The 55738-nt window shown below is 60.5% G+C and carries 58 protein-coding genes (2 of these 58 only partly in view); 32 read left to right on the top strand and 26 right to left on the bottom strand.

What is annotated here, in order from left to right; all coding sequences use genetic code 11:
- Positions 1–1043 carry the 5' portion of an elongation factor G gene (locus FHT71_RS11395; RefSeq protein WP_132588607.1) on the bottom strand. 916 nt of this gene lie to the left of the window's left edge, so the window shows 1043 of its 1959 coding nt (coding positions 1–1043); the start codon lies at positions 1041–1043; its stop codon lies beyond the left edge, outside the window.
- A gap of 209 nt (positions 1044–1252) precedes the next feature.
- Between FHT71_RS11395 and dapF the strand changes: the two genes are divergently transcribed.
- The 5 genes from dapF (at position 1253) to FHT71_RS11370 (ending at position 6329) form a co-directional block, all read left to right on the top strand.
- On the top strand, positions 1253–2158 hold the full coding sequence (gene dapF, locus FHT71_RS11390; RefSeq protein ID WP_132588705.1) for a diaminopimelate epimerase: 906 nt from the start codon (positions 1253–1255) through the stop codon (positions 2156–2158).
- Positions 2155–3429 (top strand): tRNA (N(6)-L-threonylcarbamoyladenosine(37)-C(2))-methylthiotransferase MtaB, encoded by a 1275-nt coding sequence (gene mtaB, locus FHT71_RS11385; protein ID WP_132588606.1) that lies wholly within the window; start codon positions 2155–2157, stop codon positions 3427–3429. The genes dapF and mtaB overlap by 4 nt, the downstream gene beginning before the upstream one ends.
- Positions 3430–3444: 15 nt before the next feature.
- Complete coding sequence (gene ftsY / locus FHT71_RS11380; RefSeq protein ID WP_183719689.1) at positions 3445–5037, top strand: signal recognition particle-docking protein FtsY; 1593 nt, start codon at positions 3445–3447, stop codon at positions 5035–5037.
- A 63-nt stretch (positions 5038–5100) separates the two neighbouring features.
- Positions 5101–5745: a septation protein A gene (locus tag FHT71_RS11375; protein ID WP_007794344.1), complete on the top strand. Its 645-nt coding sequence runs from the start codon at positions 5101–5103 to the stop codon at positions 5743–5745.
- Positions 5742–6329 carry a DUF2585 domain-containing protein gene (locus FHT71_RS11370; RefSeq protein ID WP_132588604.1) on the top strand — a complete coding sequence of 196 codons (588 nt, stop codon included), beginning with the start codon at positions 5742–5744 and terminating at the stop codon, positions 6327–6329. The genes FHT71_RS11375 and FHT71_RS11370 overlap by 4 nt, the downstream gene beginning before the upstream one ends.
- Here the strand turns inward: FHT71_RS11370 and FHT71_RS11365 are convergent, their stop codons facing one another.
- From FHT71_RS11365 to ccmA, 5 genes are read right to left on the bottom strand one after another with little or no spacing between them, the layout of a single operon-like run.
- Positions 6330–6935, bottom strand: coding sequence for a DsbE family thiol:disulfide interchange protein (locus tag FHT71_RS11365; protein WP_132588603.1), 606 nt, complete (start codon positions 6933–6935; stop codon positions 6330–6332). It abuts the gene before it with no gap.
- Entirely contained in the window at positions 6932–7099 is a 168-nt protein-coding gene (gene ccmD, locus FHT71_RS11360; RefSeq protein ID WP_007794336.1) for a heme exporter protein CcmD, read from the bottom strand. Before ccmD ends, FHT71_RS11365 begins: the two co-directional genes overlap by 4 nt.
- A 2-nt stretch (positions 7100–7101) precedes the next feature.
- Complete coding sequence (locus FHT71_RS11355) at positions 7102–7863, bottom strand: heme ABC transporter permease (protein WP_007794334.1); 762 nt, start codon at positions 7861–7863, stop codon at positions 7102–7104.
- 47 nt (positions 7864–7910) lie between these two features.
- Entirely contained in the window at positions 7911–8570 is a 660-nt protein-coding gene (ccmB, locus tag FHT71_RS11350; protein ID WP_007794331.1) for a heme exporter protein CcmB, read from the bottom strand.
- Positions 8567–9214 (bottom strand): heme ABC exporter ATP-binding protein CcmA, encoded by a 648-nt coding sequence (gene ccmA, locus FHT71_RS11345; protein ID WP_007794329.1) that lies wholly within the window; start codon positions 9212–9214, stop codon positions 8567–8569. The genes ccmB and ccmA overlap by 4 nt, the downstream gene beginning before the upstream one ends.
- A 258-nt stretch (positions 9215–9472) precedes the next feature.
- Between ccmA and acnA the strand changes: the two genes are divergently transcribed.
- The 3 genes from acnA (at position 9473) to FHT71_RS11330 (ending at position 13899) form a co-directional block, all read left to right on the top strand.
- A complete protein-coding gene (gene acnA, locus FHT71_RS11340; RefSeq protein WP_132588602.1) occupies positions 9473–12163 on the top strand; it encodes an aconitate hydratase AcnA in 2691 nt (896 codons plus the stop codon).
- 231 nt (positions 12164–12394) lie between these two features.
- A complete protein-coding gene (locus tag FHT71_RS11335) occupies positions 12395–13132 on the top strand; it encodes a thioredoxin family protein (RefSeq protein ID WP_007794324.1) in 738 nt (245 codons plus the stop codon).
- A 365-nt stretch (positions 13133–13497) separates the two neighbouring features.
- On the top strand, positions 13498–13899 hold the full coding sequence (locus FHT71_RS11330; protein ID WP_132588600.1) for a DUF2794 domain-containing protein: 402 nt from the start codon (positions 13498–13500) through the stop codon (positions 13897–13899).
- A gap of 6 nt (positions 13900–13905) precedes the next feature.
- On the opposite strand, the gene FHT71_RS11325 is transcribed toward FHT71_RS11330, so the two are convergent.
- From FHT71_RS11325 to FHT71_RS11310, 4 genes are all read right to left on the bottom strand, one after another.
- On the bottom strand, positions 13906–14463 hold the full coding sequence (locus FHT71_RS11325; protein WP_007794318.1) for a GNAT family N-acetyltransferase: 558 nt from the start codon (positions 14461–14463) through the stop codon (positions 13906–13908).
- A gap of 110 nt (positions 14464–14573) precedes the next feature.
- Complete coding sequence (locus tag FHT71_RS11320; RefSeq protein WP_007794315.1) at positions 14574–15302, bottom strand: Bax inhibitor-1/YccA family protein; 729 nt, start codon at positions 15300–15302, stop codon at positions 14574–14576.
- Positions 15303–15480: 178 nt separating this feature from the next.
- On the bottom strand, positions 15481–18024 hold the full coding sequence (locus FHT71_RS11315) for an ABC transporter permease (protein WP_183719687.1): 2544 nt from the start codon (positions 18022–18024) through the stop codon (positions 15481–15483).
- Positions 18021–18728 (bottom strand): ABC transporter ATP-binding protein, encoded by a 708-nt coding sequence (locus tag FHT71_RS11310; RefSeq protein ID WP_132588598.1) that lies wholly within the window; start codon positions 18726–18728, stop codon positions 18021–18023. Before FHT71_RS11310 ends, FHT71_RS11315 begins: the two co-directional genes overlap by 4 nt.
- A gap of 53 nt (positions 18729–18781) precedes the next feature.
- Between FHT71_RS11310 and FHT71_RS11305 the strand changes: the two genes are divergently transcribed.
- Together FHT71_RS11305 and thpR are read left to right on the top strand one after the other, a co-directional pair.
- Positions 18782–19426, top strand: coding sequence for an arylesterase (locus FHT71_RS11305; RefSeq protein WP_183719685.1), 645 nt, complete (start codon positions 18782–18784; stop codon positions 19424–19426).
- Between the two features lie 68 nt (positions 19427–19494).
- Positions 19495–20088 carry an RNA 2',3'-cyclic phosphodiesterase gene (gene thpR, locus FHT71_RS11300; protein ID WP_007794302.1) on the top strand — a complete coding sequence of 198 codons (594 nt, stop codon included), beginning with the start codon at positions 19495–19497 and terminating at the stop codon, positions 20086–20088.
- Here thpR and FHT71_RS11295 read toward each other — a convergent pair.
- Complete coding sequence (locus FHT71_RS11295) at positions 19995–20495, bottom strand: low molecular weight protein-tyrosine-phosphatase (protein ID WP_132588597.1); 501 nt, start codon at positions 20493–20495, stop codon at positions 19995–19997. The two genes, thpR and FHT71_RS11295, sit on opposite strands and share 94 nt — an antisense overlap.
- A gap of 35 nt (positions 20496–20530) precedes the next feature.
- Between FHT71_RS11295 and FHT71_RS11290 the strand changes: the two genes are divergently transcribed.
- Both FHT71_RS11290 and FHT71_RS11285 read left to right on the top strand, forming a co-directional pair.
- Positions 20531–20836, top strand: coding sequence for a 4a-hydroxytetrahydrobiopterin dehydratase (locus FHT71_RS11290; protein WP_007794298.1), 306 nt, complete (start codon positions 20531–20533; stop codon positions 20834–20836).
- Between the two features lie 50 nt (positions 20837–20886).
- Entirely contained in the window at positions 20887–21276 is a 390-nt protein-coding gene (locus tag FHT71_RS11285) for a YkvA family protein (RefSeq protein WP_007794295.1), read from the top strand.
- 5 nt (positions 21277–21281) lie between these two features.
- Here FHT71_RS11285 and FHT71_RS11280 read toward each other — a convergent pair whose 3' ends face one another.
- On the bottom strand, positions 21282–21842 hold the full coding sequence (locus FHT71_RS11280; RefSeq protein WP_132588595.1) for a sigma-70 family RNA polymerase sigma factor: 561 nt from the start codon (positions 21840–21842) through the stop codon (positions 21282–21284).
- Positions 21843–22176: 334 nt separating this feature from the next.
- Between FHT71_RS11280 and FHT71_RS11275 the strand changes: the two genes are divergently transcribed.
- The 5 genes from FHT71_RS11275 to FHT71_RS11255 all read left to right on the top strand — a co-directional run bounded on the left by FHT71_RS11275 (position 22177) and on the right by FHT71_RS11255 (position 27047).
- Positions 22177–22740 carry an invasion associated locus B family protein gene (locus FHT71_RS11275; protein ID WP_007794289.1) on the top strand — a complete coding sequence of 188 codons (564 nt, stop codon included), beginning with the start codon at positions 22177–22179 and terminating at the stop codon, positions 22738–22740.
- Positions 22741–22968: 228 nt separating this feature from the next.
- The gene (rlmN, locus tag FHT71_RS11270) at positions 22969–24204 is read left to right on the top strand and encodes a 23S rRNA (adenine(2503)-C(2))-methyltransferase RlmN (protein ID WP_132588594.1); all 1236 of its coding nucleotides are present in this window, start codon (positions 22969–22971) and stop codon (positions 24202–24204) included.
- A 94-nt stretch (positions 24205–24298) separates the two neighbouring features.
- Positions 24299–25252 (top strand): ABC transporter substrate-binding protein, encoded by a 954-nt coding sequence (locus tag FHT71_RS11265; protein WP_132588593.1) that lies wholly within the window; start codon positions 24299–24301, stop codon positions 25250–25252.
- Positions 25253–25374: 122 nt separating this feature from the next.
- Positions 25375–26256, top strand: coding sequence for an ABC transporter permease (locus FHT71_RS11260; RefSeq protein ID WP_007794280.1), 882 nt, complete (start codon positions 25375–25377; stop codon positions 26254–26256).
- Positions 26253–27047, top strand: a complete 795-nt coding sequence (locus FHT71_RS11255; protein ID WP_007794276.1) for an ABC transporter ATP-binding protein — start codon at positions 26253–26255, stop codon at positions 27045–27047. The genes FHT71_RS11260 and FHT71_RS11255 overlap by 4 nt, the downstream gene beginning before the upstream one ends.
- 13 nt (positions 27048–27060) lie before the next feature.
- Here FHT71_RS11255 and FHT71_RS11250 read toward each other — a convergent pair whose 3' ends face one another.
- Positions 27061–27702 (bottom strand): LysE family translocator, encoded by a 642-nt coding sequence (locus tag FHT71_RS11250; protein ID WP_183719683.1) that lies wholly within the window; start codon positions 27700–27702, stop codon positions 27061–27063.
- An 81-nt stretch (positions 27703–27783) separates the two neighbouring features.
- Positions 27784–28638, bottom strand: coding sequence for an SDR family NAD(P)-dependent oxidoreductase (locus FHT71_RS11245; protein WP_132588592.1), 855 nt, complete (start codon positions 28636–28638; stop codon positions 27784–27786).
- A gap of 187 nt (positions 28639–28825) precedes the next feature.
- Here FHT71_RS11245 and FHT71_RS11240 point away from each other — a divergent pair, with 187 nt between their 5' ends.
- The gene (locus FHT71_RS11240) at positions 28826–30049 is read left to right on the top strand and encodes an argininosuccinate synthase (RefSeq protein ID WP_007794266.1); all 1224 of its coding nucleotides are present in this window, start codon (positions 28826–28828) and stop codon (positions 30047–30049) included.
- Between the two features lie 21 nt (positions 30050–30070).
- Here the strand turns inward: FHT71_RS11240 and FHT71_RS11235 are convergent, their stop codons facing one another.
- A complete protein-coding gene (locus FHT71_RS11235; RefSeq protein WP_183719681.1) occupies positions 30071–31273 on the bottom strand; it encodes a multidrug effflux MFS transporter in 1203 nt (400 codons plus the stop codon).
- Between the two features lie 203 nt (positions 31274–31476).
- Here FHT71_RS11235 and FHT71_RS11230 point away from each other — a divergent pair, with 203 nt between their 5' ends.
- Complete coding sequence (locus FHT71_RS11230; RefSeq protein WP_183719679.1) at positions 31477–32118, top strand: LysE family translocator; 642 nt, start codon at positions 31477–31479, stop codon at positions 32116–32118.
- A gap of 2 nt (positions 32119–32120) precedes the next feature.
- On the opposite strand, the gene FHT71_RS11225 is transcribed toward FHT71_RS11230, so the two are convergent.
- A complete protein-coding gene (locus FHT71_RS11225) occupies positions 32121–32552 on the bottom strand; it encodes a hypothetical protein (protein WP_007794255.1) in 432 nt (143 codons plus the stop codon).
- Positions 32553–32763: 211 nt separating this feature from the next.
- On the opposite strand from FHT71_RS11225, the gene FHT71_RS11220 reads away from it, so the two are divergent.
- From FHT71_RS11220 to ppa, 6 genes are all read left to right on the top strand, one after another.
- Positions 32764–34851, top strand: coding sequence for a M3 family metallopeptidase (locus tag FHT71_RS11220; protein WP_132588589.1), 2088 nt, complete (start codon positions 32764–32766; stop codon positions 34849–34851).
- A gap of 269 nt (positions 34852–35120) precedes the next feature.
- Entirely contained in the window at positions 35121–36698 is a 1578-nt protein-coding gene (locus FHT71_RS11215) for an alkaline phosphatase D family protein (protein WP_132588588.1), read from the top strand.
- A gap of 125 nt (positions 36699–36823) precedes the next feature.
- Complete coding sequence (gene typA / locus FHT71_RS11210) at positions 36824–38644, top strand: translational GTPase TypA (RefSeq protein WP_007794244.1); 1821 nt, start codon at positions 36824–36826, stop codon at positions 38642–38644.
- 201 nt (positions 38645–38845) lie between these two features.
- The gene (locus tag FHT71_RS11205) at positions 38846–39352 is read left to right on the top strand and encodes a GNAT family N-acetyltransferase (protein WP_007794240.1); all 507 of its coding nucleotides are present in this window, start codon (positions 38846–38848) and stop codon (positions 39350–39352) included.
- A 136-nt stretch (positions 39353–39488) separates the two neighbouring features.
- Complete coding sequence (locus FHT71_RS11200; RefSeq protein WP_183719677.1) at positions 39489–42140, top strand: AMP-binding protein; 2652 nt, start codon at positions 39489–39491, stop codon at positions 42138–42140.
- A gap of 113 nt (positions 42141–42253) precedes the next feature.
- Positions 42254–42790, top strand: coding sequence for an inorganic diphosphatase (gene ppa / locus FHT71_RS11195; RefSeq protein WP_007794234.1), 537 nt, complete (start codon positions 42254–42256; stop codon positions 42788–42790).
- Here ppa and FHT71_RS11190 read toward each other — a convergent pair whose 3' ends face one another.
- Both FHT71_RS11190 and FHT71_RS11185 read right to left on the bottom strand, forming a co-directional pair.
- Complete coding sequence (locus tag FHT71_RS11190; protein ID WP_132588586.1) at positions 42791–43105, bottom strand: DUF167 domain-containing protein; 315 nt, start codon at positions 43103–43105, stop codon at positions 42791–42793.
- Entirely contained in the window at positions 43102–43392 is a 291-nt protein-coding gene (locus tag FHT71_RS11185) for a YggT family protein (protein WP_016556606.1), read from the bottom strand. Before FHT71_RS11185 ends, FHT71_RS11190 begins: the two co-directional genes overlap by 4 nt.
- A gap of 139 nt (positions 43393–43531) precedes the next feature.
- Here FHT71_RS11185 and FHT71_RS11180 point away from each other — a divergent pair, with 139 nt between their 5' ends.
- On the top strand, positions 43532–44779 hold the full coding sequence (locus tag FHT71_RS11180; RefSeq protein ID WP_132588585.1) for an MFS transporter: 1248 nt from the start codon (positions 43532–43534) through the stop codon (positions 44777–44779).
- Positions 44780–44785: 6 nt separating this feature from the next.
- Here FHT71_RS11180 and FHT71_RS11175 read toward each other — a convergent pair whose 3' ends face one another.
- The 7 genes from FHT71_RS11175 to hemC form a co-directional block, all read right to left on the bottom strand.
- A complete protein-coding gene (locus FHT71_RS11175) occupies positions 44786–45271 on the bottom strand; it encodes a RidA family protein (protein ID WP_132588584.1) in 486 nt (161 codons plus the stop codon).
- 139 nt (positions 45272–45410) lie between these two features.
- Positions 45411–46169 (bottom strand): glutamine amidotransferase, encoded by a 759-nt coding sequence (locus FHT71_RS11170; RefSeq protein ID WP_007794222.1) that lies wholly within the window; start codon positions 46167–46169, stop codon positions 45411–45413.
- Positions 46159–46644: a TerB family tellurite resistance protein gene (locus tag FHT71_RS11165; protein ID WP_007794220.1), complete on the bottom strand. Its 486-nt coding sequence runs from the start codon at positions 46642–46644 to the stop codon at positions 46159–46161. The genes FHT71_RS11170 and FHT71_RS11165 overlap by 11 nt, the downstream gene beginning before the upstream one ends.
- Before the next feature lie 15 nt (positions 46645–46659).
- On the bottom strand, positions 46660–48252 hold the full coding sequence (locus FHT71_RS11160; RefSeq protein ID WP_132588583.1) for a heme biosynthesis protein HemY: 1593 nt from the start codon (positions 48250–48252) through the stop codon (positions 46660–46662).
- 3 nt (positions 48253–48255) lie between these two features.
- Positions 48256–49476, bottom strand: a complete 1221-nt coding sequence (locus FHT71_RS11155) for a COG4223 family protein (protein ID WP_132588582.1) — start codon at positions 49474–49476, stop codon at positions 48256–48258.
- An 88-nt stretch (positions 49477–49564) separates the two neighbouring features.
- On the bottom strand, positions 49565–50272 hold the full coding sequence (locus FHT71_RS11150) for a uroporphyrinogen-III synthase (RefSeq protein ID WP_132588581.1): 708 nt from the start codon (positions 50270–50272) through the stop codon (positions 49565–49567).
- 7 nt (positions 50273–50279) lie between these two features.
- Positions 50280–51209, bottom strand: coding sequence for a hydroxymethylbilane synthase (gene hemC / locus FHT71_RS11145; protein WP_132588580.1), 930 nt, complete (start codon positions 51207–51209; stop codon positions 50280–50282).
- 73 nt (positions 51210–51282) lie between these two features.
- On the opposite strand from hemC, the gene tsaD reads away from it, so the two are divergent.
- Genes tsaD through FHT71_RS11120 form a run of 5 tightly spaced genes read left to right on the top strand, consistent with a single transcriptional unit; the run spans position 51283 to position 54753 of the window.
- The gene (tsaD, locus tag FHT71_RS11140; RefSeq protein WP_132588579.1) at positions 51283–52380 is read left to right on the top strand and encodes a tRNA (adenosine(37)-N6)-threonylcarbamoyltransferase complex transferase subunit TsaD; all 1098 of its coding nucleotides are present in this window, start codon (positions 51283–51285) and stop codon (positions 52378–52380) included.
- Complete coding sequence (locus FHT71_RS11135; protein ID WP_007794197.1) at positions 52377–53360, top strand: NAD(P)H-dependent glycerol-3-phosphate dehydrogenase; 984 nt, start codon at positions 52377–52379, stop codon at positions 53358–53360. Before tsaD ends, FHT71_RS11135 begins: the two co-directional genes overlap by 4 nt.
- A 10-nt stretch (positions 53361–53370) precedes the next feature.
- Entirely contained in the window at positions 53371–53664 is a 294-nt protein-coding gene (locus FHT71_RS11130) for a YciI-like protein (protein WP_007794196.1), read from the top strand.
- Between the two features lie 2 nt (positions 53665–53666).
- Positions 53667–54098, top strand: coding sequence for an EVE domain-containing protein (locus FHT71_RS11125; RefSeq protein WP_132588578.1), 432 nt, complete (start codon positions 53667–53669; stop codon positions 54096–54098).
- A 7-nt stretch (positions 54099–54105) separates the two neighbouring features.
- Positions 54106–54753 (top strand): methyltransferase, encoded by a 648-nt coding sequence (locus tag FHT71_RS11120; protein WP_132588577.1) that lies wholly within the window; start codon positions 54106–54108, stop codon positions 54751–54753.
- Here FHT71_RS11120 and FHT71_RS11115 read toward each other — a convergent pair.
- Positions 54743–55291: a hypothetical protein gene (locus FHT71_RS11115; protein WP_183719675.1), complete on the bottom strand. Its 549-nt coding sequence runs from the start codon at positions 55289–55291 to the stop codon at positions 54743–54745. The two genes, FHT71_RS11120 and FHT71_RS11115, sit on opposite strands and share 11 nt — an antisense overlap.
- 312 nt (positions 55292–55603) lie before the next feature.
- On the opposite strand from FHT71_RS11115, the gene sdhC reads away from it, so the two are divergent.
- A protein-coding gene (sdhC, locus tag FHT71_RS11110; protein WP_007794183.1) for a succinate dehydrogenase, cytochrome b556 subunit crosses the window boundary here: on the top strand, positions 55604–55738 show its start. 261 nt of this gene lie beyond the right edge of the window; the window shows 135 of its 396 coding nt (coding positions 1–135); the start codon lies at positions 55604–55606; its stop codon lies off the right edge, out of view.

Genomic DNA, 55738 nt, shown 5'->3' with positions numbered 1-55738 from the left:
ACGCTGGTGGACAGCGTCAGCAGGGCGGGCGCGGGCAGATGGTCCGACTTGAGAGCGGCAAAGATGCCGCCTGCTTGCACGGTGCCGCTGATCGGCTTTCCGCTGCCGGCTTCCTGCAAGGGACCCAAAGTAGCGCCGCCGAGGGAAGCGCCTTGCTTCAAGCCATCGGCAAACGCGCGTATGAGGACTGTCTTGCCGACATTGGCCTTGTGATAGGCGTGGAAACTAACGGCAGAAAGTTCCGCCTCTTGCGCGCCGGAGCTTCCAGCGAGCCTGGTCCGTAGCGCTGCTGCCGGTGGCGCCTCGTGGCGAAGAGCCTTCATCAGGCGCATGATGCCGTTGCTGTGCGAGGCGGCACCGAACAGCACGGGGATGACCCGGTTCTCCTTGAGTATCCGCGAGGAGATGGCAAACAGCGTATCACTTGCCGGCTCACGGTCTTCGATGAGCTCCTCGAGCAGCCAGTCGTCGAACTCCGAAAGCTGCTCGAGCATCTCTACGCGCGCCTCGTGCTCGCGCTCGACCGCATCGTGCGGCAGTTCGATCAGCGCGGAAGGCTGCCCTTCCCGGTAGCGCCAGGCCCGTTCGGAAATCAGATCGCAGCTGCCGACAATCGTGTCGCCTTCGCGGATCGGGACTTGCCGTAGGACGAGCGGATGGTTGGAGTAGGTCTGAAGTGCGGCGATGACATCGCGCAATCGGCCGCGCGGCTCGTCCATCCGATTGATGAAGGCCACGCAGGGCGTTCCCGAGGCCTCGATTGCGCGGAGATAGGGTGCTGCCAGAACGGCTTCATCAGGTGTCGGCGATATGCAGAGAATACAGGCGTCGCTGACGAGGAGGGCGTCCTGCGCCAAGGCCAGGGCCTCGTTTGCCCCGGGGGTGTCGATCGCACACCAAGCTTCGTCCTTGAAATCGAATTCCGTCAGGCTTGATCCATATGGAGAGGCTGACTTTCTGGGCGTTCCCTCGAGCGAGGCCAGCTTTGCGACGAGCGTCGTTTTTCCCGTCTGCGAGGGCCCAAGTACCGTGAAGCAGCGCATCGGCGATCCTCCCTGCCAAAAGCACGCATCCGAAACCAAAGAATGCCTCTAAGCGAAGAAAAGTGCCAGATAGTTGCGATCATTCTTAAATATGAGGCTTCGGTATGGTTCTCCCATGAATGTGTCGCGGTGCTCGGGTCCGTCAAGCCACTGGTAATTCCCCCGCATTTCCGCCATATACAGCCCAAACAGAGACGGACATGACACCTATGAGCGCAACGGTCGAATTCGCAAAGATGAACGGGCTTGGCAACAAGATCCTGGTCGTTGACATGCGCGGCCGTGCCGACAGGGTGACGCCTGCAGCTGCAATCGCGCTGAATGCCGAGCCGGACACGCAGTTCGACCAGATCATGGCGATCCATGATCCGAAGGCAGCGGGCACGGATGCCTGGATCGATATTCTGAACTCCGACGGTTCGAAGGCACAGGCTTGCGGCAACGGTACGCGTTGTGTCGTGCAGGCGCTCGCTTCGGAAACCGGCAAGAAGGTTTTCACTTTCCAGACGGTGGCAGGCATCCTCAATGCCGTCGAGCACGCGGATGGGACGATCTCCGTCGATATGGGTAGGCCGGTCTTCGACTGGGACAAGATCCCGCTTGCCGAGGAATTCCACGATACCAGCCGTATCGAGCTGCAGATCGGGCCGATCGACAATCCCGTGCTGCATTCGCCATCCGTCGCTTCCATGGGCAATCCGCACGCGATCTTCTGGGTGGATCGGGATGTGATGTCGTTCGATCTCGGCCGCTTCGGCCCGCTGCTCGAAAACCATCCGATGTTCCCTGAGCGCGCTAACGTCACGCTGGCACAGGTGACCTCTCCAAGTTCGATCACAACGCGCACCTGGGAGCGGGGCGCGGGACTGACGCTTGCTTGCGGTTCTGCCGCCTGTGCCACGGCCGTTTCTGCCGCCCGCACCGGCCGCACGGGGCGCGAAGTCGCTGTGAAGGTCGCAAGCAGCCCCAACCAGGGTGTGCTCACGATCGAATGGCGCGAGCGTGATGGTCACGTCATCATGACGGGCCCTGCGGAATGGGAGTGGTCCGGCACGCTCGATCCGTCGACCGGTGCGTGGTCGCGGGATGCGGCGCAGGGAGCGGAAGCGCGGTGAGCGGCGTTGAGGTCATCACCTTCGGCTGTCGTCTCAACACCTACGAATCCGAAGTGATGCGAGCGGAGGCCGAAAAGGCCGGGCTCAACAATGCCATCCTCGTAAATACCTGTGCGGTTACCGGCGAGGCTGTGCGTCAGGCTCGCCAGGCGATCCGGCGTGTACGGCGCGACAATCCTCATGCCCGTATCATTGTGACCGGCTGTGCGGCCCAGACGGAAAAAGAGACTTTCGCCGACATGGCCGAGGTCGATGCCGTCCTCGGCAACGAGGAAAAGCTGAAGAGCGCGTCCTATCGCGCCCTGCCGGATTTTGGCGTTTCGGCCGAAGAGAAGCTGCGCGTCAACGACATCATGAGCGTGCGGCAGACGGCGCCGCAGATGGTTAAGCACATCGATGGTCATGTGCGGGCTTTCATCCAGGTTCAGAATGGTTGCGACCACCGCTGCACCTTCTGCATCATTCCCTATGGCCGCGGCAATTCGCGCTCCGTGCCGATGGGGGCAGTCGTCGATCAGGCCCGCAAGCTGGTCGAAAGCGGGTACCGGGAAATTGTGCTGACGGGTGTCGATGCAACCAGCTATGGCGCCGACCTGCCCGGCGAGCCGACGCTCGGATTGCTTGCCAAGACGCTTCTGAAACAGGTGCCTGATATTCGCCGTCTGCGGCTTTCATCGATCGACAGCATCGAGGCCGACAGGCATCTGCTCGATCTGATTGCCGACGAGGCGCGGTTCATGCCGCATCTGCATCTATCGCTACAGCATGGTGACGACATGATCCTGAAGCGAATGAAGCGCCGCCATTCGAGCGCGGATGCCCTGGCTTTCGTTAACGACGTGCGCCGCCTACGACCGGACATGAGCTTCGGTGCTGATCTGATCGCCGGCTTTCCGACCGAGAGCGAAGGCATGTTCGCCAATGCCATGCGGCTGGCGGAAGAGGCCAATATCGCCCATCTCCACGTGTTCCCTTACAGCCCACGACCGGGAACACCCGCCGCGCGAATGCCGCAGCTCGATCGCGCGCTGGTCAAGGAACGGGCGGCGCGACTTCGCGCCACTGGACATCGCCTGCATCAGTCCCATCTCGACGGGATGGTCGGAACACAGCAATGGCTGCTGGTGGAAAACAACGGTTTGGCGCATACCGAGAACTTCACTCTTGTCGCAGCAGTAGGGCTTGCGCCCCGAAGCTTCGTGCAGGCTGTCATCACCGGGCACAACGGCAAACACCTCGACATGCAATTGACGGCCGCCGACGCGGCCTGAGCTTACGGAATCGTCATGGCGTTCAGTTTCATCAAAAAGGTCTTCACCTTCGGCCCAAAGCCGGAGGAAGAACACGCGCCGGAGGCGGTCGAGACGAAGGTGCTCGAATCCGAGCCGGAGCCGCATTCGCGCGAGGAAAGCCTTCCCGTTGCCGCCGACCCGGTCCTGGGAGAAGAGATGGAGACGGCCGGCGGGCCTGCCGATGACGTAGGCCAAGACGCCACCATGGAGGAGCTTGCAGAGCAGGCGGAAGCGCTTGCGCCTGATGAGGACGACGTTTCCGAGGTCCTACCGTCGGAGGTGCAGGTGGACGACATGGGCCTTGTGCCGCTCTCGCTGCTTGAAGCCGAAGCGGAGATCAATGCTCCTGCCGAAAGCGCTGCGGAAGAGCCGCTTGCTGCAACTTCGCCCCTGCATTCGGAGATCGGCGAGCAGGCAGAAGAGGAACATGTTGCGGAAGTAGCGTCGGCCAGCGAAACCGAAGAGACGTCCTCGGCTGCAGAGTTTGCGGAGGAAGCCGACGCGGAACAGCAGCCCGTCGCCGATCGGGCCTCTCCCGCCGAACAAGAGACATCTGCGCCGGCGGAGGATGACGCTTCCGGTGATGCCTCCGCCGCTCCCGTTCTTCCAAAGGGATTTGCCACCGGTCCCGCCGCTTTCGAGGCCGCGCCTCTGGTGCCAGCGCCAAAACTTTCCTGGTTCCAGCGCCTGCGCGCCGGCCTTGCCCGCACTTCGTCGCAGCTCACCGGCCAAATCGCGGCCCTCTTCACCAAGCGCAAGCTCGATGATGATACGCTGCAGGATCTCGAGGATCTGCTGATCCAAGCCGATCTTGGCGTCGAGACGGCGATGCGCGTCACTGATACGCTGGCCTCCGAGCGCTACGGCAAGGACGTCACCGGCGAGGATGTCAGTCGCATCATGGCGAGCGAGATCGCCAAGGTGCTGAAGCCTGTCGCGAAGCCGTTGCAGCTCGATCTCAGCCACAAGCCGCATGTCATCCTGGTCGTCGGCGTCAACGGTACTGGCAAGACCACGACGATCGGCAAGCTGGCGGCCAAGCTTTCTGGCGCCGGGCTAAAGGTCATGGTGGCTGCCGGCGACACCTTCCGTGCCGCTGCCATCGAGCAGTTGAAGATCTGGGCCGACCGCACCAAGTCGGAGTTCATCGGTACCAAGCTCGGCGCCGATGCGGCGGGTCTTGCCTATGACGCCTTCGAGCAGGCCAAGGCGAAGAAGTGCGATGTGCTGATCATCGATACAGCCGGCCGCCTGCAGAACAAGGCGGAGCTGATGGCCGAACTCGAGAAGATCGTTCGTGTTCTCGGCAAGCTCGATCCGGATGCGCCGCATACGGTGCTGCAGACGCTTGACGCGACGACGGGGCAGAACGCCCTGTCGCAGGTGGAGATCTTCCGCAACGTGGCCGGGGTCAACGGGCTGATCATGACAAAGCTCGACGGCACGGCGCGGGGCGGCATTCTCGTGGCGATCTCCGCCAAGCACAAGCTGCCGGTCTATTTCATCGGTGTCGGCGAAGGTGTCGAAGATCTAGAGCCTTTCGAGGCGGAGGATTTTGCCCATGCCATTGCCGGGCTCGGTCAATAATGCCACAGATATGCCGACAAGCGCGGGCAAGCGTCTCGTGTTCACAAACGGATTTGAGATAGCATGACGACAGAGAGCGATATCACCCCAAGCGCGGCCGACCGGCATCACCCGATGCTGAAGCTGGCGCTGGAGCTTGGCCCGCTGCTGATCTTCTTTTTCGCCAACCTGCGCGGCGCGTGGCTGGTCGAGCGGTTTCCGGCTCTGTCGGAGCTCGGCGGACCACTATTCGTGGCAACGGCCCTCTTCATGGCGGCAACGGTGATCTCGCTGATCGTCTCGAAGGTCGTGCTCGGGCATCTGCCGATCATGCCGTTCGTCTCGGGGATCGTGGTCGTCATCTTCGGATCGCTGTCGATCTATCTGCAGAACGAAACCTTCATCAAGATGAAGCCGACCATCGTCAACGCACTGTTCGGCGTTGCGCTGCTTGGCGGCCTAGCTTTCGGCAAATCGTTGCTCGGCTACGTCTTCAACGCGGCCTTCCAGCTTGATGCCGAGGGTTGGCGGAAGCTGACCATCCGCTGGGGCGTCTTTTTCCTTTTCCTCGCAGTGCTGAATGAAGTCATCTGGCGCAATTTCTCTGATGATTTCTGGGTTGCCTTCAAGGTCTGGGGGACAATGCCCATAACCATCATCTTCACGCTTGCGCAGATGCCGTTGATTATGAAGCATACGGTCACACCGGCGGGAGAGACCGAGAGTTGACGACACTGGATACGGCAGACAGAGCGAAGCATCAAACATTCTGGTTGGCTGCGTGCATTGCGGTTCTGCTGATCCAGATCATCGCCGAATACATGATGGGCCGCACCCCCATCTGCACCTGCGGATATGTCAAACTATGGGAAGGCACCGTCAACTCCAGCGGTAACTCCCAGCATATTTCCGATTGGTACACGCCGTCCCACATCATTCACGGCTTCATTTTCTACGGCATCGCGCACCTTGTTCTGCGCGGAAGGCCGATCGCCATGCGGCTGCTTTTGGCGCTGATGATCGAATCCGGCTGGGAACTGCTGGAAAATTCGCCTTTGATCATCGACCGCTATCGAACGGCGACGATCTCGCTCGACTACTATGGCGACAGCATCTTGAACTCGTCGATGGACACAGTCTTCATGGTCGTCGGGTTCTTCTTCGCCTCGCGGGCGCCCGTTGTACTGACGATCGCGATCGCGATTTTCTTCGAGTTGTTCACCGGTTATGTCATTCGTGACAACCTGACACTCAACGTACTGATGCTGATTTGGCCCATTGAGGCGATCAAGACCTGGCAAGGCGGGATCTAGTCAGGACGCCGGCTTGGCCAGCGCCTTCTCCATGGCCGGGAAAAGCCCTTCCTTCAGGCTGACTTCGTCGAACGGGCCGACCCGCTTGTAGAGGATCGTGCCGTCGGGAGCGACGAGATAGCTCTCCGGGATGCCGTAGACACCCCAATCGATAGCTGCCTGCCCCTTGGGATCAACACCGATTGCGGCAAAGGGATTGCCAAGTTCGCCGAGAAAGCGAAGTGCGTTGTCGTTTTTGTCCTTGTAGTTGATGGCAACCACGTTGAGGCGGCCGTCCTTTGCCAGCTCCTTCAAGATCGGATGCTCTTCGCGACAGGGAATGCACCACGAGGCGAAAACGTTGACGAGCGTCAGTTTGCCCTTGATGGCACTGTCGGTCAGTGGCGGAAGGTTGGCGCCCTCGAGTGGCGCAAGGTTCAGCACCGGCGCCTTCGTGCCGATCAGGGCCGACGGGATTTCCGAGATATCCTTGCCGTGGACGTCCTGATCGTAGAGCATCTTTGCTGCGGTGGCTGCGATGCCGGCAAAGACGATCAACGGGATCAAGGCGACCGCGTAGCGCCCAAATCCGCGCTTGGCGCGGCTCGTTTCTGGTGCGGTGCTCATTCGCCGTCCTTTGCTCGCGCCGAGCGGCGACGGATACCGGAGGCTTCGAGGGCTGCCAGTTCCTGACGGCGCGCGCGCCCGTCAGCCCAAGTCCAAAGGGTGGCCGCTGCCGTGACAAGGGCGGCAAAGCCGTAGGCGCCGTAGACATAGAAAGCGTGTGTCATGGCTATCCCTCGCGGCTCGCCAAGCGTGCCGCCATACGACGCTGGGCGGTGACGCGGCGGCGCCAGATTTCGTTGCGCATAGCCATGATGTGCAGCGTGAAGAAGAGCGCGGTGAATGCAACGGCCATCACCAGCAGTGGCCGCAGAAACTCCGGATCGATGGCTGGACCGTCGAGGCGCAGAACGCTCGCGGATTGATGCAGGGTGTTCCACCAATCGACCGAGAACTTGATGATCGGGATGTTGACGAAGCCAACGAGGATCAGGATGGCGCTGACGCGGGCCGCCTTCGATGGGTCGTCGATCGCGCGATTGAGGGCGATGAGCCCGAGATACATCAGGAACAGAATGAAGACGGACGTGAGCCGCGCATCCCAGACCCACCAGGCGCCCCACATCGGCTTGCCCCAGAGGGAACCGGTCACAAGGGCAATCAGCGTGAAGGCGGCGCCGAGCGGGGCTGCGGCCTTTGCCGATACATCCGCCAGCGGATGGCGCCAGACCAGTGTGCCGATCGCCGAAATGCTCATGATCGTATAGCCCATCATCGCCAGCCAGGCGGCCGGCACGTGGATATACATGATGCGAACCGTTTCGCCCTGCTGGTAGTCGCCTTCGGTCGTGAAGCTGAGATACAGCCCCACGATAAAACAGAGGGCCGTGAAACCAGCCATCCAGGGAAGGATGCGTGCAGCCAGCGCCAGAAACCGCGTCGGGTTGGCGAGGTCGCTGAATTTCGTGATGGCAAGGCTCGTTTCGTTCATGCCGTTTCCTTACCGCGATATGCCTGATGCCGCAATCGAGCGCTCCATCAATCCGACGTGTTACGCAGCGCCAATGCCGCCGCCGCCGGACCGATGACGGCGAAGAACAGCGTGAGCGCGATCAGGATGAGGAAAGGCGGCAGAAAGGGCGATGGCCCCTCGACCGCCGCATAAGTGGCGCTGACGCCGAAGATCAGCACGGGGATGGTCAGTGGCAGCACCAGGATCGAGACCAGCAGACCACCGCGCGGCAGGGCGACGGCAACGGCTGCACCAACCGCGCCGATGAAGGTAATCGCGGGCGAACCAACGAGCAGCGTCAGCATCGTCGCGCCGATTGCCGTCTCGCTCATATTCATGAACAGGCCGAGCAGCGGCGAGGCGATGACCAGCGGCAGGCTGGTGGCGATCCAGTGTGCCAGGCACTTGACCAGCACCGTCAGGACGAGCGGCGTCTCCTGCATCAACATGAGATCGAGCGAGCCATCGTCGCGTTCGGCCTGAAACAGGCGGTCAAGGCCGAGAAGCGCGGCAAGCAGTGCACCGATCCACACAATTGCCGGGCCGATGCGGGACAGCAGCGCTAGATCGGGCCCAACACCGAAGGGTATGACTGCGACGACGGTCAGGAAAAAGAGAACGCCGATCAGCGCACCGCCGCCGGCCCGAATGGAGAGTTTGAGGTCGCGCAGGAGAAGGGCTGTCATGCCCACACCCCCGGTCCGGCGTGGGCAAATCCCGCCATCCGCAATTCCCGCGCGCCTTCCAGTCCTAACGGCTGGTGGGTCGCTGCGAGCACGATTCCGCCTTTGCGCCGATGCGCTTCGATAAGCTCTGTAAAGAGGCGGTCGCCGCTTGTGTCCAGTGCAGCGGTCGGTTCATCGAGGATCCAGACCGGCCGGTGGGCGATAAGCAGCTTGGCGAAGGCAAAGCGGCGTTGCTGGCCAGCCGAAAGGTAGCCGAAAGGGAGGTGCGTGATCCCTGCGAGCCCGACGGCCTCGGCAGCCTCGTCTATGGAAACGGCCGAAGCGCCGTGCGTATCTCCAAGAAAGCGGCGCCAGAAGTCGAGGTTTTCGGCAACTGTCAACTCGCTTTTCATCGCATTGCGGTGGCCGAGATAGTGGCTGATTTCGCCGACACGCCGGAGAGTGTTGCCATGCGAATCAGTTAAGCTCACCGAGCCTCTTTCCTGACGCAGCAGACCGGCGACGACACGCAGCAAAGTTGACTTTCCTGATCCATTTTTACCTGTCAAAACTAGCGCTTCACCTGATTCCAGGCGAAAGGACACGCCCTCGAAAATCAGGTCTTCTCCCCGGCGCGCGGCCAGATTGGCCGCCTCGAGGTGCATGACTTTTCCGTGGTTTAATTTTTCAGTCATCGCAATGCAAAAAAATCCGAAATGGGTCACGCACTCTCTGGCACCTTTCTTAGAAATTATCTATAAGACCCGCAACCACGCCAGCGGTCGGCGTGAATTTCATCCTTGCGCCGAACATGGGCTTCGCTCCACGTGCGGACAGCGGAAATGGCCGTACCCGCATCCTGATGTGCATTACGTGCATAGGCGTCCGCACGATTGTGTTCGCTATCAGAAACGGGGTCTCTCGTGTCTAAATCTCTTGACAGCTTCAATTGTCGTTCCACGCTCACCGTGAACGGTAAGGACTACGTCTATTTCAGCCTGCCCAAGGCTGAGGCGAATGGCCTGCCGGGTGTTTCGAAGCTCCCTTACTCGATGAAGGTTCTGCTCGAGAACCTGCTGCGCTTCGAAGACGGCCAGTCAGTGACCAAGGAACACATTCTGGCCGTTGCGGAATGGCTCAATAACAAGGGTGCTGTCGAAAACGAAATCGCCTATCGCCCGGCGCGCGTGCTGATGCAGGACTTCACCGGCGTTCCCGCCGTCGTCGACCTTGCCGCGATGCGTGACGCGATGGTTTCGCTCGGCGGCGATCCCGAGAAGATCAACCCGCTGGTTCCCGTCGACCTCGTCATCGACCACTCCGTCATCGTCGACGAATTCGGCACGCCGCAGGCTTTCGCCAAGAACGTCGAGCTGGAGTACCAGCGCAACGGCGAACGCTACCGCTTCTTGAAGTGGGGTCAGCAGGCGTTCAAGAACTTCCGCGTCGTTCCTCCAGGCACCGGGATCTGTCACCAGGTCAACCTCGAATATCTCGGCCAGACCGTCTGGACCAAGGAAGAGGACGGCGAGACGATCGCTTATCCGGATACCTGCGTTGGCACCGACTCTCATACGACGATGATCAATGGTCTCGGCGTTCTCGGCTGGGGCGTCGGCGGTATCGAAGCCGAAGCCGCAATGCTCGGCCAGCCGGTCTCGATGCTCCTGCCTGAAGTCATCGGCTTCAAGCTCACCGGCAAGCTCAAGGAAGGCGTCACGGCGACCGACCTCGTGCTGATGGTCGTGCAGATGCTGCGCAAGAAGGGCGTCGTTTCCAAGTTCGTCGAATTCTTCGGCCCGGGCATGGACAACATGCCGCTCGCCGACCGCGCGACGATCGGCAACATGGGTCCGGAGTACGGCGCGACCTGCGGCTTCTTCCCGGTCGATGGCGAAACCATCAACTACCTCAACATGTCGGGCCGCGCCAAGGACCGTATCGCCCTGGTCGAAGCCTATTCGAAGGCGCAGGGCATGTGGCGCGAAGGCGACGGTTCGGACCTCGTCTTCACCGATACGCTGGAACTCGACCTCGGCGACGTCGTGCCTGCCATGGCCGGCCCGAAGCGTCCGGAAGGCCGCATCCCTCTCGAAAGCATCGCCTCCGGCTTCGCTGGCTCAATGGACACCGACTACAAAAAGCCCGGCCAGCTCTCCAACCGCTACGCGGTGGAAGGCACCGATTTCGACCTCGGCCATGGCGACGTTGCCATTGCGGCTATCACGTCCTGCACCAACACCTCCAATCCGTCGGTTCTAATCGCCGCCGGCCTTCTCGCCCGCAACGCCGTTGCCAAGGGCCTGAAGTCCAAGCCGTGGGTCAAGACCTCGCTTGCACCGGGATCGCAGGTCGTCGGCGAATACCTGGCCAAGTCCGGCCTGCAGGCTGACCTCGACAAGCTTGGCTTCAACCTCGTCGGCTTCGGCTGCACGACCTGCATCGGCAATTCCGGCCCGCTGCCGGCGCCGATCTCGAAGACGATCAACGACAAGGGGCTCATCGTTTCGGGCGTTCTGTCGGGCAACCGCAACTTCGAAGGCCGCATCTCTCCCGACGTTCAGGCGAACTACCTGGCGTCTCCGCCGCTGGTCGTCGCCTACGCGCTTGCCGGTACGGTCCAGAAGGACCTGACCACGGAGCCGATCGGTGAAGACCAGGACGGCAACCCGGTGTTCCTCAAGGACATCTGGCCGACGTCGCACGAAGTTCAGGACTTCATCCAGAAGTACGTTACCCGCGAACTCTATGAGACGAAGTACGCTGACGTCTTCAAGGGCGACGAGAACTGGCAGGCGGTGCAGGTTCCTCCGGGCCAGACCTATGCCTGGGACGACAACTCGACTTACGTTCAAAACCCGCCTTACTTCGTCGGCATGGGCAAGAAGGGCACCGGCACTTCGGATATCAAGAATGCCCGTGTTCTCGGCCTCTTCGGTGACAAGATCACAACAGACCATATCTCCCCGGCCGGCTCGATCAAGGCAGCATCGCCTGCGGGTTCCTACCTTCTCGGCAACGGCGTCGCCGTTGCGGACTTCAATCAGTACGGCACGCGTCGCGGCAACCATGAAGTGATGATGCGCGGCACCTTCGCCAACATCCGCATCCGCAACCACATGCTCGGCCCGAACGGCAAGGAAGGCGGTTACACCATCCGCTATCCGTCGAAGGAAGAGGAATCGATCTACGACGCGGCCATGCAGTACAAGGCCGAAGGCGTTCCGCTCGTCATCTTCGCCGGTGTCGAGTACGGCAACGGCTCGTCCCGCGACTGGGCCGCAAAGGGCACCAACCTTCTCGGCGTCAAGGCCGTGATCGCCCAGTCCTTCGAGCGTATTCACCGCTCGAACCTGGTCGGTATGGGCGTCATCCCCTTCGTCTTCGAAGAGGGAACGACCTGGGCAAGCCTTGGTCTCAAGGGCGACGAACTCGTCACCATCGAAGGCCTGGAAAACATCAAGCCGCGCGAAAAGAAGATCGCCAAGATCGTCTATGGCGATGGCACCGTGAAGGAAGTTCCGCTGCTGTCGCGCGTCGATACACTCGACGAAGTGGTCTACCTCAACAATGGCGGCATCCTGCAGACGGTTCTGCGAGATCTCGCTGCCTGATTGTTAACAGACTTGCATGACAATGACCGCCGGAAAGAGATTTCCGGCGGTTTTTGTTTGAGCGCAAGGTATTGGATGTCTGCTCACGACGATGTGTTTCAGCTTGGCTTCCACGAAGCTTTGCCTCACCCGTTCGTGACTTTCCGTTTCGACCGAGAACCACTATCTCTACGCTCAGACATCGGACCTGCGGCGAAGCGTGGCGGTAGGTGCGGAAGAAAAGGTGCATGAATGTCCCCGCGGTTTCTGATTTCTCTGGTTGCAGGTGTGGCGCTTGCCGGCCCACTTTTTGCCCAGGACGCGCCGAAAGGTGTGGTTGAACTTTTTACCTCGCAGGGATGTTCTTCTTGTCCTCCAGCCGATGCAGCTTTCCGTAAGCTCGTCGAGGCCGGGGGCGTTATCGCTCTTGCCTATCACGTTGACTACTGGAACTACATGGGATGGGCCGACACGCTGAGTTCCAAGGAAAATACCGAGCGGCAGTATGGTTATGCGCAGGCGATGGGCCGTGCCAACGTCTATACGCCGCAGGTCATCATCAATGGCCGCGACCACGTTGCAGGCGCCGATCTCGGCGCGATCAATAAGAAGATCGATGGCTATGCAGCTGAAGGTATGGGGCTGTCAGTGCCGGTGAAGGCACAGATGCGCGGCGACCAACTCGAGATTAAGATCGGCGCAGGACAGGGCAAAGCCAATGTCGTCATGGTCTACTTCAACCGTGAGAAAACCATTGACGTCGAGAAGGGCGAAAACAGCGGCAAGAAGATCGCCTACCTAAACAGTGTTGCAGACGTGGAAACCGTCGGCATGTGGGAGGGCAAGGAAACGAGCTTGACGCTGCCGGCAAGCGTGATGCAGAAGCCAGATCTTGAGGGCTGCGCGATTTTACTTCAATCCTCCACCGCCGATGGCAAACCATCCGCGATCCTCGGAGCGACGGTCGTCATGGCCGGGAAGAACATCTGACCATTTCATCTGCTTGCGCGGATGGAAACGGGGCGGCCCGGCTGATCGTATTCGGGGCTGGGGTTAAGGTCGATACGGTCAGCCGGGCCCTTTGGCGCGCTGGCGCCAAACTCGCACGCAACCTTTTCAGCAGACCGAATCTGGCAAAAAGATCATGCGCAATTCGTGTGCAACGCGGGTCCGAACGGCCCCGCGGCGCAGTCGTGAGGGAATTTCCCTTGCAAATGAGGCGCTGTTTTGACTGAATTGCGGCACTCGGGAGATTGCACAGACTATGATTAATGTGACTGATCGCCTGCTTGCAATTTATAAACGCTAAGGCAAACTGTCATTCACCTGTCACAAGCGGAGGCACAGGGAGACTGATGACAGATCAGCAGGATTTGCGGCACGGCGAGAGCCGGTTAGCCGAGAACAGTTCCTCAGTCGTCGTAGATCTCAAGGAATATAAGCAGAGCAGGGACCCAGCGCCGGTCACGTTCCACCGACGCGAGCTCGATGCGATTTTGTGGATTTATGGCCGCATGGTTGGCGAGGGTGACTGGCGTGACTATGCGATTGATCACCTGAAAGACCGCGCCATCTTCTCGGTTTTCAAGCGATCGGGCGAAATGCCGCTCTTTCGTATCGAGAAGAATCCAAAGCTCGCCGCCAAGCAGGGGGCCTACTGCGTTATCAATACGCACGGTGTCATCTTGAAGCGCGGACACGAGCTGCAGCAGGTTTTGAAGGTCTTCAATAAGGTTCTGAAGCTCGTCGAGAAGTGAACCCTGTCACACCTTGAACAGCGTGCCTGGATAGACAGAGGGATCGGGGTCGGTGGCCGCGCCTTCGCCCAGAGCGCGCTGCATCATCATTGTGTCAAGCCAACGGCCGTGCTTGTAGCCAGTTCCTTTCAGGCGGCCGGTTTCCTCAAAGCCCAGTGCCTGATGCAAGGCGATCGACGCCGGATGCGCGCCGCCGATCACGGCCACCATCTGGCGAAAGCCGAGATCTGTGCAGCGTCGGATCAGTTCGGCGAGCAACCGCCTTCCAATTCCCCTGCCGCGCGCTTCCGGTCCCAGGTAGATCGAATCCTCGACGATCCAGCGGTAGGCTGGGCGTGTGCGGAAGGCTGAGGCATAGGCGTAACCGAGCAAGTTGCCATCCTCACCGATCGCGGCGATGTAGGGATAGCTCTGACCGGTGATTGCGGAAAATCGTGCCGCCATCTCGCTCTGCTGCGGCGGGACGATCTCGTAGCTTGCGACACCATTCAGGACGGATTCGCGATAGATGGCGGTGATGGCGGGGAGGTCGGATGAGGAAGCGTCGCGGAGGAAGATGGGCATGCGGTCGGCCGGGCGGGTATGAACAATGGACTCTTCCAGAAATCATTCTCCGCATGACCAGGCAACAAAAAAGGCGGCCGAAGCCGCCTTTTTTGATACATCCCCGTTCCTTACTTGCGGTCGCCCATGAACTGCAGCAGGAACATGAAGAGGTTGATGAAGTCGAGATACAGGGTTAGCGCACCCATGATCGCCTTGCGGCCGGCTACTTCTGCGCCGTCGGCTTCGTAATACAGTTCCTTGATGCGCTGCGTATCGTAGGCGGTCAGGCCTGCGAAGATCAGCACGCCGATCACAGAGACCGCGAACTGAAGGGCGGACGATGCCAGGAAGATGTTCACGATCGACGCGATGATCAGGCCGAAAAGGCCCATGATCAGGAACGAGCCCATCGCGGAGAGATCACGCTTGGTCGTGTAGCCGTACAGCGAGAGCGCGCCAAAGGAGGCTGCGGTCACGAAGAACGTCTGTGTAATGCTCGACTGTGTGTAGACCAGGAAGATGGACGCGAGCGAGAGCCCCACCAGCGCGGCGTAGACCCAAAAGGTCGTTTGCGCGGCGGCAACGCTCATCCGGTTAATCCTGAAGCTCAGGAAGAACACGGCAGCCAGCGGTGCAAGGATGACCACCCAGCGGAGCGGCGACTGGAAAAGCAATACGCCAAACTGCGTCAGTTGGCCGTCCTGGACGGCGAAATTGAAGCCCAGATAAGCGGCTACACCCGTGATCGCCAGACCCAGCGCCATCAGGTTGTAGACCTTGAGCATATAGCTGCGTAGGCCCTGGTCGATCATCTCGCCGGTCTGAACGCGGCCTTGGTAATTACGAAGGTCAGCCATAGTTTCCTCTTACAAGCTCCGGTGTGGACACGGTGGCGGGCGCGAAACCCGGGCGCCGCTGCGGAGCCCAGCATGCCTGCACACAATATGAGCCTTTCGGCTTTCGCAAACAAGGCCCTTGCAACCCGGGATCGGGTTAAATCGCCGTAAGGTGAAGGAAATTTCTCTGTTTGGTCAATCAGAGTTCGCGCAAAACGGGTGCCGCCTTCTGCCCCAGGATGCGCCAGGTTCCGATGAGACCGATACCGACTGTCAGTACCAAAGCAGTCACGAGCGTCAGGCCGGCGACATCGGGCAGGAAGTGCGAGGAGATGCGCATGATCCGGGCGGTGATGAACCAGGCCGCGATGCCGCCGGCGAAGAGGGCAAAGACTGCGGTCGCAGCGCCAAGGATAAGGTACTCGTAGCAGAAGGCGCGGATCAGCATTCGCCGCGTCGCGCCGAGTGTCTTAAGAACGACCGCATCATGGGTGCGAGCGCGATTGCCAGCAGCCAGAGCGCCGGCAAGAACAAGCACCGAGGCGATAAGTGCAACGGAGGCGGCGGCGCGGATCGCCGTCGCCAGCTGCCCCACCAGTGTGTTGACGATGTCGATCGCATCCTTGACCCGCACGCTGGTGATTGTCGGATAGGTATTTGTCACGGATTTGAGGATCGTGGCCTCCTGGCTAGAGGTCGCCGTCGGGTCGGTGAGCGTCGCCAGCCAGGCGTGCGGGGCGCCGCGGAACGTATTGGGCGAGAACACCATCACGAAGTTGATGGAAAGCGATTCCCACTCGACCTTGCGCAGATTGGCGATCTGGGCGGTGATGTTACGCCCAAGCACGTTAACGGTGACGGTGTCGCCGATCTTCAAGCCGAGTTCTGCGGCCTCCTCGGCTGAAAAGGAGACAAGCGGCTCGCCGCTGTAATCCTTCGGCCACCAGGAACCTTCGGTCAACGACGCATTTTCCGGCAGTGTTTCCGAATAGGTAATGCCGCGGTCGCCACGCAGCACCCACTGGCCGCCCGGCGGAACCTTCCGCTTCGTCACGTCCTCGCCGTTGAAGGCGAGGATGCGCCCGCGCAGCATAGGCACTTCGACCAGTTTGCCATCCGGGGAACCGGCTTTAACGACGCTACGGAATTTCTCGAGTTCCGACCCCTGAATGTCGACGAAGAAGAAATTCGGTGCGCCAGCGGCCATGCGTCCGGTTAATTGCTGACGCATGTTTCCGTCGATCAGCGTGAGGGTGACAAGCAGTGCAAGGCCAAGACCGAGCGACAGGACGACGGAAGGCGTCAGTGCGCCGGGCCGATGGATGTTACCGATTGCGAGGCGCAAGGCTGGCGAATTGACGCGTGGACTGCGACGCGCGAGCCAAGCAATGCCGGCCGCGACAAGCCGCAGGATCACAAAGGCGAAGGCGATTGCCCCGACAAAGACGACCGCGATGAAGCCATCATAAGCCGTTAGGATCGCGAGACCGGCGAGGGCGAGGAGAAAGACCGCTGCTAGAAGAATATAGGGCCAGGATGGCAAGCCCCGCGCTTCGAAACCCTGCTCGCGGAAGAGCGCAGTTGCCGGAACCTCGCGGGAATGTCCGAGCGGCATGATGGCAAAGGCCAGTGTTGTCAAAATGCCGAAAACGACCGCGAGGGCCAAGGGCTCGGGATAGAAAGTCAGATCGGTGGAAACAGGCAAGAATTGCGCAAGAAATTGCGACGCCGCGATTGGCGCCAGCGCTCCGATGATGAGCCCGATGACCATGCCGCCGAGCGCAATGATGGCGATCTGGAAAAGGTAGATCAGGACTACGGTCGCCGCCGGCGCGCCAAGGCACTTGAAGGTTGCGATCGTCGTCCGCTTGGAATCGAGGAAAGCTCGCACGGCGTTTGCGACGCCGACACCACCGACGATCAGGGCCGTCAGTCCGACCAGTGTCAGGAACTGCGAAAATCGTTCAATGTTCTCGGTCAGCGAAGGGGCTGCCCGGTCGCTGGTGCGAATCGACCAGCCGGCGGACGGAAATGCCTTCGCAGCCCGATCCCGGATCGCGGATCTCTCGGCGGGGTCGTCCATGCGAATCTTGTAAACGTGCTCGACCAGGCTGCCGGTCTGGATGAGGCCGGATGCCTTGAGCGCGTCCCTGCTCACGAGGAGCCGGGGTGCGAAGCCGAAACCTTCCGAAACCGCGTCAGGTTCGGTCTTGATCGTGCCGGTGACGTTCAGAATGACATTGCCGAGGAGGATCTCGTCGCCAATGGAGAGGCCAAGTCGCTCGAGCAGAAGCGGCGCGGCCACTGCGCCATAGGTACCGCTCTGCCCGGACAGAAGCGCGTGCAACGGATAGTTCGGTTCGGCCTCGAAGGTACCGTAGAGTGGGTAGGAGCCGTCGACCGCCTTGACTTCGACTAGAGCCTGATCCGAGCCGTCGGGCTTGCGTGCCATCGAGCGCAGGCCAGTCGACGTCGACACCTTTCCGAAGCCGCGCAGGAAATCCATTTCGGCGTCAGTCGCCTCGCGGTTGTTAAGCTCGAAGCGCACGTCGCCGGCAAGAATCTCCTGACCCTGCGTGGCGATCGTGTCAGTGATCGACTGCGAAACCGAATTGACCGCCGCAATGGCGCCGGTGCCGAGAGCGATACAGGCGAGAAAGATATAGAAGCCGCCGAGCCCGCCGCGAAGTTCGCGAAGCGCGAGACGAAAGGCAAGGGAGACACGCGGGGTCAGCAATCTCATGCAATCGCTGCCTCGGGCTGCACAGGCGCGCTATCGCCCTCGATTTGTCCCGAACGAACCCGAATCTGCCTGGAGCAGCGTTTGGCAAGGGCGGTGTCATGGGTGACAAGCAGCAGCGTCATCCCGCGCTCTGTCTGCTTCGAAAACAGAAGATCTGCAATCTGGCGGCCGGTGTCGGTGTCGAGGTTGCCGGTCGGTTCGTCGGCAATCAGCAATGCCGGCGAGGGTGCGAGGGCGCGTGCAATTGCCACGCGTTGCTGCTCGCCGCCGGAGAGCTGGCCAGGATAGTGGTTCAATCGATCGCCAAGACCGACGGATTTCAATTCGCGACGTGCGATTTCGAAGGGATTGGAAAGGTTGGCAAGCTCCAGCGGCACCGCGACGTTCTCCAACGCCGTCATGTTGGCTATTAGGTGGAAAGATTGGAAGACGATGCCGATGTTACGCCCACGGAAGTCGGCCACTTCGTCTTCACTCAGAGCATGCAATGGTGTGCCGCTGACATTGATCTCGCCACTATCGAGTTTCTCAAGCCCTGCAAGCACCATCAGCAATGTCGATTTGCCGGAGCCCGACGGCCCTACGATGCCGACCGACTCCCCGGCGGCAATCGTCAGATCGATGCCTTTCAGCACATGGACGGAGGCGGCGGCGCTGCCAAGCGTCAAATCGGCGCGCTTCAACTCGATGATGGTTTTTGCCAACAGTATTCGCCCTATATAGATGCCGATCGTCTTGCCAATCTAGGGAAAGCGGAATGAGATTTAAAGTTGCCGGCCTTCACATCGCCGTCATTGTTGCCTCGCTGATGTTCTCAGTCACAGCCAATGCAAGGACAATCAGCCTTGTCGGCTTTGGGGACAGCCTGATGGCAGGCTACCAGCTTCCTCCCGGCGACGGGTTTCCAGAAAAACTGCAAGCAGCTCTGAAAGCCAAAGGGGTCGATATATCGATCGCCAATGCGGGGGTCTCCGGGGACACGACGACCGGCGGTCTGGCACGAATCGATTGGTCGGTTCCCGACGGTACCGATGGCGTAATTCTCGAACTCGGCGGCAATGATGCACTGCGTGGCATCCCTCCCGAAGAAAGTGAAAGGAATCTCGACCAGATGATTGTCCGGCTAAAGGAACGCGGCATTGCCGTTCTTCTTGTCGGTATACTGGCGCCGCCGAACATGGGTGGCGACTATGCCGCACGCTTCAATGCGATCTACCCGAAACTCGCGCAAAAACATGGTGTTGCGCTCTATCCCTTCTTTCTCGACGGCGTCGCCCTTGCGGCTGGTTTGAAGCTCGAAGATGGGATGCACCCCAACAGCAAGGGGGTCGATGTGATGGTCGAAAAGATGGAGCCGGCTATCACGCAATTCTTGGGAACGATTTCTACTGTGAAGAATTAGGGGCTTGCACAGGTGCCCAATGCGTGATTCCGTGTGAGCACCTGCAATAGATTCGGGGAGTGCTCGTTATGCCGAGACTGTTTACCGCCCTCGAAATTCCGCGCAATGTCGCGATGAGCCTCTCATTGCTGCGCGGTGGTCTCCCTGGTGCAAGATGGATTGATGTGGAAAATTACCACATCACTTTGCGGTTCATCGGCGATGTCGATGGACGGACGGCAGACGAAATTGTCGATCGGCTTGACCGCATCGACCGCCCCGAATTCCAGATCCGCCTTGATGGTATCGGCGCATTCGGATCCAAGAAGCCGCATTCGGTCTGGGCCGGCGTCTCGCCTTCGCCGGAGATGTATGCGCTTCAAGCGGAAATCGAGCGGATCTGCCAGCGCATCGGATTGCCGCCGGATCCTCGCAAGTTCACGCCGCATGTCACGCTGGCGCGGCTGAAATCGTCGCGGGTCGATGATGTGGTGCATTACCTCGCTGGCCGCGGCAACTTTCAGACCTCGGCCTTCACTGTTCCCCGCTTCGTCCTACTGTCATCGAGGGAATCGGTTGGCGGCGGGCCTTACCTCACGGAAGAGGTCTTCCCGCTCCACGAGGCATTGTCTGTGCCCAGCGCCTCCAGCAGCTTCCTGCAGCCGGTAAAGAGCCTAGCGTAGACAAGTTCGAACTCGTCCCTGCTGCCGTAGTATGGGTCGGGTATATCCTCGCCGGTTTCGAGCGCAAACTCGCCGAACAGGCGGATGTTTGTGGCTTCCGGGCGCATCCGATGCAGTTCGGCGATATTTACGCGATCCATCGCGAGTATCAGGTCGCAATGGCTGAAATCCTCCGTCGTTATCCGACGGGCGCGTTGTCGGGAGATGTCTATCCCGTGACCTCTGGCTGTTGCGATCGAACGCCGATCCGGATGCTCGCTCTCGTGCCCGCCACCGGTGCCGGCCGAATCGATTTCGAAACAATCAGCCAGACCAGCGGCGTCGACAAGATGCGAGAAGATACCCTCGGCAAGGGGAGAACGGCAGATATTGCCCATGCAAACAAACAGGATGCTAATGCGTTTCATCTGTGGTCCATGATGGAAAGAGGAGGGACAATCGCATGAAACGGGAAAAACTGGAACGGCAAGCCATCGCCGCCGAACTTGCCAAGCTTGACGGCTGGTCGCTCAATGACACTGGCACGTCGATATCGCGAAGCTTCAAGTTTCGCAATTTCGTCGAGGCTTTCGGCTTCATGACGGAAGCGGCGCTTGCGGCAGAACGGCTCAATCATCATCCGGAATGGTTCAATGTCTATTCGCGCGTCGAGGTGAAACTCAACACCCATGATGCCGGCGGCCTGACCGAGCTTGACTTCCGGCTGGCGGCAGCGATGGAGAAGGCGGCAGCACGCCGGCTTGATTGAATCCGGTACAGCCATCACATATGTGCGCGTGAACGAAAGGACCAATCGGGATGGACGACGTCAAATTCGGTGAGATCCTTCTGCCGGGCGACGATGATACGCAAAGCCGGCGCGAACAGACTGTGCGCAAGAAATTCTGGCCGACCTTCAAGAAGGCCGTGCGGCAGATTCCCTTCGCGCGCGATGTCGTCGCCGCATTCTACTGCGCGATGGATCCGCAGACGCCGACAAGGGTGCGCGGCGTGCTTCTGGCTGCGCTTGCTTATTTCGTCATGCCAATCGATATGATCCCTGATGTTTTTGCCGTGATCGGGTTTTCGGACGACGTGGCAGTCCTCTCCGCCGCCTTCGCAATGGTCAGCAGGCACCTGCAGCCGAGGCACTATGAGGCAGCGGACCGTGCGCTCGCCGACAAGCCTGAAGGCATGAAGACGATCTAGCCGCGTCAGGCGCTTTCAGCCTCAAGGGCCTTCCGGAGCTTTCCGAAGGCAAGCCGGATACGGGACTTTACGGTGCCGAGCGGCAAGCCCGTCGCCTCAGCAATCTGCGAATGGGATTGGCCGAGAAAGAACGCGGCGCGGAGCATTTCGCGTTGCTCTTCGGGGAGCTGGCTGACGGCTTTGCGCACATGGGCGTCTCGATCGTCGTTGGCGAGAATTTCGTCGGCGGCAATTTCGGCGACCGGTTGCAATGCCGGGTCTGCACCATCCAGGATGCGGGTCCTCGCGCGGCGCTGAAGATCGATCCGGCGATTGCGGGCGATGCGAAACAGCCAGGTCGACAGCGATGATCTCGCCGCGTCGTAGAGCTCAGCCTTATGCCAGAGCACGATCATCACTTCCTGAACGAGTTCGTCTGCCTCGTTGCTAGCCATCCTTTGGCGCAGTAACCAGGATTTGAGGCGCGGCGCGAAGTAGTCGAACAGCACGGCGAATGCCTCTTGGTCACGGCGGTCCGCAACGGCCCTGGCGAGGTCGGCGAAGCGCTGTTTCTCCTCGGCATTCATGTCCCGTCCAAAGTCCCCTAACCCGGCGAATTCTCCAACGGATTTCTAATGCTTATTGACGTACAACGGTTTCTCAAAAGGTCAAACTCTTGCCTGAATCTTTATGTCTTAAATTCATTCATGACGATGGTCTGTGTGCGCACTCGGTATCACGTCATCACGGGCGAGGCGCCTGCGCCCGACGTTGACACTTGGGCGAAAATGGCACAGGCAGGGACTTCTCGCAGTCCCTGTTGACGCTTTGGTAACCTGAATTAAGTCAAAATAAAGCAGATCGTGATTATGCGCCGCCCGTTCGCTTCGGGCTCGAATCGCAAGAACCGGCAGGATATCCATGTTTCTTAGAAGTACCGCAATCGCCCTTTCCCTCGCTCTAGCCGGCGCCGGCATTGCATCCGCTCAGACCAGGAAGTCGCAGCCTGCGGCGCAGGCACCGCAGCAGCAGGCAACGCCGGCTTCGACAGCGCCGACACGCATCCAGCAGTTCCAGGCTTGGGGCGCTTACTCCTACAAGTCCGGCGCGAACACCGTCTGCTACGTTCTGTCCGTGCCGACGGAAAAGAAGCCAGCCGGCATCGATCACGGTGATAACTTCTTCATCGTTTCGCAGCGCCCCGGCCAGAACATTTCCTACGAGCCGCAGGCGATGATGGGTTACACCGTCAAGGAAAACTCGAAGATCGATGTTGTCATCGACAACAAGACCTTCGTGATGTTCACCAAGGACAAGGCCGGCTGGGTCGAGAATGCAGCTCAGGAGCCGGCGCTCGTCGCAGCCATGAAGAGCGGCCACGCGATGACCGTCAACGCGACATCGCGCAAGGGTACTTCGACTTCCTACAGCTATTCGCTTTCCGGCATTTCCGCCGCGCTGAAGCAGGTCGAAGGCTGCAAATAAGCGGTTCGGGATTGTTCTTTGAATTCAAAGGCCGGCCTTGCGCCGGCTTTTGTCGTTTTCCATCTATAGTGACGCGCGGCAAAAATGATGCTAAAGGCCCGCGCAACAGCGGATAGATCGCGGTCCTTGCCGTATGCTCCGCATTCAATTTTTGCCACCATGCCCTTCGTACCTGCAAGTCATCCGGCTTTCCGGGACGGTCGCATGTTGAATTCGGGATTAGAGACTATGTCCGTCATGGATGCGATGACCGTTACCAAGCCTTTGGGGGCTGCGATCAGCGGTGCTGATGCTGGGCTGAAGCCCTCGCTGATCGGCCTCAGCCGCGAGGAGATGGGTGCTGCGCTGCGCGAAAGAGGCGTGCCGGACAAGCAGATCAAGATGCGCGTCGCCCAGCTCTGGAACTGGATCTACGTGCGCGGCGTCTCCGATTTCGATCACATGACGAATGTCGCCAAGGACATGCGCGAGATGCTGAAGCAGCATTTCACCATCGCGCGTCCTGAAATTGTCGAGGAGCAGGTTTCCAACGACGGCACCCGCAAGTGGCTGCTGCGTTTCCCGGCGCGCGGCGCGGGGCGTCCGGTTGAGATCGAGGCCGTCTATATTCCGGAAGAGGGTCGTGGGACGCTTTGCATCTCAAGCCAGGTGGGCTGCACGCTGACCTGTTCCTTCTGTCATACCGGAACGCAACGTCTGGTGCGCAACCTGACGGCGGAAGAAATTCTCTCGCAGCTTCTGCTGGCTCGCGATCGGCTCGGTGACTTCCCGGACCGCGAGGCGCCGCAAGGTACCATCATGCCAGCGGAAGGCCGCAAGGTCAGCAACATCGTGATGATGGGCATGGGTGAGCCGCTCTACAATTTCGATGCCGTGAAGCAGGCGTTGCTGATCGCCACCGATGGCGACGGCCTGTCGCTCTCCAAGCGCCGCGTCACGCTGTCGACGTCAGGCGTCGTGCCTGAAATCTTCCGCACTGGCGATGAAATTGGCGTGATGCTGGCAATTTCGCTGCACGCCGTGCGCGACGACCTGCGCGACATCCTGGTGCCGATCAACAAGAAATACCCGCTGAAGGAACTGATCGACGCCTGCCGGAAGTATCCTGGCTTGTCGAACGCCCGTCGCATCACCTTCGAATATGTGATGCTCAAGGACGTCAACGATAGCCTGGAGGATGCCAAGGGTCTCGTTCAGCTGCTGAAGGGTGTGCCGGCGAAGATCAACCTCATTCCGTTCAATCCGTGGCCGGGCACCAATTACCAGTGTTCGGACTGGGCGCAGATCGAGAAGTTTGCCGATTTCATCAACTCCGCCGGCTATGCCTCGCCGATCCGGACGCCGCGCGGCCGCGACATTCTCGCAGCCTGCGGCCAGCTGAAGTCGGACTCGGAGCGGATGCGCAAGACCGAACGATTGGCCTTCGAAGCGATGATGATCGCCAATCACGGCGCGGACGACTGATCAGCAAGTTTGATCCGTTCAGTGTTTTCTAATGATTGATTTCATGGCCTGCTTTTCCTAGAAGCAGGCCAAAATCATATCAGGAGGATACCCAATGCGTTCCATTTTGCTTGCTGTCGCGGCGACGCTGGCCTTGACTCTGCCTGCCAAGGCCGAAGATGTGACCGTCGCAGTCACGGCCATCGTCGAGCATCCGGCACTCGACGCCGCACGCAAAGGTGTCCTCGATGTGCTGACGGCGGCAGGCTACAAGGAAGGCGAGAACCTGAAGTTCATGTTCGAGTCTGCCCAGGGTAATCCGGCAACCGCAGCACAGATCGCCCGCCAGTTCGCCGGCGAAGGCCCTAACGTCATCGTGCCGATCTCCACGCCTTCCGCACAGGCTGTCGTTTCCGCAACACGTGACATCCCGGTGGTGTTCACCGCTGTATCCGATCCGCTCGGCGCGCAGCTCGTCAAGGACATGGAGAGGCCGGGTGGCAACGTTACCGGCCTGTCCGACATGTCGCCGGTTGCCGAGCACCTTGCGCTCATCAAGGAAATCCTGCCGAACGTTAAAACGATCGGCTACCTCTACAACTCAGGCGAAGCCAACTCGGTGTCGCTGCTCGCCGTTCTGAAGACGGAAGCCGAGAAGGCCGGCCTGAAGGTTGTCGAGTCGGCTGCCACCAAGTCCGCGGAGGTGCAGGGTGCGGCCCGCGCGCTCGTCGGCCGTGCCGATGCCATCTACATCCCGACCGACAATACAATCATTTCCGCGCTCGAAGGTGCCGTCGCCGTTGCCGAAGAAAGCAAGCTGCCGCTCTTCACTGCGGATACGGACTCCGTCTCGCGCGGTGCAATCGCTGCGCTCGGCTTCAATTATTACGATGTCGGCAAGCAGACCGGCGAAATCGTCGTTCGTATCCTTAAGGGCGAAAACCCGGGCGATATTCCGGTAAAGGTTGCCGCTGGTAGCGATCTGGTGGTCAATAAGGGCGCTGCCACGAAGATGGGCGTGACGCTGCCGGAAAGCGTCTTGAAGCGCGCGACGAAGACGATCGACTGATCGCCGCGTATTTTTGAGAAACCTGCCGTCCAGCCGCTCCCGTTTTAGGCGGGGGCGGCTGATGGTATTAAAAGCCTGGGTCCCGCAACAGTCGGGACGAGTCAGAAGAGAGGGCAAGAGCCTTGAGTCAGATCGCATTCTGGGGAGCCGTGGAGCTGGGGTTGGTCTATGCCTTCGTAGCGCTCGGCGTGTACCTCGCATTTCGTGTGCTGGATTTTCCTGATCTGACGGTTGACGGCTCCTTCCCGCTGGGCGCTGCGGTAACGGCGGTTCTCATCATTGCGGGAGTCAATGCCTGGCTTGCTGCGCTCATTGCCATGGTCGCGGGGGCTGCGGCCGGTATTGTTACCGCGATGCTCAATGTACGGTTCAAGATCCTCAACCTGCTGGCGTCGATCCTGACGATGATCGCGCTCTTCTCGGTCAACCTGCGTGTGATGGGCAAGCCGAACGTCGCGCTGATCAATGCGGATACGATGATCAGCCCGTTCTTCGGTCACGGGCTGCGTGATTTCTACGTTCGCCCGCTCTTCGTTGGCGTCCTCGTCGTTGTCGCCGTGATCCTCGTCTGGCGCTTTCTGGAAAGCGACTCGGGTCTGGCGATGCGCGCGACCGGTGCCAATCCCCGTATGGCCCGCGCGCAGGGCGTGGACACGAGCCGCCAGATCTATCTCGGCATGGCGATCTCCAACGCGCTGGTCGCTTTCGGCGGCGCACTGTTTGCGCAGACGAACGGCTTTGCCGATGTCACCTCGGGTGTTGGTACAATCGTTGTCGGCCTCGCGGCCGTCATCATCGGCGAAACGCTGCTCGGCCGGCGCGGGCTGCTGATCGCCTTGATCGGCTGCGTGCTCGGCTCGATCCTCTATCGTATCGCCATCCAGCTCGCGCTCTCGACTGACGTTATCGGGTTGCAGGCTTCGGACCTTAATTTCGTGACGGCGGTGCTGGTGACGATCGCGCTCATTCTTCCCCGCCTTCGCCGCGGAGGTACGGCATCGTGATTACACTCAAGGATATCAAGGTCGTCTTCGGCAAGGGTACGCCGCTGCAAAAGCAGGCGCTGAACGGTGTCAGCCTGACGATTGAGGAAGGCTCGTTCGTCACCGTCATCGGTTCGAACGGCGCGGGCAAGTCGACGCTTCTCGGCGTGCTTGCCGGCGATGTGCTTGCCAGCGAAGGCCAGGTGCTGATCGGCCATGCCGATGTCACGCGCAAGTCCACGGCTGCCCGCGCCGGCCTCGTCGCCCGCGTCTTCCAGGATCCGCTGACGGGAAGTTGCGGCTCGCTTTCGATCGAGGAAAATCTTGCGCTTGCGGCGCGTCGTGGTGAGCAGCGTGGTCTCGCCTCGGCGCTGGGTCCGAAACGGCGCGAGCTTTTCCGCGAGCGTATCAGCGAACTTAATCTCGGACTCGAGAACCGGATGCGGGATCGCATGGATTTGCTTTCCGGCGGCCAGCGGCAGGCGGTGTCGCTGGTCATGGCGACACTTGCCGGTTCCGAAGTGCTGCTGCTCGACGAGCATACGGCGGCGCTCGATCCTGGCATGGCCGAGTTCGTGATGGGCCTCACGCAGAAAATCGTTTCGGAGCGCAAGCTGACGACGTTGATGGTCACCCACTCCATGCGTCAAGCGCTCGACTATGGGCACCGCACGATCATGCTGCATGGTGGCGAGATCGTTCTCGACGTCAGCGGCGACAGCCGCAAGACGCTGCAGGTCGAAGACTTGATTGCCATGTTCCGCAAGATGCGCGGCCAGACCTTGGATGACGATGCGCTGCTGATCGGCTGATCCGGTTACCGGATCAGCGCGCCTGGGTCAGCAGGATTTTTGCCGCGAAGACGGAGAAGACGCCGGCGAAGGTAAGATCCATGCCGCGCAGAATCTTCTTGTTGCTCTGCAGCCATCCGGCCAGCCAGTCGGCCGCGAAGACGACGGCAGCGTTCACCGGCATGCCGATCACGATGAAGCAGAAGCCGAGAAACAGTAGCTTCTGCGTCACCGCCGGGTCGCCGGCGCTGACGAACTGCGGCAGGAAGGTCATGAAGAAGATGATGACCTTGGGGTTCAGGAGGTTGACCCAGAAGCCCGAGGAAATATTGGCAAGCGGCGTGCCCTTTGAGGCTTCCACCTTGTTGACCGAAAGCTTCGAGCCATAGCGGATCGCCTGGACGGCAAGCCAAAGCAGGTAGGCGGCACCGCCGGTCTTCAGGATCAGGAAGGCCGTCGGCGAAGCTGTAATCAGCGCCGAAACACCGAAGGCGACCAGCATGGTGTGGACCACGATGCCGAGGCTCGTGCCGAGGACGACGAACAGTGCCGCCTTCTTGCCCTGCGCCAGCGCGCGGCTGATTGACAGAGTCATGTCGGGGCCAGGCGTCGCAGCAAGCAGAAGGGTCGCGGCTGCGAAGGCGAGAAGCGTCGGAAAGCTGGGCAGGAAGTCCATGGGTACACTCTGAAAGCCGGAAAACGTCGACCGTTTTTACCCGGCTTCCAGAAAATGTCTAATCAAACCTTCTAATACGACCTATTCCTGCCGCTCGAGATAGGCCTTGAATTTGTCGGCATAATCCTTGTGCCAGCGCGACAGCGGCGGGCGGTTCTCGATGATGTCACCCATCGCCCAGGCCATGCGGCGTTCGTCCACCGCGCGGGCGACGTCGTTGTCCGGGCAGAGGATATAGAAGTCGCCACGTTCCAGGCTTTCGATCATGAAGTCGACCGTCTGTTCGGGAGTCCATGCGGCGGCCGGCTTTTCGGCACGATCGCCCTTGGTGAGGCCGGTGAAGACGAAGCCGGGAATCAGCAAATGGGCAGAGATCTTCGAGCCTTCGGTGTTGCGCAATTCATGCTCGAGCGCTTCGGTGAACACCTTCACGCCGGCCTTCGAGACGTTGTAGGCCGGATTGCCGGGCGGCGTGGTAATGCCCTGCTTGGAACCGGTGTTGATGATAAGACCGGGTTCGCCGTGCGAGAGCATATGCTGGCCGAAGGTCCGCGTTCCATTGATGACGCCAAGCAAGTTGACGCCGACGATGCTGTCCCAATCGGCCTGGGCGCTGAAAATCGACGTCTCGGGGCCGATGCCGGCATTGTTCATGAGAATATGCACTCGGCCGAAGCGCTGGATCACCGTCCGCTCGAGCGCTTCCAGCGAGTCCTTCTGCGCAACGTCGGTTTCAACGGCGAGCACGTTCTCTTCGCCGGAGATCGATTTCAGTTCCTTTGCCGCCTCCGCAAGCCGGTCGCCGCCTAGATCGGCAATGGCGACGCTCATGCCCACCCGGGCAAAGTGTTTCGCCGCGGCAAGCCCGATGCCGGAAGCACCGCCGGTGATGACGGCGACATTGGATTTCTTGATGATGTCTTGGATTTTGGTCACGGCCAGCCACTCCTCAGCGTTGTGCGGACGCTGGCAGATATGGGTTGCGCTTTCGGCCTGTCAAACAATATCCGCGCCGCCCGTGGTCGGCGTTGCCCTTGCGTCCTGCGCCGATCTCGCTAAAAGTGCCCAGCCATACCGGGCTTGGCGGGCTTGCCGCTGCCCTTTTGCAACGGACCTCATCATCATGGCATCGCACAAAGACGTAAAGAAAGTTGTCCTCGCCTATTCCGGCGGCCTCGACACCTCGATCATCCTGAAGTGGCTGCAGACCGAACTCGGTGCAGAAGTCGTGACATTCACGGCCGATCTCGGTCAGGGCGAAGAGCTGGAGCCGGCGCGCAAGAAAGCCGAGATGCTCGGCATCAAGGAAATCTACATCGAGGACGTTCGCGAAGAGTTCGTCAAGGACTTCGTCTTCCCGATGTTCCGCGCCAATGCCGTCTATGAGGGCGTCTATCTGCTCGGCACCTCGATCGCACGCCCGCTGATCTCCAAGCACCTGATCGATATCGCCCGCAAGACCGGCGCCGATGCGATCGCGCATGGCGCCACCGGCAAGGGCAACGACCAGGTTCGTTTCGAACTCTCCGCCTATGCTTTGAACCCGGACATCAAGATCATCGCGCCATGGCGCGACTGGGCGTTCAAGAGCCGCACCGATCTGCTGGCCTTTGCCGAAGCGCACCAGATCCCGGTTGCCAAGGACAAGAAGGGTGAGGCGCCGTTCTCCGTCGACGCCAACCTGCTGCACTCGTCGTCCGAGGGCAAGGTTCTGGAAGATCCCGCTCAGGAAGCGCCCGAATACGTGCACATGCGCACGATCTCGCCGGAAGCCGCGCCTGACAAGGCGACGATCATCAAGGTCGGCTTCGAGAAGGGTGACGCGGTTTCGATCAATGGCGTCCGTATGAGCCCAGCGACGCTGCTTGCTACGCTCAACAATTACGGCCGCGACAACGGTATCGGCCGCCTCGACCTCGTGGAAAACCGCTTCGTCGGCATGAAGTCGCGCGGCGTTTACGAAACGCCCGGCGGTACGATCCTGCTTGCCGCGCATCGCGCGATTGAATCCATCACGCTCGACCGCGGTGCCGCGCACCTCAAGGACGAGATCATGCCGCGCTACGCCGAGCTCATCTACTACGGCTTCTGGTTCTCGCCGGAGCGCGAGATGCTGCAGGCGCTGATCGACAAGAGCCAGGAGCATGTCGAAGGCGAAGTGACGCTGAAGCTCTACAAGGGCAACGTCATGGTCATCGGCCGCGAAAGCCCGAAGTCGCTCTACTCCGACAAGCTCGTTACCTTCGAAGACGACCAGGGCGCCTACGACCAGAAGGACGCCGCCGGCTTCATCAAGCTGAACGCGCTGCGCCTGCGCACACTCGCCAAACGCAACCTCTCGAAGTAATCGAGAGCAGAGCGCAAGAGATCAAAGGCCCGCCTCGTGCGGGCTTTCTTCATTCGCCTGTTGTGGCGTTGCGGTGCGTTGCGAGGCGCGCACGAACCAGACATAGCTTGCAATCGAAATCAGCGCCATGATCGGGATCACCGTTCCGAAGGCGAGGAGTGGCATGCCGATCAGCGAACCCGCGACGCCGCCGGCAAATCCGCCGCCCATCTGAATGAAGCCCATCATTGCCGAGGCCGAGCCGGCGATATGCGGGAAGGGGTAGAGGCCCGATGTCGTCATGTGTGGCGTTAGGAAAGCCAATCCGAAGGCCAGGAACGCGATCGGCCCCATGATCGAGAGATAGGAGGGCGTCACGAAGTGGACGGACAGCGCAATCATGATGCCGGCGAGCCCGAGTAGCCCAAGCCCGACGCGCACGGAACCGTCGCCGCCCAAGCGCGGCGCCGCATAACGAAGGCAGACGGAGCCCAGGAAGTAGGAACCGGACTGCATCAGCATGCCCAAGCCAAAGGCTGTCGGTGAAAGGCCGACGACCTTGATGAGGATAAAGGGGAGCAGCGTCGCCTGTGCGTAGAGTGCGCCGATCGAGCCACCGAGCACGAGCGAGGCGGAGACGAAGCGGCTTTCGCGTGCAAGCTCCAGATAGGCGCGAAGCAGCGGAACCGGGAGCGCGCGGCGCGGATCCGGCACGCTCGTTTCGCGCATGAACACGATCACTCCAAAACAGATCAGGAGTCCGAAGCCGATCAGAAGGAAGAAGACGGATTGCCAGCCGAAAGCGGCAAGTGCCAATCCACCAATCGTCGGTGCGGCCGCCGGTCCAATGGCGATCATGATGCCGATCAGGTTCATGATGCGCGAGGCTTGGGTTCCGGTGAACTGGTCGCGCACGATGGCGCGGGCAACCGTAATCCCGACGGAGGCGCCAACGCCCTGGATCAGGCGGCCAGCGAGCAGCCATTCGATGCCGGGCGCGAAGGCAGCAAGCAGGCTGCCGACGACATAGATGCCGACAAACAGGAGCGTCGCCGCACGCCGGCCAAAGGCATCCGAAAGCGGACCTGCAAGCAATTGCGCCACAGAGAAGCCGGCGAAATAGACGGAGAGCGTCATCTTGATTGCCGAATCGGACGTCTGGAACGCATGGACGAGTTCGGGCATCGCCGGCGTGTAAATCGACATCGAGATCGGGCCGATGGTTGCGAGAAGCGCACCGAGCATACTCGTTCGCCGTTCGCTCATCCGGAATGGGGGCATAGGGGTACTCGGTCTTTGGTGACATGCGCGATCCGCACGAGGGCGGCCGCTTTTCCTTCTGTCGGAAGCTGCGTGATCCGGCAATTGAAAAATCTCACGGGTCGGCTTACAGCTTGACGCCTTTCTATTGGCGCATAAGCTGCGGCGGTCCCTTCTGGAGTTTGTTGATGACCCAATCCCTGCTCGCGGGCGCCTTTCTGGCAGCTCTTCTCTACGTGCTCATTCCAGGGCCTGCCTTCCTCGCGCTGCTTGGTATCGGTGCGGGGCAGGGACGCCGCGCCGGCGCGCTGTTCGTCGGCGGCCATCTGGTCGGCGATCTGCTCTGGGCGTCGCTGGCACTGATCGCGATCATCGGCGCCAAGACGATCGGCACTTTTGTCTTCGACGCGCTCGGGCTTCTCTGCGGTTTCTACCTCGCCTGGATCGGCTGGAATGCGGTGCGCGCAAAGCCGAAGGGTGACGGGCAGGCATTGATGGTCGTGGAGCGACCGTTCCGTCGCGGCCTGATCTTCGGCGTGACCAATCCGAAGGGATATCCGGTCGCGCTCGCGACGTTCACTGCGCTCGTTGCCGGCTCGGCAAGCGCACTGCAGTTTCACACGCTGCCGGTTCTGCTGGCGGTTTCGTTCCTGGGCTTCATCGTGGCGGACATGATCCTGATCACCGTCATTGGCGCGCGAACCGTCCGGCGATTCTATCGAGCGCACGAGCGGTTGATCGTCCGCTGCTCCGGCGTCCTGTTCATGGGTTTCGCAGCGCAGGCCCTTTGGCATGCGACGCCCGGCCTGCTCGGATGGCGGAAAGCCTGAGATCAGACGTCGAGGAAGCTGACGACGGAATTCAGCCGTTCCACTGTTTCCCGGTCACCGATCGATGTCGCGATCTGCAGCTGGTCTTTGTAGTAGTCCCGGAAATTGAAGCTCGTCGCGTCGGTAACGGCGGACAGGTCGAGAATGTTGCCTGATGGATCGATCGTTCGCATCGGCAGCGGCTCGGAAATGGCGGCGAATGTATCCTGATCGATTGCGCCGGCATCGAAGCTCTGCCTTGCATACTGGCGCAGTTCACTGGCACTGATCGCGGAAAAATCAGGCGTATCTGCGCTCGTTTCATCGATATGGAACGCCGTCGAAGCCTTCGTTGTTGTGCCCAGCTGCGCTTCTAATTCGTTGTAACTGCTTGGATTATCTTGGTTTCTTCTGAAAAGGAAATTCGGCGAAGACCGCACAGAAAGGATTTCCATGGCGCGTATCCACTGCAAAAGGATGATCGTGAAACTACCGCGCGTGGCGAACGTGCGTCAATCGTTAACGATCAGTTAATTCTTATGCGTCATTTCTTGCCATGAACTTATTCGCAGTCAGGCCGGGAGATGTGCGCCTGATCGGCAATACCAATTGCGGGCGCGCATCCCTATATTGCCTGTTCAGTTGCCTGCCACAAAGGATCTCCGCATGCCTTCCACACCAGAATTCAACCCCGCACTCGTCGAATGGAACGGTCTCCACGGCCTGCCGCGTTTCGATGCACTCAATGACGGCGACTTTGGTCCCGCCTTTGATGCTGCGCTTGCCGCGCATGAGAAGGAGATCGACGCGATCGCGGGCAATCCGGAGGCGCCGACATTCGAGAATACCGTCGTTGCTCTCGAGATCGCGGGCGATGAGCTGTCACGCGTATCGGCATTGTTCTGGAACAGGGCGGGTGCTCACACCAACGATACGATCCAAGCGCTGGAACGGGACATCTCGCCGAAGATGTCGCGCCATTACTCCAAGATCGGCATGAACGCCGCACTCTTTGCCCGCATCGATGCCCTGTGGGAAGCGCGTGAAAGCCTTGGCCTGACGCTGGAGCAGACGCGCGTGCTGGAACGGCACTGGAAAGGCTTCGTCAAATCGGGTGCGAAGCTGCCGAAAGCCGAGCAGGAGAAGCTCGCGGGCATCAACGAAAGGCTTGCCGGTCTTGGCACCCAGTTCGGGCAGAACGTGCTCGCCGATGAAAAGAGCTGGGCGCTCATCCTTTCCGACGGGGCCGACCTCGAGGGTATCCCCGAGTTCCTGAAGGATGCGATGGCGGCGGCTGCGCGCGAGCGAGGCGAGGAGGGCAAATTTGCCGTTACCCTGTCGCGCTCAATCATCGAACCGTTCCTCACCTTCTCCGAACGGCGGGATCTGCGTGAGCAGGCCTTCAAGGCTTGGGTTGCGCGCGGCGAGAACGATGGCGCGACCGACAATCGCGGCATCATCCGCGATACACTTGCGCTTCGCGACGAGGTGGCAAAGCTCCTCGGTTACGGCAACTTCGCGGAATTGAAGCTCGACAACACAATGGCGAAGACGCCGGATGCCGTGAACCACCTGCTTCAGGAGGTATGGACGAAGGCGGTCAAGCGCGCCGGCGAGGAAGAGGCAGACATCGCCAGGCTGATTGCGGACGAAGGCAAGAACCACGACGTCATGCCCTGGGATTGGCGGCACTATGCCGAGAAGATCCGGGGGCAGCGGTACAATTTTTCCGAGGCCGAGCTGAAGCCCTACCTGCAGCTCGAGAAGATTATCGACGCCTGCTTCGACGTCGCCGGCCGGCTGTTCGGCATTCGCGCTGTCGAGAAGAAGGGCGTTCCGGCCTACCATCCTGATGTTCGCGTCTTCGAAATCCGCGACCGCGAGGACAGGCTGGTGGCACTCTTCCTCGGCGATTACTTTGCCCGTAGCTCGAAGCGCTCCGGCGCCTGGATGAGCTCGTTCCAATCGCAGCACAAGCTGCCGTTGAAGAACGGTCGCAACGGCGAATTGCCGATCATCTACAATGTCTGCAATTTCGCGAAGCCCGCCGAAGGCAAGCCGGCGCTCCTTTCGCTCGACGATGCACGCACGCTGTTCCACGAGTTCGGTCATGCGCTGCACGGGATGCTGTCGAACGTCACCTATCCGTCGGTGTCGGGCACGGGCGTCTCGCGTGATTTCGTAGAATTGCCGTCACAGCTTTACGAGCACTGGCTAACGGTGCCTGCGATCCTGAAGCAATATGCCGTGCATTTCGAAACCGGCGAGTCGATGCCGCAGGCGTTGCTCGACAAGGTTCTGGCCGCACGCACCTTCAATTCCGGTTTCAATACGGTTGAATTCACCTCCTCCGCGCTCGTCGACATGGCGTTCCACACCCGCGACAAGGTCGAGGATCCGATGGCTGTGCAGTGCGAGGTGCTGTCCGAGCTTGGCATGCCGAAGTCGATCGTCATGCGTCATGCCTCGCCGCACTTCCAGCACATCTTCTCCGGCGGTTATTCGGCCGGCTACTATTCCTACATGTGGTCCGAGGTTCTCGATGCTGACGCCTTTGCCGCCTTCGAGGAAACCGGCGACGCGTTTAATCGCGAGATGGCCGCCAAGCTGAAAGACAACATCTACTCCGTCGGCGGCGCGATCGATCCCGAGGATGCTTACAAGGCTTTCCGTGGCAAGCTGCCGAGCCCGGATGCAATGCTAGTGAAGAAGGGGCTTGCGACCTTCGAGGAACTGTCCGGCAGTGATGCCTAACAGGTCCTGGATTGTGCCTCTTCGCCATCCCGATCATGACGCAGCCGGCGCTCCTCTGCTCAGCCTGCTGCGTCCTAGTGGGCTGGCCGCGGAATAACGATTTTCACGCAGCGCGCATTTCGGCTTCCCTGCCGGGCCTCTCGCTTAACAAAACTGTCGCGGAAGTTTCGAAAAACCGTCATGCCGTCTTCAAGAAGATGACATGACGACCGCCATAGGTTCGGCGCGGGAGGCTCTCTCCCGCTCGAGCAAGCCGGACACACCTTGGCATGAAACTGAACGAAACGACCCGCCGGCGCTTCCTATCGTCCATGGGAGCGGTCGGCGGATTTTCACTGGCAGGGCTGGCGATGCCCTATTATGCGCGTGGTTCCTCCAGTCGTCCGGTCTTCACATCCGGCGTCCAGTCCGGCGACATTGATGTCAGCTCCGGCGTGATCTGGACGCAGCTGGACCGGCCCGCGCGACTGCATGTCGAATACTCGACGAGCGACAGGTTCGCCAATGCGGTGCGCATCACGCCCATAGACGTCACGCCACAAACCGGTCTTGCCGGGAAGCTGCTGCTTGAGGATCTTCCGCCTGACCAGGACATATTCTACCGCTTCCGTGCGGCCGACCTGCAGGATATCAACGATCTTTCGGAGCCTATCCTGGGTCAGTTTCGAACGGCGCCATCGGGCAAGCGCAGCATCCGCTTCGCTTGGTCGGGCGATACGGCTGGTCAGGGCTGGGGCATCGACGACGAGGGCATGCGCACCTATCAGACGATCGCCTATCACCGTCCGGATTTCATGATCCACTCCGGCGATACGATCTACGCCGACAATCCGATGCCTGATGAAATCAAGCTGCGAGACGGCAGTGTCTGGAAAAACAGGATCGTCACCGAGGCAAAGCGCGACATCGCCCAGACGCTCGACCAGTTTCGCGGGCAATGGGCCTACAACTTGCTCGATGATCACGTGAAGCAATTCAACGCGGTCTGTCCCGTCTTCTATCAATGGGACGATCATGAGGTGCTGAACAATTGGTCGCCATCGACCGACCTTCGCGACGACGACCGCTATACGGAAAAATCCGTCACGACACTCGCCGGTCGCGCCAGCCGCGCCTTTCACGAAATGGCACCAATCCGCTATGTCGCCGATGAGCCTGGCCGCATCTACCGCAAAATCTCCTATGGTCCATTGCTCGACGTCTTCTTCGTGGACCTGCGCGCTTATCGCGGTCCCAACAGCCTTGGCGTTGATGCCACCTTCTCTGACAGCTCCCGTCTGCTGGGCGAGCGCCAGGTGGCATGGCTGAAGCGCGAACTGGTTCGCTCGACGGCGACCTGGAAAGTGATTGCCTGCGATCTGCCGATCGGACTGGTGATCTGGGACGACTACGGCCACCGGAGCGGCAACGAGTCGATCTCGAATGGTGATGATGGTGCCCCGCTCGGCCGCGAGGTGGAGTTTGCCGATTTGCTGCGGTTCATCCGCGATGCCGCCATATCCAACATGATCTGGCTGACGGCTGACGTACACTATACCGCTGCGCACCACTACGATCCCGGCAAGGCGAAGTTCCGGGAGTTCCTGCCGTTCTGGGAATTTGTGGCAGGTCCTCTCCATTCGGGAACCTACGGTCCGCAGCAACTCGACATGACCTTCGGGCCACAGGTGAAGTTCATGAAAGCAGCGCCTGGCGGCTCGGAGCAGAACTTGCCGCCGTCGGCCGGCATGCAGTTCTTCGGGCTCGTCGACATCGACGGGCAGACCGAGCAACTGACCGTGAGGTTGATGGACCGGAACGATACGGAACTGTGGCGGATGACCCTCGACCCGCAGATATCGAGTTGACGACATGCATGGCAGGCAATCCGGCGTCCCCCCCTTTCGCAAAAGCGAAAAACACTGTATGAGCCGCCCAAATGAAATTGGCGCCTTCTCCCAGCGCGGCGCCCCAGCCTCAGAGATATAGAAATATGGCACTTCGCAACATCGCGATTATCGCGCACGTTGACCATGGCAAGACGACACTGGTTGACGAGCTCCTGAAACAGTCCGGCTCGTTCCGCGAGAACCAGCGCGTCGCAGAACGCGTCATGGATAGCAACGACCTGGAAAAAGAGCGCGGCATCACGATTCTTGCCAAGGCGACCTCGGTTGAGTGGAAGGGTGTCCGCATCAACATCGTCGACACCCCCGGCCACGCCGACTTCGGTGGCGAAGTCGAGCGTATTCTCTCGATGGTGGATGGCGCGATCGTTCTTGTCGACGCTTCCGAAGGCCCGATGCCGCAGACGAAGTTCGTCGTCGGCAAGGCGCTGAAGGTCGGCCTTCGCCCGATCGTCGCGATCAACAAGATCGACCGTCCCGACGGCCGCCACGAAGAAGTCATCAACGAAGTCTTTGACCTCTTCGCAAACCTCGACGCGACCGATGAGCAGCTCGACTTCCCGATCCTCTACGGTTCGGGCCGTGACGGCTGGATGAACGTCAACCCGGAAGGCCCGAAGGACCAGGGTCTGGCGCCGCTTCTCGACCTCGTGCTCGAGCATGTTCCGGAGCCGACGGTTCACGAAGGTCCGTTTACGATGATCGGAACGATCCTCGAAGCCAACCCCTTCCTCGGCCGCATTATCACCGGCCGTATCAATTCCGGCTCGATCAAGCCGAACCAGGCCGTCAAGGTTCTGCACGCCGATGGCAAGACGATCGAAACCGGGCGTATTTCCAAGATCCTGGCTTTCCGCGGTATCGAGCGTCAGCCGATCGAAGAAGCGCATGCCGGCGACATCGTCGCGATCGCCGGTCTTTCCAAGGGCACTGTCGCCGATACCTTCTGTGATCCCTCGGTCACCGAGGCGCTGCAGGCGCAGCCGATCGATCCGCCGACCGTCACCATGTCGTTCATCGTCAACGACAGCCCCTATGCTGGCACCGAAGGCGACAAGGTCACCTCGCGCGTCATCCGCGACCGTCTGTTCAAGGAAGCCGAAGGCAACGTTGCGCTGAAGATCGAAGAATCCTCCGAAAAGGATTCGTTCTTCGTCTCCGGCCGCGGCGAGTTGCAGCTTGCCGTTCTCATCGAAACGATGCGCCGCGAAGGTTTCGAACTGGCGGTGTCGCGTCCGCGCGTCGTCATGCACAAGGACGAAGCGACCGGCGAAATGCTGGAGCCGATCGAAGAAGTCGTTATCGACGTTGATGAAGAGCATTCCGGCGTCGTCGTCCAGAAGATGTCGGAGCGCAAGGCCGAAATGGCCGAGCTGCGTCCGTCGGGCGGCAACCGCATCCGTCTGAAGTTCTTCGCGCCGACGCGCGGCCTGATCGGTTACCAGTCGGAACTGCTGACGGATACGCGCGGGACGGCGGTGATGAACCGTCTGTTCCATGACTATCAGCCGTACAAGGGTGAGATCGGCGGCCGCGTCAACGGCGTGCTGCTTTCCAACGACAATGGCGAGGCTGTCGCCTATGCTCTGTTCAACCTGGAAGATCGCGGCCCGATGATCATCGACGCGGGCGAGAAGGTCTATGCCGGTATGATCATCGGCATCCACAGCCGCGACAACGATCTCGAAGTCAACGTCTTGAAGGGCAAGAAGCTGACCAACATCCGCGCAGCCGGCAAGGATGAAGCCGTCAAGCTGACGCCTCCGATCCGCATGACGCTCGATCGCGCGCTCTCCTGGATCCAGGACGATGAACTGGTCGAAGTCACGCCGAAGTCGATCCGCCTGCGCAAGATGTACCTCGACCCGAACGAGCGCAAGCGCATGGAAAAGGCGAAGTACGCTTAAGCGACTGAAGTCTTTCAAGCTTCAACCCCGGCCTTCGTGCCGGGGTTTTTTATTTGTGCAGTTTGCCGAATCTTGCTTGTCGCAATAGTTAAAAAAGCGTTAAATTTCAGCCGTCGTCCACATTTTAAGCCTGTGGGCAAAGGGCCTGAATGCGCGGTGCGCATATGGTTAATTGCCGACAATCGGACCAGAGTAAGCGTTATGAAGACGTTGTCGATCGATGTTCGGCGGGCCGAGCCGCACGATTCCCGAGCCATATCGGAAGTGCATCGGCTTGCGTGGCAACACACCTATGCGGGGATCATTCCGCATCGTGCGTTGCGGCAAATGATCGAGCGTCGCGGTGAGAATTGGTGGCGCAAGGCCACCCGCGGACCCGCAACGCTTCTCGTTCTCGACGTCGCCGGCACGGTCGCAGGCTACGCAACACTCGGCCTCAATCGTGCCCGTGCACTTCCCCAGGAAGGCGAGATCTACGAACTCTATCTTCGACCGGAGTACCAGGGGATTGGCCTCGGACACCTGCTTTTTGGTGAGGCGAGGCGCCTTCTGAAGTCGCTCGGTTGCAATGGACTGGTTGTCTGGTGCCTCGAGGAAAACGAGACGGGCGCTCAGTTCTATCGCAGCCACGGCGGCGTTGACTATTGCGAAGGCATGGAAACTTTCGACCAGAAGCAGTTAAAGAAAATCGGCTTTATCTGGGGTTGAATCACCGAGCTTTGAGTGGAGTTTTTTCACTGAAATCGCTTTGCCTGGCAGCAATTGTCGGTCGCTAAAACTTGCAAATCATATTCAACTTATATAAGTCGCGGCTCACGCTCTTGGTGCGCGTGGGAGAACAAGCATGTTGGATGGCTTTTGGACGCGTATCGACCACGTGGGCGATAGGCCGGCCCTCTTGTTGTCGTCCCGACCTGCAATCACCTATCGCGAACTCGCAGATCGTGTTGCGTCGCTAAGCCGTGAATTAGGCACGAGCAAGAAGCTTGTCGCGATAGAGGCGGCACAATCCGAGCATTCGATCATCGCCTATCTCGCGGCCCTTGCCGGCGGGCATGCCGTGGCGCTGTTGCCGCCGGAGGACGGCCTGGCCTCGTCGTCCTTCATGGAGCGATTTGCACCCGAGATCGTCTACCGCCGCGAGGGCGGGCGCTGGCGGCTCACCGAAACAAATCTCGGTTCCCGTGATGTGGCCATGCATGCTGATCTCGCCCTGATGCTTGTGACATCAGGGAGTACCGGCAGTGGCAAGGCCGTGAGATTGTCGAAGACGGCCGTTGCCGCCAATGCAGAGCAGATCGCCGACTATCTTGGCCTGCATCCGGGCGATATTGGCGCCCTGGTCCTGCCATTTCATTATTCCTACGGATTGTCGGTGCTCAATTCCCACCTTGCGGTCGGTGCCGCTGTCTGGATGCCCGGGACATCAGTCCTCGAGCCGACATTCCTGGATGATTTCAGGGCAGCGCGATGCACGAATTTTGCAGGTGTCCCGCATTCCTACGAGCTCTTGGAGCAACGTGGATTTCGCCAACAGCGCTATCCTGATCTTCGCTTCATGACGGTTGCCGGAGGACGCATGGAGCCGGAGGCGGTGCGACGTTATCATGGCTGGCTGCAGGGTGCGGGGCAGCGCTTCTATGTGATGTACGGGCAGACAGAGGCGACGGCGCGAATTGCTTATGTCCCTCCCGAGCGTCTGCCAGGCAGTGCCGATCGGATCGGGATTGCGGTGCCGGGCGGTGAACTGTGGCTGGTCGACGACCAGGGAGTGACGATCACGGGCACCGACGTTGCCGGGGAACTCGTCTATCGCGGACCGAACGTCATGCTCGGCTACGCCGAGGCGCGTCAAGACCTGGCGGGAGGCGCTGATATCGAGGAGCTTCGGACCGGCGATCTTGCTACGCGCGATGAGAACGGCCTGTTTCGAATCACGGGCCGCCTGCGGCGGATGTCGAAGATTGGCGGTGTCCGTCTCGGTCACGACGCGCTCGAAACGGCGCTGGCTGCGAAAGGTATTGCTGCCGCTGTTGTTGGCAACGACCAGCAGTTGCTTGCGGCCTTTACGGGCCCGCAAGACGAGAAAGTTGTTCGTGAGGCGCTGGCGATGGTTGCATGTATCGGCTTGCCGCAGGTGCGTGCGATCGCCCTTAGGGAATTGCCACGGCTGGCCAACGGCAAGATCGACTACGAACAACTTCGCTTGCGCATGGAAGAGCCGCCGGCACGCGAGAAAGCAACGGTCATAAGCCTGTTTCGCGAGGTGTTCTTCCCGCTGCAGGTTTCGCCCCAGGACAACTTTGCAGAGCTTGGCGGAGATTCGCTGCGTTACCTTGAGCTTACCGTTGGTCTTGAGCGGCTGCTCGGCACGGTGCCGGATGGCTGGGAAAAGATGAGTGTTGGCGCTCTGTCGGCTTTATCGCATTCGACGAGCGCCCGACGAACGATCGCCAGCGATATCCTCCTGAAATCGATCGCAATTCTGCTGGTCGTGCTGCATCACGCGACGCCGTGGCCGATTCCGGGCGGTGCCGGTACAATGCTCGTGCTGTGCGGATACGGACTGGCACGCTTCCAATCGAGTGCGCTTTTCGCCGGCGATCTGAGGCGCTTCCTGCGGCCGCTCGGTCTCGTTCTCTGGCCCTACTACCTCGTCGTCCTTGGCTTCAGCATTGCCTGGGGCGCAATACCATGGGCCTCGGTGTTTCTTGTCGGAAACCTCGGCTTCGCCCAGCCAGGGCGACACGAGATGCTGCCTTATCTCTACTGGTTCGTGGAAGCCTTCGCGCAGCTTCTGCTGCTTTGGGGGACCCTGTTTGCGGTGCCGCCTGTTCGGCGTTTCGCTGTCAGGGATCCGTTCCGTTTCGGCATGCTGCTGCTGGCCTTTGCGGTGCTCGCACACTTCGTTATCCCAGCGCTCTGGCCAGTTGGCCAAAGGCAGATATTCACTCTTGCATGGGTGCTGCACCTTGCGGTTTTCGGGTGGTGCGCGGCATTTGCGAATTCGGCGGGAAAACGGCTTGCAGTCATCGCCGCCGGGTGCGCGGTGATGCCGCTCATGGCCTATACCGGTGGAAACTGGGCAGGTTCCTGGATCCTTTACGGCATGCAGGTGCCGGTGCTCGCGGTTCTTCTCTATCTGCCTCGGGTCAGGCTGCCGGCACTGCTTGCTGCCGTGTCCTTTTCGATCGCAACTGCGAGTTATCACATCTACCTGCTGCATCGTATCCTGCCGGAAGTCATATTTGATACCGGCAATCCCAAGATCTTCACGGCGCCGCTGCCGGTCGCGATCTCGGTGGCATCAGGCCTCGTGACCGGCATCCTTGCTTACCGGCTGCAGCGTCGAATGATGCTTGGCCACCAGTTGTGGAGAGGGTTGAGGCAACTCGCCCGTCGCCTGCGCTACGTGCCAGCAGGCCGACGAAGAACGCTGCTCGGAGCCGGTGCGGCGTTTGCGCGGGAACAACACGGAAGCCGCGTATCGCCCTGAACGTCGGTCTGCCGACGCCCGCAGGCGGATCTCAAATCGACACTGGCGTGTTGCCTTGCGGGATGATTCCCAGTATCTGGCAACCATCGACTTAACCTTTAGAGGGAAGCTCTATGCGCATCGACGCGATTTCCATCGGCAAGAACCCGCCGGAAGATGTCAACGTAATCGTTGAGGTGCCCGTCGGCGGCCACCCGATCAAATACGAGATGGACAAGGAAGCCGGTACGCTCGTTGTCGATCGCTTCCTCTATACGCCGATGACCTATCCGGGCAATTACGGCTTCGTGCCGCACACACTTTCTGAAGACGGCGATCCGATCGACGTCCTGATCGCCAGCACGCGTCCGCTTGTTCCGGGCTGCGTCATCAACGTGCGCCCGATCGGCGTTCTGAAGATGGAGGACAATTCCGGCAAGGATGAGAAGATCATCGCCGTGCCGTCGCCGAAGCTGACGCTGCGCTACGAGAAGGTAAAGGACTTTACCGACCTTCCGGAGATCACGCTGAAGCAGATCGAGCACTTTTTCGAGCACTACAAGGATCTCGAGCCCGGCAAGTGGGTGAAGATCTTCGGCTGGGGTGATTCCAAGGAAGCCGGCGCGCTGATCCTCGAGGCGATCGAACGCGCCAAGAAGGAAAAGGCGTAATCAACTCTCCACGAGAGCACTCGATTTCCTGATCAAATCCTCCGGGTCGCCATCGATCCGGAGGATTTTTTTGCGCGACGTATCGCCGGAGGCGATCCTGACGGATGACTTTGCGACACCAAGCGACTTGGCCACCAGCGCGACCAATGCCTTGTTCGCCTTGCCCTTCTCGGGAACGGCCGTCACTCTGACTTTGAGGTGGGACTTGCCTTCGGCGTCTATTTCCACACCGTCAATTGCGTCGCGTCCGCCATTGGGGGTCAGACGAAGTGCGAGAGAGATGTGATCGGTGAACGCAGCCCATGGCTGGCTCATGCCACCAGCGGGAAGATCGAATTCCACATCAGCGAACGCACGAAGAAGATGATCAGCAGCAGGATGATCGGCGAGATGTCGATGCCGCCGAGGTTCGGCAGCACGCGGCGGATCGGTCGCAGCAGCGGTTCGGTCACGTTGTAGAGGAACATGCCGACCGAATTGACGAACTGGTTGCTAGAGTTGATCACGTTGAACGCATACAGCCAGGAAAAGATAGCGCTGGCGATCAGCACCCAAGTGTAGAGATTCAACGCCAAATCAATGGTTTGAAAAAGCGCAAGCATTGCCGTCTCCAGTTCGTTGTTGACAGACATGTAGACATTGGCGACTAAACGAGCAAGTGCTGTCTCGAAACGCATTGTAAATCATGTTTAACAGCGGCGTCGCGCGTTGGCGTCTGGCCTGTTGTCTTGGAAAGCCTTCATGTCCTTTTCGCCAACCGGAGATCGTTTTGCCGCGTTCCGGCATCCGTCCTACACCCGGTTCTTCTTCGCACGGTTTCTGTTGTCTTTTTCGCAGCAGATCGTCAGTGTCGCCGTCGGCTGGCAGATGTATGACCAGACCGGCAGCGCGATCTATCTCGGCCTGATCGGCCTCGTGCAATTTCTGCCGTCGCTGGTCCTGATTCTTGTCACCGGATCCGTCGCTGACCGACACAATCGACGTGCGATCGCCGCCATCTGCTCGCTCGTCAGCGCGATGTGTACGCTGGCGCTGCTTTTGATGACGATAACCGGCACGTTCTCGCCGTTGCCTGTGTTTGCCGTTCTGCTGGTTTTCGGCATCGAGCGCGCCTTCATGTCGCCGGCAGTGCAATCGCTGGCCCCGAACCTTGTGCCGGCGCAGGATCTGTCGAATGCCATCGCCTGGAATTCGTCTTCGTGGCAACTGGCGGCGATCACGGGGCCGGTTCTCGGCGGGCTCCTCTATGGCATCAGCCCTCATACGGCTTACACCGTCGCTGTCGTCTTCGCTGCCCTTGGCGCAGCGCTGCTCTATATGATCCCCAAACCGCCGCAGAAGACGACTGGCGAAGCCAAGAGCTGGGATATGATCCTCGGTGGCTTCCGCTTCATTCGCGCCGAAAAAGTCGTGCTCGGCGCCATATCGCTCGACCTCTTTGCGGTGCTGCTCGGCGGCGCGACGGCACTGATGCCGATTTTCGCGCGCGATATCCTGACACTCGGCCCCTGGGGGCTTGGCCTCCTGCGCTCGGCGCCCGGGGTTGGCGCGATCGCAATGGCGATTTTTCTCGCTGCCTATCCGCTGAGGCACAGTGCCGGCATTGCCATGTTCATCGGCGTCGCCCTGTTCGGCATCGGCACTGTCGTCTTCGGGTTTTCGACCAGTACGGAACTGTCGATCGCAGCGCTGGCCATCATGGGTGCGGCCGATATGATTTCCGTCTACGTGCGGGAGAGCCTGATTGCGCTCTGGACGCCGGACGAACTGCGCGGCCGGGTCAATGCCGTCAACATGGTCTTCGTGGGTGCCTCCAACGAACTCGGCGAATTCCGAGCAGGCACAATGGCTTCGATTTTCGGCGCCGTCCCCGCCGTTGTGATCGGTGGCGTTGGAACACTTGCCGTGGCGGCAATTTGGGCAACGAGCTTTTCGAAGCTGCGCAAGATCGACACGCTTGATGCGCCGGAGCGGCGAGGGCAAGTGTGACGGCCTTCAGGTCGAGACGATGAGCTCTGCTTCGATTTCGACCGGAAAGTTTAGCGGCAGGCCGGCAACGCCGATCGCGGATCGGGAGTGACTGCCCACCTCCGGTCCGAACACCTCGATGATCAGCTCGGTGAAGCCATTGATTACGGCGGGCGGATTGGCAAAGCGCGGCGCGCTATTCACCATACCGAACACGCGGCACCAGCCGGAAATGCGATCAAGGCTGCCCAACTCCCGCTTCAGGCTGCCCAACATCGAAAGAGCTACTTTCCGAGCGGATGCCTTAGCCTCTTCAATGGAGATGTTTTCGCCAACGGCTCCGAACGGACCGGCGGGCGTACCATCGGTATTCTGCGGACCATGGCCTGAGACGAACGCGCGATTGCCGCGCACGTTCACCCACGGAAACGGAAGGACCATGTTGGAAGGCAGTTTCAGGGGCTGTGGTAGAACCAATCCCATCGCGGCAAGTCTCTGCTCGTAGTTAGCCATGGAATTCCTCCGGAGATAGCTTGCTGGTCATTGCTCGGGCACGGAGATTTCCAAGATCTGATCCGGGATCGGAACGCATTCTTGCTGGTGAATATCGCCAGAGTGGATTCTAGCACGACGCGGTGCGGGGCGCACGCTGCTAAGCGGGAAGGGCGGCCTTGGATGTCGCGACGGACTTGGCCGCCTTGCCTTTGAAAACGATGTCAAGGAACTCGTTCAGCCATGCTTTCAGCGGCGCGTCGAAGAGCATTCGTCCTTCCAGATGTTCACGACCCTGCTGTGCGTTCGGAAGAATGAAGCGATGGGCGCCGTGAACCACCCAGCGGTGCATCATCGCGCGCGTCAGCTCTGCGTGGAACTGCAGACCCCAGGCATGGCCGCCGTAGCGAAAGGCCTGATTGGGATAGGTATCTCCCTCCGCCAGCAGCTCCGCGCCGTGCGGCAGGTCAAAGCCTTCGCGGTGAAAGTGATAAACCATCCTCGGCCAGTGCATCAGCAGTCGGCCCTTCTCGGTGGGGCGTAGCGGATACCAACCGATCTCGGTGGAGCCATCGGCGTTCGCCTGAACCTTGCCGCCGAGTTGCCTGACCAGCATCTGTGCGCCAAGGCAGATGCCGAGCAGCGGGCGCTTCTCCCTCAGCGGCACATCGAGCCAGTTGATCTCCGTCTTGACGAAATCATCCGTATCGTTGGCGCTCATTGGTCCACCGAAGACAACGGCTCCTGCGTGCTCGGCAAGCGTGGAGGGAAGCTTGTCGCCGAGAGCCGGGCGCCTGATATCGAGCCGATACCCCTTCTCGACCAGCAACTGACCAACCCGGCCAGGGCTCGAGCGCTCCTGATGCAGAACAATCAGAACCGGAGGTTGGATGTGCTCGGGTAAACGGTCAGTCGGCATCGTCCTGTACCACCTCGGTATCCGTGACCCGTCGTGCTGCCTCCTGCCGCTTCTGGATCCGCTCACGCGCGGAAACGCCGAGAAGTTCGGCGATCCGCCAGATCGCGTCATCCTCCATCTCGCTGCGCTCGCCATCGGCATAGACGATGTCCCAGAGGACTCCGATTAGTTCGAGCCGCTGTTCCGTGTTGAGGTGGCGCTTGAGATCCGAGGTGAAGCGGTAGTAGTCGACGGCATCGCTCTCTGCCTCCTGACCGGCGGCCATCAGCGCATCGAGCTGCTTGCGGTCTAGCCCATACTGATCTTTCAGCAGCTTGCGAAGTCGCTTCGTCTCACTGTCCTTGACCTGACCGTCGGCCTCCATGACCTGCATGCAGAGCGCGGCCACAGCGATGCGCGGATCATCGGGGGCGAAGCCTTTCTTTGCATTGTCGGAAGTCAGATTCTGAAAGAATTCCTGGAAGCGTTCGAACATTTAGGTCCTGTTTGTCTAGAAAAGGCGAAGCCGTGTCTTGGGTTCTGGCTCCGCCGCTGGATTGCGAACGCCGGGATCGTCCGGCAGGCCACCAAAGAAGGGGCGCGGTTCGGGTGAAGTTGCAGCTTCTGCCGCCTGCTTGCTTGGCGCCGGCGGTTTCGGAGATGGACGCGCCGCCTCGGCTATCGTGGCAGCCCGCTCGAGTTCGATGATACGGTGATCGCTGGCCGGGCTTTCGGAGCGAGCTTCGCGCACGGGCGGCAGCGTTTTCAGCGCGCTGTCGATGGAGATCGTCGTGCTTTCATCGACCGCTTTGTCCACATGGTCGAAAGGCGCCTTCCAGACAAAGGCATCCAGTCGACCCGTGACGGGTGAGAGTGGTAGCCATTTGTCGGAAACGAAGCCATCCGCCACCCACGCCGGATCGCGCGGCGCCTTGAGGGCCTGCGCAAGCCAATGGCGAATACGACCCTGATCGCCGGTTTCAGCCTCCTCGATATCCGCGAGCAGCAGGAAGGCGGCTTCGCGTGGCTCGATACGGGCAGCGGCTTCCGCCTTGGCGCGGGCTTTTGCAAAGTCCTGGGTGTCGAGAGCGGTCTGCGCCACGAGAAGCAAGGATTCGACGTTGTTTGGCCGCATCCCCTCCAGGCGCTCGGCGCGCTTCAGGCGGTCAGCGGCAGAGTCGCCGCTGCGGGCGCGAACATAGGTGCGGCCGATGTCGGGGTGCGGCGCGGACTTCCACGCCTGCTCGAGGATGGACGCCGCCTTGCGCAGCTTGTCTTCGCGGAACAGCGCCTTCGCGGCGATAATTGCGGCAGGCTCGAAGTCGGCGGCGAGCTTGAGCGCATGCGTGGCGTCGTCGCGCGCGCCCGCTGGATCGTTTTCTAGTTTTTCGGTGGCGCGGGCGGTCAACAGCACGGCGCGAAGCCGGTCAGCCTCGGCCCTTTCGATGACGCGGCCTGCCTTTTGCTGCTCCAGCAACCGCATCGCATCATCCCAGCGGCCTGCCTGGCTGCGATACTCGAGCGTTGCCTGGGCAGCCCAAGGCAAGTAGGGCGCGTTGTCGGCAGCCTTCTCCGCATACTGGCGCGCTGCCTCACTGGCGCCGAGCCGCTTGGCTTCCAGATACAGTCCGCGCAGCCCGAGTTCGCGGGTCTCGGGATCGTTGGTCATCGCTTCGAATTTGGCCCGGGCTTCGTCGTGGCGACCCTCGATCAGCGCTGCCTGTGCCTCGAGGAGAGCGATCAGCGGCTCCTGATCGGCGCGAATCAGACCGCGGGAGCGTGCGACCATCTTGCGCGCCATCACCGCATTGCCGGCACCCGCTGCGATCAGGCCTGTTGATAGTGCCTGATAGCCGCGATCACGCTTGCGGGCACGAAAGTAGCGGGTGACGGAATAGGGCGACATCCACAGCGTTCGCAGCAACCACCACAGGACCATCACGGCCGCAATGAGTGCGATCAGGGCGCTTGCCGCAACGATAAGCCGGGTCTGGTAGAGCTGTCCTTCCCAGATCAGCGAAAGATCGCCGGGGCGATCGGCCAGCCAGGAAAATCCGTAGCCGAGTGCCAGGACGAGGAGGGCAAATATGACGAGCCTGACCATGCCTCAGCCCTCCTTGCCGGCGTTGGAAACGGCCTTGGACAAGGCGCTGCCCACCAGATCCTCGACACGGATGCGCGCTTCAAGCGATTGTTTGAAGGCGGCGGATGCCTGTTTCGCCTGAGCCGGCAGATTGGCCCATTCGGATGCGGCGCCCTGCAGGTCGCCGTTCTTCACCTTGTCCTCCATGCGTGCGGCGATCGCCTCTACGCTCTCGCCCTCGACATTGCCGACGGGACGAACCTTCACCAACGATTTGGCACTCGCCATCAATCGGTCGGACCAACTCTGGTTGGAGTCGGTCTGATTAACGGAATCGACGATAGCCGTTGCGACGTCCGGTACCTGGCGGACCAGCTCGGCACGCGAGGGAACGCCGGTCTCCGCGAAATTGCGCAGATCTGTGGTAGCGGGATCATCAGGGGAGACGCCGGCAAACGTGTCGAGTTCGGCAACGAACGGCCCGCCGCGATCGATCGCCGCCTTCAGCGCCGCGGCCGCGATCGCCTTGGCGACGGCGACATCCTGCCGCGGTTCATTGAGCTTCTTTTCCGCTTCAGCCAGACGTTGCTCCATTTCGGCGCTGTCGGAGGTTTTTTGTTCCGAGGCCTGAGTGACGGCGCCACGCAACTGGTCAATCTGGCCGGTCAAGTCGACAATTTTCTGATTGAGCGCATCGACTGCCGGCGTGTCGGTGGCAGCAGCGGTCGGGTTTTTGGCGGTCGCTTCCAACGCCGCAATGCGCTGCTCCAGCGCACTGTTATCTGATGTGGAGGGGGCAGCGGTGAGATTGGCGACCGATTGCTTCAGCCCGTCGATTTCGGCGGAGAGATTGGTGACATCGGCAGATGGTACAGCGGGAGCGGACGGGCTGGGCAGGTAGCCGGCATATTGAATGGCCCCGGCGCCGACCAATGCTATTAGACCACCAACAATACCGGCGGCGACCAAGGACGACGTGCTGCCCCGCTGCGAGGCAGGCGGCGCCGGAGGAACCGGCTCATTAGCCACGGGCTCAGCAGCTGTTGGCGCTTCATGAGGCGGCGGCTCATTGGGCGTTTCGGCCTGCGCTGCGGGTTCATCTGAGGGGCTCGCGTCCGGTTCATCGGTCGGCTCCTCGGCCTTCGTTTCGGCATCCTTGGCAGAAGCAAATTCCTGCGTGTCCAGATCGATAGTGACCGGCTCTTCGGTGCTCTTCGAGTGGCGAGGCGGATTTCCTGGTGCCATGAGATCCTCATCTTAATGCATCGCAACGAAACTAATCAGTGATGCCAGTCAAGGAAAGAGGTTAGATGAAATTTGGGCATCTAAGCGTTCAAAGGAGCGACAAAAGGCTGCGCTCCTCCGGCATCGTCGCGATGCTCACGGCGCCCTGCAGTGGCATCGGCACTGCCTCCGCAACGGACTTGCTGAGGCAGAGAAGGCGCGTCCCATCTAGCGCATCGGGGCTCATGTGCGCCGCGACCATGCCGAAGAAGTTTTCGGCTGTCTGACGCGAGTAGAAGAGGATCGCATCCGGCCGTTGGTGTGCAAAGATCGTTTCCAGCGTCTGCGGTGCGATCCGTGTCGGCTCCATCCGGTAACATTCGGCGACAGTGATCTCCAGGCCGATTTCGCGCGCTCGCTTCTCGAAGGTTTCGGCTCTTGGCAGGCCGGTCAGATACAGAACGGGGCCACCAGCTCTCTCCGCAATCGTCTGCGCAAGTTCGTGGCCGTTGCCGCTGGATGCGGTGACGGAGACGAAGCCGAACGCGCGTGCTTCTTCGGCGGTTGCCTTCCCGACCGCAAAGACGGGGCGTGCGAGGTGAACGGCGAACTCAGCGCTTCGCCAAGCGAGCGCCCTGATCGCTTCAGCACTGGTGATTGCAATGCTGCCTTCGGTCGTCTCGAGGCCACGTACCGCTGTATCAACGTAGTGAACCGGCTGCGACAGCGGCAGCGATATCGGTTCGTGTCCCAGCTCGCGAAGACGCTTGGCGGTGCGCTCGCCCGAATACTGGGGACGGGTCACGAGCACGCGCATCGGGACGTCAACTCCAGTCGTCGAAGAAGCTGCTGCCGGCGCGTGCGCGGATTTCCTGCCCGGCACGCGTGCCCAATGCAGCAGCATCGCGCCGGTGGCCATCGACGCTGACGGCGTGCTGATTGCGACCGTCCGGCGTGATGATCAAGCCGGAGAAGCGGACTTGATCGCCTTCACAGATGGCATAGCCGCCGATCGGCGTGCGGCACGAGCCGTCCAAGGCGGTGAGAAACGCTCTTTCGCAGGAAACCGCATCGAAGGTTGCCGCATCATTGATGGGTGCAAGCAGGTCATCGATGCGGGCGTTGCCGATCCGGCTTTCGATGCAGATCGCGCCCTGTGCCGGCGCGGGCGGAAAGGTTTCCACGGCGAGGATATCTGTTATCACGTCGACCTTGCCGAGGCGCTTCAATCCGGCGAGCGCAAGCAGCGTCGCATCGACCTGGCCCTCCTGCAGCTTTCTCAACCGTGTATCGACAAGTCCACGAAAGGTAATAACGTTGATGTCGGGGCGCAGGCGACGGATCAACGCCTGTCGGCGAAGCGACGAAGAGCCGACGGTCGCGCCGTGGGGTAGGTCGATCAGTTTCGGCGCTGTGCGTCCGATCACCGCGTCTCGGACATCTTCGCGGGGCAAGTAGGCGGAAAGACAGAGCCCTTCGGGAAGCCGCGTCGGCATGTCCTTGGCGGAATGCACGGCTATGTCGAGGTCGCCGCTCGCAAGCTGCTGCTCCAGCTCTTCCGTGAACAGGCCCTTGCCGCCGATCTCGGCCAGCGAGCGGTCGGTGATGCGATCGCCCTTGGTGCTCAGCACGACGATTTCGAACATCTCTTCCGGCAACCCGTGCGCCGCCATCAGCCTGTCACGCGCTTCGCGAGCTTGGGCGAGCGCCAGCGGGCTGCCTCGAGTGCCGATCCGGAAAGGTTTTGTTTGCATCCGCATTGATCCGTTGTTACCGGAGTTCCTCGTAAACAGGTTTAAGACCCATCGCAATCAACGATCAGGTTTCATGGCGCCCTTTCTACGCATCCTCGGCATCGAAACAAGCTGCGACGAAACCGCGGCGGCAGTGGTCGAGCGAGCTCTTGACGGGCAGCCGACGGTGCGTTCGGACGTCGTCTTGAGCCAACTCGAGGAGCACAGCGCCTATGGCGGCGTCGTGCCGGAGATCGCCGCGCGCGCCCATGTCGAAGCCCTGGATACGCTGATCGACGAAGCCTTGAAACGTGCCAATGTGTCGCTCTCGGATATCGATGCCATCGCGGCAACCTCGGGGCCTGGCCTCATCGGCGGTCTGCTCGTCGGCCTCATGACCGGAAAGGCGATCGCCAAAGCATCCGGAAAACCGCTCTATGCCGTCAACCATCTCGAGGGGCATGCATTGACGGCGCGGCTGACGGACGGGCTCGCCTTTCCTTATCTGATGCTGCTCGTTTCGGGCGGCCATACCCAGCTTATTCTTGTCCGCGGTGTCGGGCAATATGAACGCTGGGGTACGACGATCGACGACGCGCTCGGCGAAGCCTTCGACAAGACGGCGAAACTGCTGAGCCTGCCTTATCCCGGCGGTCCGGCAGTCGAGCGCGCGGCCAAGAGCGGTAACCCGGATCGCTTCAATTTTCCGCGACCTTTGGTGGGAGAGGCCAAGCTCAATTTCTCGTTTTCCGGTCTGAAGACGGCGGTGCGCCAGGCGGCGACAGAAATCGCGCCGTTGACGGAGCAGGATGTCGCCGACATCTGCGCCTCATTCCAGAAGGCGATCTCACGGACGCTGAAGGATCGCATCGGCCGTGGGTTGGAACGCTTCAAGGCTGAGTTCCCAAATGTCGACGGCGGGCCGGCCCTCGTGGTTGCTGGCGGGGTCGCTGCCAATCTGGAGGTTCGCAGTACCCTGCAGTCGCTTTGCGGCAAGCATGGCTTTCGTTTCGTCGCGCCGCCGCTGCGGCTGTGCACCGATAACGCCGTGATGATTGCCTGGGCTGGCCTGGAGCGGATGGCGACAGGCGTCGAACCGGATGACCTCGATGTGCAGCCGCGCTCGCGCTGGCCGCTGGATTCCAACGCCGAGACATTGCTTGGCTTCGGCAAGCGGGGAGCGAAAGCATGAGCGAGAAGATTGCCGTCATCGGAGCCGGTGCTTTTGGAACCGCACTTGCCGCGGTGATCGCCTTGACGGAACGCAACGCGGTGACACTCGTCGGTCGGGATCCTGAATTGATCGCGGACCTGAAGGCCGAACGTTTGCACGATGCGGTCTTGCCGGGCATCGCGTTGCCGGAGTCCCTTGCCTTTTCCGCCGAACCAGATGCGATCGGCGATGCCGACATGGTGCTCTTCGCGATGCCTTCACAGGCGCAGGCGGATGCGGCGAGACAGTACCGGCCCTATCTCGCAAGCGATGCCATCGTTGTCACCTGTGCCAAGGGCATTGAGAGGGCAACAGGCAATCTGCTGACTGACATGCTGGAGCGCGAAATACCGGGTCACGCGATTGCTGTCCTATCCGGACCCGGCTTTGCGGCCGATATCGCGAAGGGATTGCCAACGGCCATGGCAATTGCTGCGGCGGATATGGACGTCGCCGAAAGGCTGGCCCACGCCATTTCCGGGCGGACGTTCCGGCTTTATGCATCGTCTGACCGGATCGGCGTGCAGCTCGGCGGAGCACTGAAAAACGTCCTGGCGATCGCATGCGGTATCGTCGAGGGAGCCGGCATTGGCGACTCGGCGCGCGCGGCACTGATTGCACGCGGGCTTGCCGAAATGTCCCGTTTCGTCGTTGCAAAAGGCGGGCAGGCGGATACGGTGCGCGGGTTGTCCGGCCTCGGCGATCTGGTGCTGACGGCGACCAGCCATCAATCGCGTAACCTACGCTTCGGGATTGCGCTCGGCCGCGGCGAGACAGTCGATCCCGCCCACGGCGAGCTCGTTGAAGGCGCCTTTGCGGCCGCTGTTGCATCGCGTCTGGCGCAGTCGCTGAATGTCAGCATGCCGATCACCGATGCCGTTTCCGCTATCATCGAAGGCAAGCTCGGCATCGCCGAAGCCATCGATCAGCTCATGACGCGTCCGATTACGACTGAATAGGAGTTCCGATATGCTTTTTGCTCTCCTCTGCAAGGATAAGCCCGATCACCTCAATGTCCGCATGGAGGCACGGCCCGCCCACGTGGAACATCTCAACAAGCTCAATGCTGAAGGCGTTTTGAAGATGGCTGGACCGTTTCTCGATGGCGAGGGCAAGCCCTGCGGCAGCCTCGTTATCATTCATGCCGACACGATCGAAGCGGCCAAGGCCCTGGCGGACAGCGATCCCTACGCAAAGGCCGGACTTTTCGAGAGCGTCGACATCAAGCCCTTCAACTGGGTCTTCAATAATCCGGAGGCATGAGCGTGGCGCACTGGCTTTACAAATCCGAACCTGCTTCCTGGTCTTGGCAGCAGCAAAAGGCGGCCGGCGAGAAGGGCACCGAATGGACCGGTGTCCGCAACTATCTCGCCCGCAACAACATGCGGGCGATGCAGCTGGGTGACAAGGGCTTCTTCTATCACTCCAACGAAGGTCTCGAGATCGTCGGTATCGTCGAAGTCTGCGCTCTGTCTCATCCGGACTCGACGGCAAAAGGTGACGACCGCTGGGATTGCGTGGATATTCGCGCTGTTTGCGACATCCCCAAGCCGGTCTCGCTCAAAGACATCAAGGCCAACGAGAAGTTCGCCAAGATGTCGCTCGTCACCTCCATGCGGCTTTCGGTCCAGCCGGTGACGGATGAGGAGTATCTGGAGATCTGCCGGCTGGGTGGTCTCGACAATCCGCCGCGTTGAGCCGCCTTTGAGAACCGATCCCGAGATCTTCATCCGCGCCAATACCAGCCCGATGACGCCGCCGCATGTGCCGGAAATTCGACTGCATCTGGCAGACGAGGCGCATGAGTTGTGGCTGAAGACGGAAGAGGAGCTTGCGGAAATCGGTCTGCCGCCGCCCTTCTGGGCGTTCGCCTGGGCGGGTGGTCAGGGGCTGGCGCGCTACATACTCGACCATCCTGATATCGTTGCCGGCAAGCGCGTTCTCGACTTCGCCACAGGTTCCGGCCTGGTGGCGATTGCCGCAAAGATGGCGGGAGCTGCCAAGGTCGTTGCCGCCGACATCGATCCGTGGACCGAAACCGCTGTGCGGCTGAACGCCGGCCTGAACGCGGTCGAGGTCGATTTCACTGCTGCTGATCTGATTGGCGGCCAGGTCGAGGCCGACATTCTGCTCGCCGGTGATGTCTTCTACGACAGCGGCTTTGCCACCGCGATCGTTCCGTGGTTCGAAGCTCTCAGCCGCCAAGGCATTACGGTCCTCGTCGGCGATCCGGGTCGCAGCTATCTTCCCAAGGACCGCCTAAAATTCTGCGCAGTCTATCAGGTGCCGGTTACGCGAGCGCTTGAGGATAGCGAGGTGAAGAAAACAACTGTCTGGCGTTTCACGGCCTGATAACGCAGACGCCTGCCTCGTAAGAGCAGCTGCTGCTTTTCGCCGTGACGTTGATGACCTTGGCCATTGGTGCAAGGGTCGTGGTTTGCGTTGGTGCTGGAAGGCCGTAGCCGCTGCCGACCGCATAAGTTCCGCCGTCGTTGTCATACACGTAGGACGATCCGGCATAGGTGCCGCTTGCGTTTCCGCCGCCCAGCTGTGGCGCAACAAGGACGATGACGTTGCGTCCACCGTAGCCGCCATAACCTCCGCCATAGCCGCGATAACCATTGTAGCCACCATTCGGCCATGAAGCGCGCTTGATCAGAGGCGTTCGGCCGTGGCGATAGCCGAACTGGCCGTATCCATCTGAGAAACGGATGCGTCCATCGTTCCATCCACGAAAGGGTCGGCCGACGATGGTGGGTGCATGATGCCTGACGAATCCCTTACCACCGTGGCGAGAGAACGAATTCTTGCCGAAATCGCCCGCCGAGGTCGGTAGCGCGATCAAAGCAGCGGCGACAAGTGAAACGAGCGTGGAGATAGTCTTCAGCATCACGCGGATCTCCGAAAATGAAATGGTTAACAAAGCGTTAACAGCAAAATGCGCCAAAAGTCGTCGGTTGTCCAGAAGACGTCGCGGCATGCCGCTTGCGTCGAGCACCGGCCGGGCCGTCAAGCACAGTTCGCGCCACCCAGAGACGCAAATCGATTAAATTAAATTGGGGGTGCAATTATACTTGTCGTTAGGGGCTTCCGTGATTAAACGTCGCCATTGATGCGACGCACACAAACAAATTTGTCATTCGTGTGGTTGCCTTGAATGCTCCGAAATCCGGGAGCGCAGAGAAGACGCCGCGAGGTTCTGATGGCGAATGTCACAAATAACCGGCCCCTGTCGCCGCATTTGCAAATTTATAAACCAATCCCCACTATGGTTATGTCGATCGTCCACCGTATTACTGGTGGCGCACTTTATGTCGGCACGCTGCTGGTCGCCTGG

It is taken from the genome of Rhizobium sp. BK060, from assembly GCF_014193145.1.
Classification (GTDB): domain Bacteria; phylum Pseudomonadota; class Alphaproteobacteria; order Rhizobiales; family Rhizobiaceae; genus Rhizobium.
The sequence above is the reverse complement of the archived record's forward strand: the minus strand, read 5'-3'. Positions and strand labels throughout refer to the sequence as shown.

Coding starts and splice junctions, on each gene's coding strand:
- FHT71_RS11315 (WP_183719687.1), bottom strand. CDS start 18,024: ATGAGATTGCTGACCCCGCGTGTCTCCCTTGCCTTTCGTCTCGCGCTT.
- FHT71_RS11155 (WP_132588582.1), bottom strand. CDS start 49,476: ATGGCACCAGGAAATCCGCCTCGCCACTCGAAGAGCACCGAAGAGCCG.
- FHT71_RS11230 (WP_183719679.1), top strand. CDS start 31,477: ATGACCCAATCCCTGCTCGCGGGCGCCTTTCTGGCAGCTCTTCTCTAC.
- FHT71_RS11330 (WP_132588600.1), top strand. CDS start 13,498: ATGACAGATCAGCAGGATTTGCGGCACGGCGAGAGCCGGTTAGCCGAG.
- FHT71_RS11150 (WP_132588581.1), bottom strand. CDS start 50,272: ATGCGCGTGCTCGTGACCCGTCCCCAGTATTCGGGCGAGCGCACCGCC.
- hemC (WP_132588580.1), bottom strand. CDS start 51,209: ATGCAAACAAAACCTTTCCGGATCGGCACTCGAGGCAGCCCGCTGGCG.
- ftsY (WP_183719689.1), top strand. CDS start 3,445: ATGGCGTTCAGTTTCATCAAAAAGGTCTTCACCTTCGGCCCAAAGCCG.
- FHT71_RS11335 (WP_007794324.1), top strand. CDS start 12,395: ATGTCCCCGCGGTTTCTGATTTCTCTGGTTGCAGGTGTGGCGCTTGCC.
- FHT71_RS11170 (WP_007794222.1), bottom strand. CDS start 46,169: ATGCCGACTGACCGTTTACCCGAGCACATCCAACCTCCGGTTCTGATT.
- FHT71_RS11185 (WP_016556606.1), bottom strand. CDS start 43,392: ATGCTTGCGCTTTTTCAAACCATTGATTTGGCGTTGAATCTCTACACT.
- FHT71_RS11160 (WP_132588583.1), bottom strand. CDS start 48,252: ATGGTCAGGCTCGTCATATTTGCCCTCCTCGTCCTGGCACTCGGCTAC.
- rlmN (WP_132588594.1), top strand. CDS start 22,969: ATGTCCGTCATGGATGCGATGACCGTTACCAAGCCTTTGGGGGCTGCG.
- FHT71_RS11365 (WP_132588603.1), bottom strand. CDS start 6,935: ATGAGCACCGCACCAGAAACGAGCCGCGCCAAGCGCGGATTTGGGCGC.
- FHT71_RS11115 (WP_183719675.1), bottom strand. CDS start 55,291: ATGCTGAAGACTATCTCCACGCTCGTTTCACTTGTCGCCGCTGCTTTG.
- thpR (WP_007794302.1), top strand. CDS start 19,495: ATGCCGAGACTGTTTACCGCCCTCGAAATTCCGCGCAATGTCGCGATG.
- FHT71_RS11285 (WP_007794295.1), top strand. CDS start 20,887: ATGGACGACGTCAAATTCGGTGAGATCCTTCTGCCGGGCGACGATGAT.
- FHT71_RS11305 (WP_183719685.1), top strand. CDS start 18,782: ATGAGATTTAAAGTTGCCGGCCTTCACATCGCCGTCATTGTTGCCTCG.
- FHT71_RS11130 (WP_007794196.1), top strand. CDS start 53,371: ATGCTTTTTGCTCTCCTCTGCAAGGATAAGCCCGATCACCTCAATGTC.
- ccmD (WP_007794336.1), bottom strand. CDS start 7,099: ATGACACACGCTTTCTATGTCTACGGCGCCTACGGCTTTGCCGCCCTT.
- typA (WP_007794244.1), top strand. CDS start 36,824: ATGGCACTTCGCAACATCGCGATTATCGCGCACGTTGACCATGGCAAG.
- FHT71_RS11275 (WP_007794289.1), top strand. CDS start 22,177: ATGTTTCTTAGAAGTACCGCAATCGCCCTTTCCCTCGCTCTAGCCGGC.
- FHT71_RS11295 (WP_132588597.1), bottom strand. CDS start 20,495: ATGAAACGCATTAGCATCCTGTTTGTTTGCATGGGCAATATCTGCCGT.
- FHT71_RS11190 (WP_132588586.1), bottom strand. CDS start 43,105: ATGAGCCAGCCATGGGCTGCGTTCACCGATCACATCTCTCTCGCACTT.
- FHT71_RS11225 (WP_007794255.1), bottom strand. CDS start 32,552: ATGGAAATCCTTTCTGTGCGGTCTTCGCCGAATTTCCTTTTCAGAAGA.
- FHT71_RS11175 (WP_132588584.1), bottom strand. CDS start 45,271: ATGGCTAACTACGAGCAGAGACTTGCCGCGATGGGATTGGTTCTACCA.
- FHT71_RS11135 (WP_007794197.1), top strand. CDS start 52,377: ATGAGCGAGAAGATTGCCGTCATCGGAGCCGGTGCTTTTGGAACCGCA.
- FHT71_RS11215 (WP_132588588.1), top strand. CDS start 35,121: ATGAAACTGAACGAAACGACCCGCCGGCGCTTCCTATCGTCCATGGGA.
- FHT71_RS11240 (WP_007794266.1), top strand. CDS start 28,826: ATGGCATCGCACAAAGACGTAAAGAAAGTTGTCCTCGCCTATTCCGGC.
- tsaD (WP_132588579.1), top strand. CDS start 51,283: ATGGCGCCCTTTCTACGCATCCTCGGCATCGAAACAAGCTGCGACGAA.
- FHT71_RS11165 (WP_007794220.1), bottom strand. CDS start 46,644: ATGTTCGAACGCTTCCAGGAATTCTTTCAGAATCTGACTTCCGACAAT.
- FHT71_RS11320 (WP_007794315.1), bottom strand. CDS start 15,302: ATGGCTGACCTTCGTAATTACCAAGGCCGCGTTCAGACCGGCGAGATG.
- ppa (WP_007794234.1), top strand. CDS start 42,254: ATGCGCATCGACGCGATTTCCATCGGCAAGAACCCGCCGGAAGATGTC.
- FHT71_RS11220 (WP_132588589.1), top strand. CDS start 32,764: ATGCCTTCCACACCAGAATTCAACCCCGCACTCGTCGAATGGAACGGT.
- ccmB (WP_007794331.1), bottom strand. CDS start 8,570: ATGACAGCCCTTCTCCTGCGCGACCTCAAACTCTCCATTCGGGCCGGC.
- FHT71_RS11375 (WP_007794344.1), top strand. CDS start 5,101: ATGACGACAGAGAGCGATATCACCCCAAGCGCGGCCGACCGGCATCAC.
- FHT71_RS11290 (WP_007794298.1), top strand. CDS start 20,531: ATGAAACGGGAAAAACTGGAACGGCAAGCCATCGCCGCCGAACTTGCC.
- FHT71_RS11200 (WP_183719677.1), top strand. CDS start 39,489: ATGTTGGATGGCTTTTGGACGCGTATCGACCACGTGGGCGATAGGCCG.
- FHT71_RS11250 (WP_183719683.1), bottom strand. CDS start 27,702: ATGGACTTCCTGCCCAGCTTTCCGACGCTTCTCGCCTTCGCAGCCGCG.
- FHT71_RS11180 (WP_132588585.1), top strand. CDS start 43,532: ATGTCCTTTTCGCCAACCGGAGATCGTTTTGCCGCGTTCCGGCATCCG.
- FHT71_RS11325 (WP_007794318.1), bottom strand. CDS start 14,463: ATGCCCATCTTCCTCCGCGACGCTTCCTCATCCGACCTCCCCGCCATC.
- FHT71_RS11205 (WP_007794240.1), top strand. CDS start 38,846: ATGAAGACGTTGTCGATCGATGTTCGGCGGGCCGAGCCGCACGATTCC.
- FHT71_RS11235 (WP_183719681.1), bottom strand. CDS start 31,273: ATGCTCGGTGCGCTTCTCGCAACCATCGGCCCGATCTCGATGTCGATT.
- ccmA (WP_007794329.1), bottom strand. CDS start 9,214: ATGCACCTCGAGGCGGCCAATCTGGCCGCGCGCCGGGGAGAAGACCTG.
- FHT71_RS11355 (WP_007794334.1), bottom strand. CDS start 7,863: ATGAACGAAACGAGCCTTGCCATCACGAAATTCAGCGACCTCGCCAAC.
- dapF (WP_132588705.1), top strand. CDS start 1,253: ATGAGCGCAACGGTCGAATTCGCAAAGATGAACGGGCTTGGCAACAAG.
- FHT71_RS11265 (WP_132588593.1), top strand. CDS start 24,299: ATGCGTTCCATTTTGCTTGCTGTCGCGGCGACGCTGGCCTTGACTCTG.
- FHT71_RS11280 (WP_132588595.1), bottom strand. CDS start 21,842: ATGAATGCCGAGGAGAAACAGCGCTTCGCCGACCTCGCCAGGGCCGTT.